The 55,688-nt window shown below is 59.4% G+C and carries 50 protein-coding genes, 1 tRNA gene and 2 pseudogenes (1 of these 53 running past the window's edge); 30 read left to right on the forward strand and 23 right to left on the reverse strand.

All coding sequences use genetic code 11. From position 1 onward, the window contains the following. Positions 1 to 694: the 3' portion of a tRNA guanosine(34) transglycosylase Tgt gene (gene tgt, locus GGQ85_RS00810; protein ID WP_309772788.1), read on the forward strand. 440 nt of this gene lie to the left of the window's left edge; the window shows 694 of its 1,134 coding nt (coding positions 441-1,134); its start codon lies off the left edge, out of view; the stop codon is at positions 692 to 694. Positions 695 to 721: 27 nt separating this feature from the next. On the opposite strand, the gene GGQ85_RS00815 is transcribed toward tgt, so the two are convergent. Continuing rightward, positions 722 to 937: a hypothetical protein gene (locus tag GGQ85_RS00815; protein WP_309772790.1), complete on the reverse strand. Its 216-nt coding sequence runs from the start codon at positions 935 to 937 to the stop codon at positions 722 to 724. Between the two features lie 207 nt (positions 938 to 1,144). Between GGQ85_RS00815 and cysK the strand changes: the two genes are divergently transcribed. Then, positions 1,145 to 2,122 carry a cysteine synthase A gene (gene cysK, locus GGQ85_RS00820; RefSeq protein WP_309772792.1) on the forward strand — a complete coding sequence of 326 codons (978 nt, stop codon included), beginning with the start codon at positions 1,145 to 1,147 and terminating at the stop codon, positions 2,120 to 2,122. 119 nt (positions 2,123 to 2,241) lie between these two features. On the opposite strand, the gene GGQ85_RS00825 is transcribed toward cysK, so the two are convergent. Beyond that, entirely contained in the window at positions 2,242 to 2,739 is a 498-nt protein-coding gene (locus tag GGQ85_RS00825) for a hypothetical protein (RefSeq protein ID WP_079447047.1), read from the reverse strand. A 16-nt stretch (positions 2,740 to 2,755) separates the two neighbouring features. Beyond that, positions 2,756 to 3,106 (reverse strand): hypothetical protein, encoded by a 351-nt coding sequence (locus GGQ85_RS00830; RefSeq protein WP_079446957.1) that lies wholly within the window; start codon positions 3,104 to 3,106, stop codon positions 2,756 to 2,758. A 533-nt stretch (positions 3,107 to 3,639) separates the two neighbouring features. On the opposite strand from GGQ85_RS00830, the gene GGQ85_RS00835 reads away from it, so the two are divergent. After that, positions 3,640 to 4,785 (forward strand): PcfJ domain-containing protein, encoded by a 1,146-nt coding sequence (locus tag GGQ85_RS00835; protein ID WP_309772798.1) that lies wholly within the window; start codon positions 3,640 to 3,642, stop codon positions 4,783 to 4,785. A gap of 174 nt (positions 4,786 to 4,959) precedes the next feature. Here the strand turns inward: GGQ85_RS00835 and GGQ85_RS00840 are convergent, their stop codons facing one another. Continuing rightward, positions 4,960 to 5,160 (reverse strand): twin transmembrane helix small protein, encoded by a 201-nt coding sequence (locus GGQ85_RS00840; RefSeq protein WP_079446955.1) that lies wholly within the window; start codon positions 5,158 to 5,160, stop codon positions 4,960 to 4,962. Between the two features lie 1,129 nt (positions 5,161 to 6,289). After that, positions 6,290 to 6,970 carry an outer membrane protein gene (locus GGQ85_RS00845; protein ID WP_079446953.1) on the reverse strand — a complete coding sequence of 227 codons (681 nt, stop codon included), beginning with the start codon at positions 6,968 to 6,970 and terminating at the stop codon, positions 6,290 to 6,292. A gap of 1,363 nt (positions 6,971 to 8,333) precedes the next feature. Here GGQ85_RS00845 and GGQ85_RS00850 point away from each other — a divergent pair. Genes GGQ85_RS00850 through GGQ85_RS00865 form a run of 4 tightly spaced genes read left to right on the forward strand, consistent with a single transcriptional unit; the run spans position 8,334 to position 20,073 of the window. Next, complete coding sequence (locus GGQ85_RS00850) at positions 8,334 to 9,563, forward strand: DNA cytosine methyltransferase (RefSeq protein ID WP_309772803.1); 1,230 nt, start codon at positions 8,334 to 8,336, stop codon at positions 9,561 to 9,563. A 1-nt stretch (position 9,564) separates the two neighbouring features. After that, positions 9,565 to 12,126 carry a hypothetical protein gene (locus GGQ85_RS00855; RefSeq protein WP_309772804.1) on the forward strand — a complete coding sequence of 854 codons (2,562 nt, stop codon included), beginning with the start codon at positions 9,565 to 9,567 and terminating at the stop codon, positions 12,124 to 12,126. Then, positions 12,123 to 14,219 carry a hypothetical protein gene (locus GGQ85_RS00860; RefSeq protein WP_309772805.1) on the forward strand — a complete coding sequence of 699 codons (2,097 nt, stop codon included), beginning with the start codon at positions 12,123 to 12,125 and terminating at the stop codon, positions 14,217 to 14,219. The genes GGQ85_RS00855 and GGQ85_RS00860 overlap by 4 nt, the downstream gene beginning before the upstream one ends. Then, positions 14,212 to 20,073 (forward strand): DEAD/DEAH box helicase, encoded by a 5,862-nt coding sequence (locus tag GGQ85_RS00865; protein WP_309772808.1) that lies wholly within the window; start codon positions 14,212 to 14,214, stop codon positions 20,071 to 20,073. Before GGQ85_RS00860 ends, GGQ85_RS00865 begins: the two co-directional genes overlap by 8 nt. Here GGQ85_RS00865 and GGQ85_RS00870 read toward each other — a convergent pair. Continuing rightward, positions 20,070 to 20,720: a very short patch repair endonuclease gene (locus GGQ85_RS00870; RefSeq protein WP_309772809.1), complete on the reverse strand. Its 651-nt coding sequence runs from the start codon at positions 20,718 to 20,720 to the stop codon at positions 20,070 to 20,072. The genes GGQ85_RS00865 and GGQ85_RS00870 overlap by 4 nt on opposite strands. 978 nt (positions 20,721 to 21,698) lie before the next feature. Between GGQ85_RS00870 and GGQ85_RS00875 the strand changes: the two genes are divergently transcribed. Beyond that, positions 21,699 to 22,151: a hypothetical protein gene (locus tag GGQ85_RS00875; protein ID WP_309772810.1), complete on the forward strand. Its 453-nt coding sequence runs from the start codon at positions 21,699 to 21,701 to the stop codon at positions 22,149 to 22,151. On the opposite strand, the gene GGQ85_RS00880 is transcribed toward GGQ85_RS00875, so the two are convergent. The 3 genes and pseudogenes from GGQ85_RS00880 to GGQ85_RS00890 form a co-directional block, all read right to left on the reverse strand. Then, positions 22,132 to 22,347, reverse strand: a complete 216-nt coding sequence (locus GGQ85_RS00880) for a hypothetical protein (protein WP_309772813.1) — start codon at positions 22,345 to 22,347, stop codon at positions 22,132 to 22,134. The two genes, GGQ85_RS00875 and GGQ85_RS00880, sit on opposite strands and share 20 nt — an antisense overlap. 179 nt (positions 22,348 to 22,526) lie before the next feature. Beyond that, on the reverse strand, positions 22,527 to 23,489 hold the full coding sequence (locus tag GGQ85_RS00885) for a hypothetical protein (protein WP_309772815.1): 963 nt from the start codon (positions 23,487 to 23,489) through the stop codon (positions 22,527 to 22,529). A gap of 73 nt (positions 23,490 to 23,562) precedes the next feature. Further along, a pseudogene (locus GGQ85_RS00890) lies at positions 23,563 to 23,823 on the reverse strand (transposase); the annotation flags it as partial. A 22-nt stretch (positions 23,824 to 23,845) separates the two neighbouring features. Here GGQ85_RS00890 and GGQ85_RS20780 point away from each other — a divergent pair. The 3 genes and pseudogenes from GGQ85_RS20780 (at position 23,846) to GGQ85_RS00900 (ending at position 24,829) form a co-directional block, all read left to right on the forward strand. Continuing rightward, on the forward strand, positions 23,846 to 24,193 hold the full coding sequence (locus tag GGQ85_RS20780) for a transposase (RefSeq protein ID WP_374708831.1): 348 nt from the start codon (positions 23,846 to 23,848) through the stop codon (positions 24,191 to 24,193). Continuing rightward, a pseudogene (locus tag GGQ85_RS00895) lies at positions 24,192 to 24,474 on the forward strand (transposase); the annotation flags it as partial. The gene GGQ85_RS20780 and the pseudogene GGQ85_RS00895, both read left to right, overlap by 2 nt. 25 nt (positions 24,475 to 24,499) lie before the next feature. After that, positions 24,500 to 24,829 (forward strand): hypothetical protein, encoded by a 330-nt coding sequence (locus GGQ85_RS00900; protein WP_309772818.1) that lies wholly within the window; start codon positions 24,500 to 24,502, stop codon positions 24,827 to 24,829. 1,315 nt (positions 24,830 to 26,144) lie between these two features. On the opposite strand, the gene GGQ85_RS00905 is transcribed toward GGQ85_RS00900, so the two are convergent. The 9 genes from GGQ85_RS00905 to GGQ85_RS00945 all read right to left on the reverse strand — a co-directional run bounded on the left by GGQ85_RS00905 (position 26,145) and on the right by GGQ85_RS00945 (position 37,225). After that, positions 26,145 to 27,119 carry a site-specific integrase gene (locus GGQ85_RS00905; RefSeq protein WP_309772819.1) on the reverse strand — a complete coding sequence of 325 codons (975 nt, stop codon included), beginning with the start codon at positions 27,117 to 27,119 and terminating at the stop codon, positions 26,145 to 26,147. A gap of 256 nt (positions 27,120 to 27,375) precedes the next feature. Beyond that, positions 27,376 to 27,711, reverse strand: a complete 336-nt coding sequence (locus tag GGQ85_RS00910; RefSeq protein WP_309772822.1) for a hypothetical protein — start codon at positions 27,709 to 27,711, stop codon at positions 27,376 to 27,378. A gap of 198 nt (positions 27,712 to 27,909) precedes the next feature. Further along, positions 27,910 to 30,147: an AAA family ATPase gene (locus GGQ85_RS00915; RefSeq protein ID WP_309772824.1), complete on the reverse strand. Its 2,238-nt coding sequence runs from the start codon at positions 30,145 to 30,147 to the stop codon at positions 27,910 to 27,912. After that, positions 30,144 to 30,449, reverse strand: coding sequence for a hypothetical protein (locus tag GGQ85_RS00920; RefSeq protein ID WP_309772826.1), 306 nt, complete (start codon positions 30,447 to 30,449; stop codon positions 30,144 to 30,146). The genes GGQ85_RS00915 and GGQ85_RS00920 overlap by 4 nt, the downstream gene beginning before the upstream one ends. A 307-nt stretch (positions 30,450 to 30,756) precedes the next feature. Further along, entirely contained in the window at positions 30,757 to 31,083 is a 327-nt protein-coding gene (locus GGQ85_RS00925; RefSeq protein ID WP_309772828.1) for a hypothetical protein, read from the reverse strand. A gap of 1,911 nt (positions 31,084 to 32,994) precedes the next feature. Further along, positions 32,995 to 33,402 carry a hypothetical protein gene (locus tag GGQ85_RS00930; protein ID WP_309772829.1) on the reverse strand — a complete coding sequence of 136 codons (408 nt, stop codon included), beginning with the start codon at positions 33,400 to 33,402 and terminating at the stop codon, positions 32,995 to 32,997. A gap of 180 nt (positions 33,403 to 33,582) precedes the next feature. Beyond that, positions 33,583 to 33,658: transfer RNA gene (locus tag GGQ85_RS00935), tRNA-Lys, on the reverse strand. Positions 33,659 to 33,806: 148 nt separating this feature from the next. Next, positions 33,807 to 36,473: a glycosyltransferase gene (locus tag GGQ85_RS00940; protein ID WP_309772831.1), complete on the reverse strand. Its 2,667-nt coding sequence runs from the start codon at positions 36,471 to 36,473 to the stop codon at positions 33,807 to 33,809. 185 nt (positions 36,474 to 36,658) lie between these two features. Beyond that, on the reverse strand, positions 36,659 to 37,225 hold the full coding sequence (locus GGQ85_RS00945; RefSeq protein WP_309772833.1) for a beta-1-3, beta-1-6-glucan biosynthesis protein: 567 nt from the start codon (positions 37,223 to 37,225) through the stop codon (positions 36,659 to 36,661). A gap of 236 nt (positions 37,226 to 37,461) precedes the next feature. Here GGQ85_RS00945 and GGQ85_RS00950 point away from each other — a divergent pair, with 236 nt between their 5' ends. Next, entirely contained in the window at positions 37,462 to 39,096 is a 1,635-nt protein-coding gene (locus tag GGQ85_RS00950; RefSeq protein ID WP_309772835.1) for a glycoside hydrolase family 17 protein, read from the forward strand. Here the strand turns inward: GGQ85_RS00950 and GGQ85_RS00955 are convergent. The 3 genes from GGQ85_RS00955 to GGQ85_RS00965 all read right to left on the reverse strand — a co-directional run bounded on the left by GGQ85_RS00955 (position 39,056) and on the right by GGQ85_RS00965 (position 40,846). Beyond that, positions 39,056 to 39,436 carry a hypothetical protein gene (locus GGQ85_RS00955; RefSeq protein WP_309772836.1) on the reverse strand — a complete coding sequence of 127 codons (381 nt, stop codon included), beginning with the start codon at positions 39,434 to 39,436 and terminating at the stop codon, positions 39,056 to 39,058. The two genes, GGQ85_RS00950 and GGQ85_RS00955, sit on opposite strands and share 41 nt — an antisense overlap. Before the next feature lie 62 nt (positions 39,437 to 39,498). After that, positions 39,499 to 39,978 carry an SPOR domain-containing protein gene (locus tag GGQ85_RS00960; RefSeq protein WP_309772837.1) on the reverse strand — a complete coding sequence of 160 codons (480 nt, stop codon included), beginning with the start codon at positions 39,976 to 39,978 and terminating at the stop codon, positions 39,499 to 39,501. Continuing rightward, on the reverse strand, positions 39,956 to 40,846 hold the full coding sequence (locus GGQ85_RS00965; RefSeq protein ID WP_309772838.1) for a hypothetical protein: 891 nt from the start codon (positions 40,844 to 40,846) through the stop codon (positions 39,956 to 39,958). The genes GGQ85_RS00960 and GGQ85_RS00965 overlap by 23 nt, the downstream gene beginning before the upstream one ends. A 489-nt stretch (positions 40,847 to 41,335) precedes the next feature. Between GGQ85_RS00965 and GGQ85_RS00970 the strand changes: the two genes are divergently transcribed. The 11 genes from GGQ85_RS00970 (at position 41,336) to GGQ85_RS01020 (ending at position 49,364) form a co-directional block, all read left to right on the forward strand. Then, on the forward strand, positions 41,336 to 41,506 hold the full coding sequence (locus GGQ85_RS00970) for a hypothetical protein (protein WP_309772841.1): 171 nt from the start codon (positions 41,336 to 41,338) through the stop codon (positions 41,504 to 41,506). 205 nt (positions 41,507 to 41,711) lie between these two features. Further along, entirely contained in the window at positions 41,712 to 41,909 is a 198-nt protein-coding gene (locus GGQ85_RS00975) for a helix-turn-helix domain-containing protein (RefSeq protein ID WP_309772842.1), read from the forward strand. 65 nt (positions 41,910 to 41,974) lie between these two features. Continuing rightward, positions 41,975 to 42,334 (forward strand): hypothetical protein, encoded by a 360-nt coding sequence (locus GGQ85_RS00980; protein WP_309772844.1) that lies wholly within the window; start codon positions 41,975 to 41,977, stop codon positions 42,332 to 42,334. Positions 42,335 to 42,425: 91 nt separating this feature from the next. Beyond that, positions 42,426 to 43,343 (forward strand): DUF7146 domain-containing protein, encoded by a 918-nt coding sequence (locus GGQ85_RS00985; RefSeq protein WP_309772845.1) that lies wholly within the window; start codon positions 42,426 to 42,428, stop codon positions 43,341 to 43,343. Continuing rightward, a complete protein-coding gene (locus tag GGQ85_RS00990; protein WP_309772848.1) occupies positions 43,340 to 44,851 on the forward strand; it encodes a YfjI family protein in 1,512 nt (503 codons plus the stop codon). Before GGQ85_RS00985 ends, GGQ85_RS00990 begins: the two co-directional genes overlap by 4 nt. A gap of 485 nt (positions 44,852 to 45,336) precedes the next feature. Further along, positions 45,337 to 45,855, forward strand: a complete 519-nt coding sequence (locus tag GGQ85_RS00995) for a P-loop nucleotide/nucleoside kinase family protein (RefSeq protein WP_309772850.1) — start codon at positions 45,337 to 45,339, stop codon at positions 45,853 to 45,855. Between the two features lie 291 nt (positions 45,856 to 46,146). Next, positions 46,147 to 46,575, forward strand: a complete 429-nt coding sequence (locus GGQ85_RS01000; RefSeq protein ID WP_309772855.1) for an anthrone oxygenase family protein — start codon at positions 46,147 to 46,149, stop codon at positions 46,573 to 46,575. An 809-nt stretch (positions 46,576 to 47,384) separates the two neighbouring features. Beyond that, positions 47,385 to 47,717, forward strand: coding sequence for a hypothetical protein (locus GGQ85_RS01005; RefSeq protein ID WP_309772857.1), 333 nt, complete (start codon positions 47,385 to 47,387; stop codon positions 47,715 to 47,717). Positions 47,718 to 47,868: 151 nt separating this feature from the next. Next, positions 47,869 to 48,054 (forward strand): helix-turn-helix transcriptional regulator, encoded by a 186-nt coding sequence (locus tag GGQ85_RS20785; RefSeq protein WP_374708830.1) that lies wholly within the window; start codon positions 47,869 to 47,871, stop codon positions 48,052 to 48,054. A gap of 495 nt (positions 48,055 to 48,549) precedes the next feature. Then, positions 48,550 to 48,723 carry a hypothetical protein gene (locus GGQ85_RS01015; RefSeq protein ID WP_309772859.1) on the forward strand — a complete coding sequence of 58 codons (174 nt, stop codon included), beginning with the start codon at positions 48,550 to 48,552 and terminating at the stop codon, positions 48,721 to 48,723. Positions 48,724 to 48,740: 17 nt separating this feature from the next. Next, positions 48,741 to 49,364, forward strand: a complete 624-nt coding sequence (locus GGQ85_RS01020) for a hypothetical protein (RefSeq protein ID WP_309772862.1) — start codon at positions 48,741 to 48,743, stop codon at positions 49,362 to 49,364. Positions 49,365 to 49,418: 54 nt separating this feature from the next. Here GGQ85_RS01020 and GGQ85_RS01025 read toward each other — a convergent pair whose 3' ends face one another. Together GGQ85_RS01025 and GGQ85_RS01030 are read right to left on the reverse strand one after the other, a co-directional pair. Next, positions 49,419 to 49,859, reverse strand: a complete 441-nt coding sequence (locus tag GGQ85_RS01025; protein WP_309772864.1) for a universal stress protein — start codon at positions 49,857 to 49,859, stop codon at positions 49,419 to 49,421. A 161-nt stretch (positions 49,860 to 50,020) separates the two neighbouring features. Next, on the reverse strand, positions 50,021 to 50,401 hold the full coding sequence (locus GGQ85_RS01030) for a hypothetical protein (RefSeq protein ID WP_309772867.1): 381 nt from the start codon (positions 50,399 to 50,401) through the stop codon (positions 50,021 to 50,023). A 1,033-nt stretch (positions 50,402 to 51,434) separates the two neighbouring features. Here GGQ85_RS01030 and GGQ85_RS01035 point away from each other — a divergent pair. The 7 genes from GGQ85_RS01035 to GGQ85_RS01065 all read left to right on the forward strand — a co-directional run bounded on the left by GGQ85_RS01035 (position 51,435) and on the right by GGQ85_RS01065 (position 55,182). Next, the gene (locus tag GGQ85_RS01035; RefSeq protein WP_309772869.1) at positions 51,435 to 51,629 is read left to right on the forward strand and encodes a hypothetical protein; all 195 of its coding nucleotides are present in this window, start codon (positions 51,435 to 51,437) and stop codon (positions 51,627 to 51,629) included. A gap of 198 nt (positions 51,630 to 51,827) precedes the next feature. Further along, complete coding sequence (locus GGQ85_RS01040) at positions 51,828 to 51,998, forward strand: hypothetical protein (protein ID WP_309772871.1); 171 nt, start codon at positions 51,828 to 51,830, stop codon at positions 51,996 to 51,998. Beyond that, complete coding sequence (locus tag GGQ85_RS01045; RefSeq protein WP_309772873.1) at positions 51,995 to 52,189, forward strand: hypothetical protein; 195 nt, start codon at positions 51,995 to 51,997, stop codon at positions 52,187 to 52,189. The genes GGQ85_RS01040 and GGQ85_RS01045 overlap by 4 nt, the downstream gene beginning before the upstream one ends. A 31-nt stretch (positions 52,190 to 52,220) precedes the next feature. After that, positions 52,221 to 52,382: a hypothetical protein gene (locus tag GGQ85_RS01050; RefSeq protein ID WP_309772875.1), complete on the forward strand. Its 162-nt coding sequence runs from the start codon at positions 52,221 to 52,223 to the stop codon at positions 52,380 to 52,382. After that, a complete protein-coding gene (locus GGQ85_RS01055) occupies positions 52,375 to 52,662 on the forward strand; it encodes a DUF2934 domain-containing protein (RefSeq protein ID WP_309772877.1) in 288 nt (95 codons plus the stop codon). Before GGQ85_RS01050 ends, GGQ85_RS01055 begins: the two co-directional genes overlap by 8 nt. 610 nt (positions 52,663 to 53,272) lie before the next feature. Further along, positions 53,273 to 54,349, forward strand: coding sequence for a flavodoxin family protein (locus tag GGQ85_RS01060; protein ID WP_309772878.1), 1,077 nt, complete (start codon positions 53,273 to 53,275; stop codon positions 54,347 to 54,349). 386 nt (positions 54,350 to 54,735) lie between these two features. Beyond that, positions 54,736 to 55,182, forward strand: coding sequence for a hypothetical protein (locus GGQ85_RS01065; protein ID WP_309772880.1), 447 nt, complete (start codon positions 54,736 to 54,738; stop codon positions 55,180 to 55,182). The last annotated feature ends 506 nt before the right edge of the window (positions 55,183 to 55,688 follow it).

Raw genomic sequence — 55,688 nt, forward strand, 5'->3', positions numbered from 1 at the left:
CGAATGCGTTCGGCTCCCCGCCGAGCGTACCGACATTGAGCGCGCTATGCAGCTCTCGCTGCGCTGGGCCGAGCGCAGCAGGCGCGCTTTCGAGGGCGCCCCCGCCGCCAACATGCTGTTCGGCATCGTTCAAGGTGGGGACAGCTCCGACCTGCGGCGCACGAGCGCGTGCAGGCTGACCGAGATCGGCTTCCACGGCTACGCAATCGGCGGTCTCGCGGTCGGTGAACCGCAGGCCATCATGCTCGCGATGATCGAGGAAACCATGCCGTGGCTGCCGGTGGAACGGCCGCGCTATCTGATGGGTGTGGGGACGCCGGACGATTTGCTGGAAGCAGTCGCGCGCGGCATCGATATGTTTGATTGCGTCATGCCGACGCGGAACGGACGCCACGGCATGGCCTTCACCCGCTTCGGCCAGATCAATCTTCGCAACGCCCGTCACGCCGACGACCCGCGTCCACTCGACGAAGAGAGTTCATGGCCGGCATCGCGAAATTATTCGCGCGCCTATCTGCATCATCTGGTGCGATCCGGCGAAACGCTCGGCGCGATGCTACTCTCCGGGATCAACATCGCATATTATCAGAGTTTGATGCAGGCCATGCGTACGGCGATTAAAGGAGGAACCTTTCAGCAGTTTCGCGAGCTGACACGCGAAGGCTGGGCGCGCGGCGATATCGCCATGCGCTGATGTCTGACTGCATCGGAAAAGATCGTATCAATTGCAGGCGATGCGTTGGACGACATGCTTGGTTACGAAGCCGTAACCGCATGTGTCGCAGCTCCACAAGTGGCCGATGACGTTGTCGGGCAAGTATGCGGATGCTTCCGCTGCAATCATCGAGTCGGCGCAAACCGGGCACGTCGGAAGATCGCTTCCGCGAGGCGCGGAGTGCGGCAGGGCGGTCGACCGGATTTCAGCAATCGCTGGCATTCGTGACCTCCTTTTGGAAATTAATCAGTCTGGACTTTCCGGCACCGTACACGCATCGTTTGACGATGTCGCAACACAAATGCGTTTCTTTTACGAATTCCAGTCCTGCAAGAATCGGGCTTGGCGCAACGTATTGCTGCCAGACTTTAGCCCCCGACACGCTGGCTGATCGTGATGAGCATTGTTCAACTACTCGAGGACGCTGACATGGATACAAAATCAAAGGTTGATGCACCGCACCATGCCGGCCGTGGCCGTGTGTTCGACAGCATTGTCGATACGGTTGGAGACACCCCGATCGTCCGGCTGCGCAGGCTGCCACAACAGCATGGTGTGAATGCAATTATTCTGGCCAAACTGGAATACTTCAACCCAGCCACGAGCGTGAAAGATCGTATCGGCGCGGCAATGATCGTGGCAATGGAGAAAGCTGGCAAGATCGATGCCGACACGGTTCTGATCGAACCGACCTCGGGAAACACTGGCATAGCGCTGGCGTTCGTTGCGGCCTCGCGTGGCTACCGCCTGAAGCTGGTGATGCCAGAGTCAGTCTCGACGGAGCGCTGCAAGATGCTGGCCTTTCTGGGAGCGGAAATCGTTCTGACGCCGGCGGCAGAGGGTATGAAAGGATCAATCGCCATGGCCGAGGAACTGGTGCGCACGACTCCGCACGCCGTCATGCCGCAACAGTTCAAGAACCTCGCCAATCCGGAGATTCACCGGCTCACCACGGCCGAAGAGATATGGAACGATACCGGCGGGAACATTGATTGGGTCGTGGCTGGGGTCGGGACTGGCGGGACCATAACGGGGATTGGTCAGGCCCTGAAGCCCCGCAAGCCGTCCTTGCGCATCGTTGCAGTCGAACCCGAGGAGAGCGCGGTACTGTCGGGCGGACGGCATTCGCCGCACAAGATCCAGGGGATCGGCGCGGGTTTTGTCCCCCAAATCCTGGATCGTTCCGTCGTTGATGAGGTCGTGAAAGTCGATAGCGCCACGGCATTGGAAACCGCCCGTGCCTTGGCGCGTAGCGAAGGCATTCCAGGGGGGATTTCGTCCGGTGCAGCTGTTGCAGCGGCGCTTGCCATCGGCCGGAGGCCCGGCAGCGAAGGCAAAACCATTCTTGCCGTCGTCCCCTCGTTCTCCGAGCGATATCTCTCGACGGCGTTGTTCGAGGGAATCTGACCAGAGTCTTTCACCGCTTCACGGAACGGTGAAAGACTCGATCTTTTTCTGACGTGCTTTTCTTCTCGCAACCGAATTGCACTTCGTTCGGAAGCGCTATACCGAAGACTGCGCTGAGATCAGGAACGGGACAGCGAGATATTGGCCCCCCTGAACTGACCGTCCGAACTGATGACCACGTCCTGCCGGTTGCCGTTCGTCTTCATCTTGAGCTTTGCCGTAAATGCGGGAGCGCTGACGTCGACGTTAAACTGGCCATTACCGGCCCGTCCTTCGAGGGTTCCGCTAACATTGCGGCTGGTCTCGCGCCACTCTCCCGACAGAACGCCGTTACGAGCGAGCACATTGCTTCTGAGTTCGAATTTGTAACTGTCGCTGGCACATAGCAGCGTCTGATTGAGGCCCTGGGCATCGCCACTCACGGCATAGGTGGCCTTGCAGCGGATCTTTTCGGTTGAGCCATCCTCGAGCTGGATACTGCCACGTCCGGTCCAGACACCCGCCAAGCCTTCAAACGGCCCCGCTCCAGCGGAACTAGCGGATATCGACAGCATCACCACAGCGCCTAGCGCGCACGCGGCGGATAATCCTCGTGACATGATCCCCCCAAATCCCATTTGCATCATCCCATTATTACTGACGCGAAGCTTCCCAGCGCCCGCTACAAGGAACTCCTCCGGACGCTCCATTCCACTTCCCCGATCCAACATTACCGTTGAGCTGTCCGTTGGCGTAAGCGCCGCGGATGGATACCTTCACGTAACCTTGGTTTCCGACACTGCCGGTGATGTCAGCGCCTGCCGCCGAAACCTTACCGTCGGTAACGGTCAGAGGATATTGCGCCACCGGGTCGCAGGTGCCCGTTTTGGTGACGATTTTGACGTTCCAAAGCCCGTCATAAGTTTTTCCGGCAAGCGCCGGGGAAGCCAAGCCCGCAATCAGGCCACATGAAAAAAGAACAGCATGAATGCGAACATGACGCATGAACTAATTCCTCGATTTTCGTGATCGCCGCGTTATTCCGGCAGATTGTGTCCAAAATAGCGGCAGGGCGGATCGCGGCCGATAGCTTGAGGCCAGCGTCAGGTTCGCGCGCACGAAATAGTGTCTCGGCCGATATTGGCCAATCACTAATCAATTCAATATATTACCTCCGCGCATCAGTCGCGCACTTAAAGAAAACTCATGACCCGCCACTGTTGCTGTCCAGCAAAACCGTAACGAATCGGGCAGTTTATTGACCTTGAAACGCTCATACTCAGTTTCGGTGAGGAAGAATAGAGATCTTCAAAAGACGCCGTATCGAGGCTGGATATGACGATATACGGCTGCCGGCAAGCCAGAATTTCAGATGTTGTTCGTTGAGGATAGCGACATGCGGGCCCTATGTCTTCGACGATTGGCAACTAGAGGTTACCCACCGTGTTGCTTCAAAGGAGTTCAAAGGAGAGAATATATTCAATCCGACCGAAGCCTAAAGTCAGGACGTTTCTAGTCGGGAATGCTCAAGGCCTCGCATGAAGGATGACGCACAGAAGAGCCTCCTGCAGTGGCTGGCTCCCGAATTCGCAGCGAACGGTCTGCTGCGGGACGAACCTTGGGTTCAGGCCTGTGCACATGAAGCTGAGAACATGTTCGCGGTCAGGCCATTGGCGATCGCGGCTGTGACCATGGTTGTGGCCGAACCTTTCGCGATCGATTATCTGCGGCAAGCTCCGGTCCTCGTCGTCGCGGCGGCGCAGGGCATGGAGTGTTTTCGCCCAAGCGAACGAGAATTTATCCAGCAGGACTGGCAAGCGATTGTTCATGATCGCCCAAAATTGCGCGATCTCTTGAGGTATTATGGACTTATCCGGCCCTTACGCGCGCTAAAAGGGCAAGCGTTTCGTGCTGGTCCCACCGAATATCAGACCATTCAGAATTTGTGCGATATCCCGCCCTCACCACTGGCGCAGGCAATTCCATCCGCGATCCGCAAGCAGCACAACTGGTTGCGCGCGCTCGGGGAATGGTCCGAGGCAATGTGTCGTCGTGAGCAGAGTGCGAAGGCCCTCTTTGACTGGGCAGTGTGCGCGATGGGTGATCATACGGCGAGCACGGCGGGTGGTTCCCTGGATCAGGCGTCCGCTGTTGCGGATTATGCGGCATTTCATATCGGCCGGTTCAATCGGCGCTGGAGTTATGAACGCGCTTACCGAGCGGCGCTCGAGTGGCACGATGAGCTCGCGCAAGCCAGCAGCGAGAAGGCGTACCTTCTGACCCACAAGATCGGGTGGAACGAGGTCATCGACTATGGAGACCTGCCGCGCAGGAGAATCATTGATGGGTACGAAATTGTAGCGCTTCAGTCAGGCGCGGCGCTTCACGCCGAGGGCGCGGAAATGCATCATTGCGTTGCGAGCTACGCAGGAAATGTCATACGCGGCTTCAGCCGAATTTTCTCGGTGCGCGGAGACGGCCAGCGGCTTGCGACGTTCGAGGTCAGTAAGTCAGGCTTCCTGCTTGCGTCGGGCGAATTTCTTCAACTGCCTGCAAGAAAACGCTCGCCTTACAAGCTTATTCAGATCAAGGGACCGTACAATTCCGAGGTCTCCCAAGACGTTGAGAAGGCGATTCAGGCGTTTATCTCCAGCCTGAACCAAGCCGCCCCAACGGTCGGTTGAGCAGTTTTGTCCCAGGTTCAATAATCCCAGGTCCAATAATGATGACAAAAGGCCCGCCATCCACGCGTGAGGGAGGCGGGCCAGGTCGAGTGAAGTCGGACGGTACCCGGCCAAGGGACCGCCCGGATCGGGCAATGCACTGAGAGGCAGATGGTTCCTGAGATCGTGTACGATCTACTGCTGTCCCATCATCGACCAGATCGTCAGCATGACTAAGACGATCGCGATGAATTGCAGTACAACCCGGGTTTGCATCAGGTATTGCGAGCGCCACGGATTGCCGCCGCGCATCATGTTTACGAGGCCTAGCACCAGTACGGCCGCGACGGAAGCCAGCGCGATCGGGATCATAATTTGACTTAGGAATTCTGTCATGCCGGTAAAGTCTCACGCTGTTTGATCGATTTAATAAACTGTAAGAGAGGGAAGGGGTTCCGCAACCGGAACCTTCTCGCCCCGTCAAACGAAGTTCGAGTTTGGCGACGATTTATACGACGCGGAGCCCTGAATTGCGACAAGGCTGGCGCGCATTATCGCCGTCGCTCTTGTCCTCCAATCGTAACGGCGGCGCTTGGCGCGTCGAACGTCTCGCCAAGGAGCGAAGCCTCGGAACTATCGCGCTCGCGCTCGGTTGATGCTTCAAACGGAGCGATCAAAGGGAGCGATTGATGGCGAATATTAGCGGCGACGCGGAAAATGAAGGCGCACTCCGAAATGCATCCGATCAGGTCAAGCGCGCCACGCGAGACTTGGCTGCTAACTTAACGAAATCCGGCTCAGCCGCTTACGATCACGGCTCCGATCTCGTCGCCAGAAGCCCGGGGAGTGCTCTCCTAACGGCAGGGATTATTGGTTTTGCGCTGGGCGTGATCTTGACCAAGGGCTCTCAGACGCCCCGGAACAGTCTTCAACGATATTACGATCGCTACACTCGTTAGCCGGTCTCGAGGCTCGCACCTCCAGTAGGGGCGATTACGCGACTTGGGCACGGGTCGGTATGCGAGTCCGCCCCAATGTCTATAGTGGTGCTAAACCGGCGAGAGACGCTGCAATCCCTCATCTGGACAAGTGCCGGGTGAATGCCGCTACGGCTCCAGTTACTGGTGATCAGGCGGTGTTGATAGCCGCGATGAGGCCCATGGCTACGCTCGAACCAATCCCAGGCGAAAGCGAGAACAAACATGATGGTGCAGCCCACGGCGCACGGAACAAGGAACGGGCCTAAGTCCCTAGACTCGAAAGGCTGGTCATGAAATGGCCCAGCCCGAAAACGAAGGCGGATAGGATGACGGAGCAGACGATAATTCGGCTCATTCTCGGATCGGATGCGAGGTGATTTACTAGTATAGTACCCGTTCGGCCTTGGGTTCTCATAGGGCTAAGATACGCGGCCTCAGACGCCATCCACGACAGCCTCAAACAATTTCCTCCGCGGACAAAGCAAAAAGGGCCGGCACCTGATGCCGGCCCTTTTTGCTTTCAGAACCGCGAGGTTCGAGAGTAATCAGTATCCCGGGGCAAGCGGAGCGCCCATCGGAGCACCCCAGTTGAAGCGGTAGTTCAGACCGATCTTGATGGTGTGCTGGTCGTTGTGGAGGTTGCCCCGAACAAAACGCGGGCCCGGGCCCACGAAGTTCACAGTGCCGAGATCGTAGTACTGGTACTCGACCTTGCCCGACCAGTTCTGGGTGAACAGGTATTCGAAGCCGCCACCAAGGGTGTAGCCGTCACGGCCGCCGTTGCCGCCGAAGCCGTTGCTAAAGCGAGAGTCAGCCCAGCCGTAGCCGCCCTTGAAGTACAGCAAATTCGGACCCCAAGTGTAGCCGATTCGGCCGGTGACCGATCCGAGGCCACGGTTGGCGAAGGTACTGCTGGTATCGAGGAAACTGTAATTGGCTTCGATACCGAAGACCCAGTTCGGCGAGAACTGCGTGTCATAGCCGATCTGGCCGCCGCCCATGAACACGCCGTCGTTGTTGTTGACAGCACCGGGTAAGAAGATGCTGTTCGAGGAGTTACCGAAGGCACCGCCGATGTGACCGCCGATATAGAAGCCGGTCCAATTATAGATCGGAGCGGGCGGTAAGGGCGGTGCTTTGGTGTAGGGATGAGCTGCTAAATCAGCGGCGGACGCAGCCGACGCGCTGATCAGCACGGCTGCGGTCGCTAGAAGAATCTTCTTCATGAGGTAGCCTCAAAGCTGTAATCGATCGATACCGCTCAATATAACGGTAGGAGCTCGGGTGCGGCTGTAGCGTGTCTGCCACACACGGTTGAATTGTTGACGACCCGCTGCTGCAAAAAAAGCCGCGCCATCGTGGGCGGGACTAAGGATTCGATCTTGGACCGGACAGTTGCCAGCCTAGACAAACTGGCACAGATCAAGTCGCGCCATCTTAGAATAGGCGCTTGGATCTTGTCGTTGGCAGCCTTGAGCGGAATTGTTTTCCTAGCTTTGCGGTGGTGGTTTAGAACGTTCCCGCTGCCGAAAATGAGCGGTGGAATCGCGGGCTTGGTTGGTGAGCGCGGAGGGACTCGAACCCTCGACCCCATGATTAAAAGAAAGGTTTTCAATCCGTTTCCTATTTAATTTCAACGGCAGCGGTTGGCAATCTTCTGAGCCTAACGTGATCGAACGTGCCGCAGGGACGGGGGGTTTGCCAACCACTTAGCCGGGCTTTTTCTTTTGTCCCAACAAGTGAATGCGCTGACCTCAGCACGTTTTGTCTTGATCTCGCTGGACGGGGATACATGTGGACCCCGCTGCACCACAGAGCTTCCAAGAGAGATGGGTCCATCATTCCGAAAGCAGGCCGCACAGTACCGCTCCTTTGCCATCGCGACCGGTGTCGGGGAGGCTCTGGATGGGCCGGGTGAACGGGCTTGTCGATGGTTTCGGTCTAATCGCCTACCTCGCCTCCCTCGATGGCCGGCTCGAGGCGTAGCGCGCGTTGACCGTAGCCAGGCGCGCCGCTGGATCCAGAAAGCAACAGCTCGCTCGCCCGAGATCGGCGGCAGTCTGCATAGGAGGTCCCCATACTCGGCCCCTTGCGCTAGATGTCTTTGCGGCTAGAGCGGCTCTTTTCTACGAATTGGTAATGCTAGACCGAATTTAATATGTTGATGCTGCCATTTGTTTTACCACTAGGTATTGATAACGCCCGACTCACGAGCACTCTCTGATTTCCACCTCCGGTAGGCCGTGCGCCATGCATCATTCATCGCATGAGAATACTACCATAAAGGCTCGTAAATACTTTGAGGTTTCCCATGGCCGATCAGGGTCGTTGCGATAAGCTCACTTATTCACCGGTTTGAACGCGACTAAAGGCTGGGGCGATTGCACTTGCTGAGCACTTCAACCCATGCGACGAATCTGCTGCTTTCGCGTGCACGACTCGGTTCCCCAAACCGGCCGTAAGGGCGAAGGCGTCGGAGGATCGGGGGCAGAGTTCGTGCATAGGTTTGTGATGGCGGCCGCCTCGACGGTCTGGCGACTCGCCGGGCGGACGGCCAAGATGGCCTCCTTTCTCCGGAGGTCCATCTAGGTGCCGAGCTATCTGGAATTTTTCGCCGGCGGTGGAATGGTGCGGGCCGGCCTCGGTGGCCGGTGGAAGTGCCAATTCGCCAACGACTTCGACCCGCTCAAGGTCCGAGTCTACGCGGACAACTGGGGCAAAAGGGAAATCCTCGAAGGCGACATTCATCGGCTCGAGGCGGAGGATCTCGGCCGCCGCGTTGATTTGGCATGGGCCTCGTTCCCCTGTCAGGACCTGTCCGCGGCCGGCAACGGTCTAGGTATCGGCCAGGCCGAAAGAGCCAATCGGACGCGCTCCGGAACATTCTGGGCGTTCGTTGACCTCATGAAGCTACTGAAGTCCAACGGCCGGCTGCCGAGGATCGTCGTGCTCGAGAACGTCGTGGGTCTGCTGACTATCAACGGCGGCGAGGAATTCAAGGCGGTCATCGCGGCCTTGGGCAGGTTGGGGATGCGCGCCGGCGCGCTCGTGGTCGACGCGCGGCATTTCGTTCCCCAGTCGCGGCAGAGGGTCTTCATCGTCGCCGTTTCGAAGTCGGCGAAGGTGGTGGACGAACTGGTCCGCGACGGGCCGCATCCGATCTGGCATCCGGATCCGCTGGTGAAGGCCGTGGAGAAACTGTCTACGCAATGCCGCGAGCAGTGGATGTGGCTCAATCTGGGCACCGCTCCCGAATTGAAGAAAACGCTGAACAAGGTCGTGACGGACCGGCCGGCCGGCGTCGATTGGCACGAGCCCACGGAGACCCGCCGGCTGATCGGGATGATGTCCGACGTGCACAAGCAGAAGCTGTCCCTGGCCAAGAAGTCAGGCAAGCGCATCGTAGGGACCCTCTCTCTGCGGATGCGGCCGTCGAACGGCAGGACCGTGCAGCGGGCCGAAATCTGCTTCCGCGGCCTGGCGGGATGTCTCCGGACCCCTAAGGGAGGGGGCTCCAGGCCGCGCGTCATCGTCGTGAAGGGGGGCGATGTGCGGACGCGCCTTCTCTCGCCGGCGGAAGCGGCGTCGCTAATGGGACTCAAGCCCAGTTACCAACTGCCCGAGGCGTACGATTACGCGTTCAGGGTGATCGGCGATGGCGTCGCTGTGCCCGTTGTGTCGTTCCTGCGCGCGAAGCTTTTGAATCCGCTTCTGCGCTCGATGAAGAAGCGCCGCGTCGCAAGCGGACGCAAGCCGAGGCGGGCCGCGCGCGCATCCCAACCGCGCAACCTCCGCGACGGACCGGAGCTTCGCGTCTGAGATGCCCATCGATCTGCCCACCAGCCTATCCGATTGGGAAGAGGCGCTGACCCGGCGCTTTCTGACGGCGGCGGGCGAGGGCGTCGGTCCGATCAGATCCTTCGACATCAGTCCCGAAACGTTGGCTCTCACGGCCGGAGCGGATCCTTCGGCAGGCTTCCAGGCGGTCGCCGCATTCAAGAAGGCCCTGCTTGCGAACAGATTCGCGCTATACGCCGCGCTGGAGGACGGCGTCTTTAACAGGAAGCTCGCCGCGGACTGCCCCGGCTGCTTTGCTTATCTCACGCTAACGATTTTCGTCGATAGTCAGATGGACGGGGACGATGCGGAAGGTTCCGAGCAGTTCAGACCGAAGCTCGCCGCGTTCCTCGGCGGGAGCCGCAGCTTCTCCAAGCTGTCCGGTGTGGCGTCCATGTGGAAGTCGCTGCGCGATTGGCTGGCGCGTCAGGCGAAGGCCGGGAAGCCGTTCCGAAGACTCGTCCTTCCGGACGACGGCCGGGTCCAGATCGGCTACACGCTGCGCTTGTCGTTTCCGTCCCGCCGAGACCACACGTTCCTCGGCGACTTCTTCGACCAGCATCCGGGAATCACTGCCGATGAGCGCGCGATGCTCGGCGCGCTGCGCAATCTGGTCGACCGATCGAGCGCGTCGCCGGGACTGCACGACGCCTTCGACGAATTCCATGCGGCTTATCTCGGCGGACAGCGCACGCTTGCCGACCACCGGTTCTGGAAATTCGTGCTGTCGGTGGCCGAGGCGCGAAATCTCGATTTGCCCGCCGACGTTTCGCTCGAGATCTACCCCGACGAGGACGGACTGCTTCAATTCAAGATAGAGGTTGCCGGCGAATCCGACAGCAGGAGCGTGCACTGGACGCTGCAGTCGGCGGTGGAGGCAGTCGGCAATCTTGGCGCGTCGAACCTGCGGACGGTCGTGGAGGCTGGGTACGTGGTCTTCAAGCGCGTTGGCACCGCGCGCTGGTCCGCGGTGCCTCGTTTTTCCGACTGCCGCGGAGAGGTCAGGGTCGGGCTCTGTCGCCGTCTGACCGCCGCCGTCGGTTCGAAGCTTGGCAAGCTATGGTCCAGCGGCGATTGGAGCCTGACGATCGATCCCGTGTCGATCGCCAAGGTCGAGGACGCGCTGCGACGGATGCTCGCGAAAAGCGAGATGCCGCCCACCATCTCGGGCGTGACCCTGATCGGGGGAGTGCGGACCGATCGTCATTGGCTCGGACGGCGCACAGTGCTGCCGAAGATCGAGACGGACCTGGGACTTCCGACGATCGGCACCGAACGCGAAGCGAACGCCCAAGCGCCGGTGTGTGAAGAAATCGGGCCCAATCTGTATGCGATCAGGGCCCCCCGCCCGCTGACGGGCCTCTTCGAGCTAAGAGGCTCAGCGACGGCTGCGACGCGGCTTCAGTTCGTCGCGGACGCGTTCGTTCATGAGGCGCGCCCGCTGGCGAACGTCGTCAACCTGCCGGAGTGGAACGATACGGCAGAGTTGCGGTCGCGTGTCGCCGAGCCGCCCCAGAATTGGGACGATGTTCCGGAGCCGTTGGACGATCTTCTCGAAGCGATCTACGCGGGCGGCCGCGATGGATGGAACGAGTCCGATCTGATCCCCCTACTGGAGAGGGTTGTACCCGAAGAGATCAACCGCTGGGACTTCCTTCGCAGCCTGCAAGACGCCACCACGCTGACGCCATTTCTGCGCGCGCGATTCCGCGGCCGATCGTGGGTCCTGGGTCCGGTCGCTCTGATACCGCTGCGGTCCCGATCCCAGGATTTCGTCCTGATCGACGGATGCGTGCCGGCGTTGCTGCAGCGCGACTTCAAGCAGGCCGTGAAGGCGCTTGGCGGACGCGCATTCAGGCGAATGACGTCGCCTTGGAGTGTTCCGCTGATCGGCGCCGTGGGCGCGCCTATCGAGAAACTGAAAGAACGGCTGGACTGGCCGACGAATCGCGCGACGATGCCAGGCCGCCGCCCGGCGTCGTTCGACGACGCGCCGATGCGTCCGCTCAACGCCTACCGGCAGGAATACGCATCGTCCTGGGGCGCGGGCCGCTTCACTTCCGACGGATCACCGTCGCCTGTGCGGCTCACGCGCTGGGTTCATCTGGGCGAGCGCGACCACGACGTCTACGTCGTGGTCGGCCCCGGGCAGGAGCGGAGGTTTCTTTCCCGCTGCAGCGCGATCGTTCACGCGCACATGTCGGCGGGCATAGCGATGTACCGATTCGACGCCGATCGCCTTGTCCGGACGGGTCGGGACGGGTTTCTGCCTGACCAAATCTCGCATTGGCTCCGGTACGAGAATTTGGCCAACGCGGGGCCATTGCCTTCCAGCGGATATGGTTACGCCGCCCGACAGGGCCAGGCGGCAAGAATCGCGGCGTTGCTGCCGGGCGCTATTGACGCCGGCCTAACGCTGCGCGCCCCTTGGGACGTCGTCGCATCCGCCAGACGCAGCGGCTTCACCGAGCGGTTGGTATTCACGGACGGGCGCTTCGTTTCGGGAAGAACGCCGTTCAACTCGACGCAATGGAGTAGGGTATGAGCGTCAGCAATACTTTTGTGGTCGGCCAGTGCACACGCGCGCGCGACTCCGTATTCCTGAAGGCGCGGGCGCAATCGGTCGACGGATCGATGCGGGATCTCACGCATACGTCCCAGAACGAGTTTCCGCCGGACGGTGAGATCGAACTGCGCGGCGCACGCGCGACCTTGACGCAGGATGACTGGGCGATCGCGAAACCCGTTCTCGACGGACCGCCGCGGCGCCGGCGCTGGGTGTCGCAGACCGCGAGAAAGCTTCTGCCGTTCGACGACCTCAGCTGCCTCTCCAATCCCGAAGCGGCGCGTAGGCTTCTCGTCGAGACCGGCCTGCAGGACGGCTTCACCGGGGAAAAGATCTTCCGTACCGGCCCGCAGGAGATGATCGTGGTCACGATGACCAAGTCGGAGGATGGCCGGAGCCGCGCGACGTCGCCCGACATGGCGCGGCTGCCCCTCTACCGCTTCGATCCGGCCAAGGTCCTCGCTATCCCAATGCCCGGCGGTTCGATTTCGCTAATGGAGAAGAACCATCAGTCCCCGGAAGCCGGGGTCTCCAACTGGATCAGCGACGCTCAGTACGTCGAGCAGATCGTGCGGGGCGAGCTTGCGGCGGAGGACGGGGAGCAGCGGGCTAGGGCGGCGATAGCTGCGACCCTACTCTCGCATGCCGACAAGCTCGCCAGCCTGGTTTCCGGCGCGGGTGAGCCCGATCCGAAGATTGCCCGCGAGATCTTGAGATCGCGCCGGCTCGGCGAACTTCTGGCGTCGAGGCCCGCGCTGATCGCGGAGTTCATGAGCGCGCTGCGGCGCGACCCCGATGTTTCGGCGCGCATCGAGCAGGAGATATCACGGTTGACGATGGAGACCATCGAAACGAAGCGGTCCGAGCTTACCGCGGATTTGGCTGCTTCCCTCGAGGCGGAGTTCGCGAGCGTGAGGCGGGAGCGGGCCAGCAAGCTCGAAGCGGAGTTGACCGATCTCGAAACGTCGAGCCTGCAGGAGTTGCAGGCGAAGATCGACAGCCAGACGAACGCGGCGCTCTCGGCGATCGAGGTGAGGAAGGCGGGCCTCGAGAGGGCCGTGGCCGAACTGGAGAAGACGCGCGACACGCTGCATTCAAACAATCGTCTGAAGACCGAAGAGATCGACGCGCTGAATGCGGACGTCGGCAAACTGACATCGGATGTCGCCGATCGCAAAGCGGACCTCGACCGCCTCCTTCGCATGGAGCAGGTCCTGCAAACCGCCGGCGATCGATCAACAAAGCCCAAAAGGGCGCCGTCGTTCCCGCTTTCCAACCCCTCGCCGACAGCGACTCCGCTCTCCATCGGCGAGATTCCGACTTGGCTGAAGGCTTCATCGCTGCTGACGGACGTCGGAAGGCTTGGTGTCGCAAAGCTCGCCGCGCTGATCCTGAGCGGCGGCGTCCCGATCGTCGCCGGTCCTGAGGCCGACGACGTTATCGACGTGCTCTCTTCGATGCTCGCCGGAGGCGCTCTGACGATCTTCGATTGCGATCCGACCGTCATCAGTTACGATGACCTTTGGTGCCGACCGGGCAGCCCAACGCTGACCACGCTCGGTCTAGCCTTGGCGGACGTGCAGAACACAAGGAGCGTTCGTCTCTGCGCTGTCCGGTGCGCTGAGCTGTCGCCGTCCCAATTCTGGATCGAGACGCTGCGGCGCGCGGCAAAGCAACGTACGCTTCCGAAGGAATTCCTGCTCTGCGTCTCGCGCGGCGGCGAAGCAGAGGGCGAGGACTCGAACGACAGGTCGTTGTTTTGCGCCGAGGGATGGATCGAAAAAAATGCAGGTGTTCAGGCGCTGGCCTTGGTCGACGACGACGACTTCTGGCGTATCGCGGATGTCGCTGCGCTTCCGCTCGATCGCCCCGCGGCGCTGAGCGCGATCGGGACATCGAAAGCGCGTCTCTCGATCGCCGACACCCGCTGGTTGGCGCAATTCGTTCCTGTAGCAAAAGCGGTTCTTGCGGTCGAGGCCGGACCCTTCGTGAAGGAAGTTTTAGAGTCAGTTGCGGCCGGCACGAAGCCGGACTTGAGGCTGGTCGACAACCGAGGACCTTCGCGTGCTTGATCCCATCGGTGGCTTCGAGCGCATCAAGGACTTCTTCATCTCCTACGTTGAGACCGCGTTCCGGATCTCCAGCGAGGAGACGGCCGGACGCCGCCGCGCGCTTCTGGAGTCCGACGGTGCACTGGCGACGGTGCCGTTCCTCGAACCCGTTCTGCGGTACGAGCAGTACGAGGATCCGCTTGAGAAGCTGATCTCCGACGAACGGCTAAGCCACCTCTCGGAGGCCGGCCGTAAGGCATTCGTCGAACTGGCTTTGTCGGGCCTGTTTGACGGCGAATCGGCCGCCGGTTCGATCAAGCGAAAATCGATGTACAATCCGTACATCCACCAGGTCGAGATGCTATTCCGCGGGGCGAAGCGGGGGAAGCCGGGAATCGTCACTTCAGGAACGGGCTCGGGTAAGACTGAGAGCTTCATGCTTCCTGTCCTGGCGACGCTCGCGAACGAGGCGGTGAAGTGGCCTGCGCCTCAACCGGGTTTCCTTCAGGAGAGGTGGTGGGCAGGAGGCGACCCGTTCGTCCACATGCGCCGCAACGAGAGCCCGAAACGCCCCAAGGCGCTCCGCGCGATCATCCTCTATCCGATGAACGCCCTGGTCGACGACCAAATGGTCCGTCTGCGGCGGACGCTTAACTCGCACGAGGCGCGCGCCGTGATGGATGAGCACTTCTCGGGAAACCGCATCTTCTTCGGACAGTACACCAGTTCGACTCCCGTCACGGGCTACGAAATCCACCCGCGGCGATCCAAGGACAGGGGCGAAAAATCGCGCAGAGCGCGCAGAGGAGCTCTTCTTCGGGAGGAGATGCGCCGCTTCGAGAGCGACCAGGCCGCGGCGCGCCAGCACGACGCCGATGCGCGCCAGGCTGCTGCGGCGGCCGGCAAGAACGCGCCCGACCCGACCAGGTTCATCTTCCCGTCGGTGGACGGCGGCGAAATGGTGAGCCGGTGGGATATGCATCGGGCGCCGCCGGACGTCCTAGTCACCAACGCGTCGATGCTGGGAACGATGCTGTCGCGCGAGGTCGAAGACCGGATCTTCGAATCCACGCGCGAGTGGCTGGCGGGCGATCCCGACTCCTATCTCTTCCTGATCATCGACGAATTGCATCTCGTGCGCGGTTCGGCCGGCACTGAAGTGTCGTTCCTCATCAAGTCGCTGCTGCAGCGTCTGGGTCTCGACAAGCCCGAATTAATCCACAAGGTCAGGATACTTGCGTCGAGCGCATCGCTCCCGCTCGATCCGGAGAACGAAGCGCAAAGCCTGCGATATCTGCGCGACCTCTTCGCGCCCTATGGCACCAGCCAGAGCCCCGGCGATCCCGGCACCCTGGAGACGGCGTTCTGGCGCGACTGTGTCGTTCCGGGAAAGCCGCATCTCGACCGGATCGCGCTCGCCCAGCTGCCGATAGGACCGTTCGCGGACCTCGTCGCCGCCTCGGATCCGAAGAACGAAGGGCTTGTCAGGGACGTGCCGCGATCCAGACCCGTCGAGGCGGCGCTTGAGAAGATCGGCGCGGCGCTTGGCTTGAATCCGAAGGATTCCGAGTTTGTTCAGACGCTCTCGCGCCGCGCCGCCGAGATACTGACGAGCGCCTGCATCGATGGCGACAACGTGAGGGCGACCTCGATCGACCGGCTCGCGGCCGCCATTTTCGGAGACGCTGGCGCCACGCACGCGTTGAAAGGCCTGATGTTGGCTCGCGCGCTTCCGGAGAGCGAAGGCCACAAGGGGGCGACTCCGCAGGGCCTTCCGTCGTTCCGCTTTCACGGATTCATTCGCAACGTCGAAGGGCTGTTTGGCTCGGTCGATGTCGGGAACACCGAAATCAGGATCGGCGACCTTACGATCGAACGCGGCGTGTCCCACGGCAGGCCCATAGGCGACTCTGCCCGCGGCCGGCGCCTTTTCGAACTCCTGTATTGCGAGGCCTGCGGTGAGCTTCTTCTCGGCGGACAACGCGGATCGAGCGCCGGCAACACAAATGTGGTCGAGCTTCTTCCCTCGGCGGCGGACCTCGAGGCGATTCCTGAGAAGGCGAGCTCGGAATACTACGACAAGATGACCTGGGCGCAGTTCGCCGTCTTCTGGCCGAAGTCCGCCACCCCCCGGACATCCGAACGCGGCTACGATGTTTGGACGAAGGCGGCATTGGACCCGAGCACCGGAGCGGTCACCGAGCGCGACGACGTCCCGTCGGGCCACATCGGCGGCCACATTTATTTCCAGACCGACGCGGCGATAACCAACTCGCGCGGAAAGACCGACCGGTTAAGGATGGCACAACCCTTTTGCTGCCCGAAGTGCGGGACGGATTACTCGTTCCGGCCCAGAACCGGCCGAGCGAGCTCGCCGATCCGCGCGTTCCGGACCGGCGTCGGCAAGGCCTCGCAGATGGTCGCCACCGAGCTCTTCGAGCTTCTCCACGCGATCCGCGCCGAGCCGAAGAGCATCGTGTTCTCCGACAGCCGGCAGGACGCGGCCAACCAATCGCTGGAGATCGAGCGGCTACATCTGCGGGACCTGCGCCGTGAGATCTTGGTAACAGCAGCGCGCGAATGCCTCGCGGAAGCCCAGGCGAAGTACGTCAGCCAGGAGGAGAGGGAGCGGATACTCCGAGGGCTGAAGGACGACATGAAGGCTATGATGGCCCGCATGACGCAGTGGACGAAGATAGACGACGAGTTGAAGGGCATAGACCTCGGCTCGAAGAAAATCCGTCTCGACTATCTACTGCAGTACGGTAGCAGGGACCGCGCGCTGTCGCGGATCACCGCCGAATTCGTCGGTCTCGGCATCCATCCGTTCGACGAGGTCGGCAGGGCGAAATTCGACGACAAGCCGTGGTGGGACGCGTTCGGCCGATTGGCGGGAGTGGCCCAATTCTCTCCTCAGCTGCCGGCAGACCGGCAGCTGGACCTGGAGAGGAGGATTATGACCAACCAGTACGAACTGGTCGAAGACGTGATCTTCGCCAACACGTTCTTCGCGCTGGAGGAGACCGGTCTGGCTTATCCGTCGCTGTTCCAAAAGGCGAGCGACGAGACACGCAAACTAGACGCGTGGCTGCGTGTCTTCGCGAGCGCGTCCAGGGTGCGAGAAGGAAAATATTTCGACCGCAACAATTACATGACCTGGGACAGGCCGCAGGCCGTGCCGAAGAACAACCGGGTTCGCCGGTTTGGCGACAAGGTGTTCGGCTCGGGTCTAGACGACGGCCTGCAGCGGGTTCTCGACACTTTTGACGCGCAAGGCCATTCCGGCGGCGTCGTCGAGGTCGGCAAGCTGCATTTGCGCGTTACCGAGGCGGGCGACTCGTTCTGGAGATGCGAGTCCTGCGAGCGTGTCCATCTCCATCGCGGAGAGCAGATCTGCACCCGTTGCTATATGCCGCTGCCGGACAATCCGACTGGCGCGGTTGACGCCCTGTGGAGCGCGAACTTCCTCGGACGGCGCATCGTCCGGGGACACGACCAGGGCATCAAGCGCTTTCGCCTGAAGTGCGAGGAACTGAGCGGACAGACAGAGAATTTTTCTGACCGCCTTCGACGGTTCAAGGACATCTTCGTCGGCCAGTCCAACGAAGTCGGCCGCCTCGCGGAAGAGATCGATATGCTTTCGGTAACGACGACCATGGAGGTCGGCATCGACATCGGCTCGCTGCAGACGGTCTACCAGGCCAACATGCCGCCGCAGCGATTCAACTATCAGCAGCGCGTCGGCCGGGCGGGGCGCCGCGGCCGGGCGTTTTCGTTCGTGACGACCTTCTGCCGTGGCCGCAGCCACGACGCCTTCTATTTCCGCCACCCCCAGTCGATTACCGGCGACGCGCCGCCGCCGCCGTTCCTCGCCGTGGACCATGATCCGATACCTCTTAGGCTCCTCAGGAAGGTATGGCTGCGCGCCGCCTTCTCCATGGTGCGCGACGAATGCATCGAACGCGGCGACATCTATCCCGGTGACGACCTCGTGCCTCCGGACGTCCACGGCGAGTATGTGCCGACGGGCGAATTCTACGCCGCCGGGTCGCTTTGGCCCGATCGATTATTGGCGGCCCTGCAGCAGAGGCAGTACGTCCGCGACCGCTTCGTGCACTCCGCCATCCTGGATCCGGCGCAGCGCGCGCGTCTGCTGGCGGCGTCCGCGCCCAAGACGCTGCTCGACGAGATCATGGGCCGGAAGGATGCGGCGCCTCGCGACAACGCCGGCCTCGCGCAATTCCTGGCCGAGCAGGGTCTGCTGCCGATGTACGGAATGCCCACCCGCGTGCGCAACATGTACCTGGGAATGGTCAGGGAGGGCCGCGGCTCGGATGAGGAGTTGTCGTGGCTCTCCATGGACCGCGACCTCGAGATGGCCATTTTCGAATTCGCGCCGGGCAGCGTGCTCGTAAAGGACAAAGAGAAGCATAAGGCGGTCGGTTTCACGGGCAGCATGCTGGAACCGGAGCGGCGAGGCAAAAACATCATGGCGCACCCGCCGGTGACCAATTGGATCAGCGAGTATGGCTTCGTCGGCTGGTGCGCTGCCTGCGGCGCGGCCAAACACGAACGCGAACGGTCGGTCGGCACCGTGCAGTGCGACGATTGCCGGGCCGACATACTCCCCGAGCAATTCCGGCATTACATTTCACCCTCGGCTTTTCGGACCGACTTCCGTCCGGAAGACGGGGATCTCGAGGAGGTCGGCGTGATGTCGACCCGCACGGTGGCGACCGTCGCGCGCGAGGGCAAACCGCAGGACGTCGGAAGCATCCGGATCCACGCCGGTGCCGGCACGACGATCATGCAGTTGAACGACGGCCGCCCTGACGATCTCGGGGAGCAGCAGCTCTTCGAAGTTGACATCATGACTGATCAGGACGTCGCCGCTTTTCCGCGCGGCGTGCAGCTCGAGCAGCAGGCGATCGACACCAAGGTCTCGATCAAGGAGAGAAACAAGCGCCTTCAGAAGACCGCCGACGGGATCGGCCAGTTCGGCTTATTCGCGCGGAAGGCGACCGAAGCCGTGTTCGTGGAGGCCATCCGGTTCAACGATCGGCTGAACATCGATCTCGTCACCAAAAGCGGCGACCGCAGGCACATCGCGGCCCGTGCCGCGGCCATCAGCGCCACACATCTGCTGGTGCAGAAGGCCGCGCTCGAGCTGGACGTGGCGCCCGACGAGTTCGAGGCGCTCGAGCCGCGCCTGCGGCAGGGGCGGCCGATGCTGCAGATCGCCGACACGCTGATCAACGGCTCGGGGCTTTGCCGTCGGCTTTGCCAGCCTGGTGCCGACGGGCGTCCCGACATCGCCCGTCTCATGGACGAAGTTCTGACGGCGCGCGACGAATGGCCTCTCGTGGACTTCATGGACGCCGAGCACGAAGCGCAGTGCTCGACCTCATGCTACATGTGCATCCAGCAGTATCAGAACAGGCGTTATCATCCGCTTCTAGATTGGCGGCTCGGCCTCGCGTACCTGCGATCGATGACGAACCCCGCATTCCAGTGCGGCCTCGACGGCGACTTCGATTCCTATCCGGAGCTGAAGGGATGGCTCGAAAAGGCGCAGGCCCAGGCTGAAGCAGTTGCTTCGATGCGCCCGAAGTTCTGGCGGGCCGAACGGGTCGGGACCATGCGTTTGCCCTGTTTGGTCGAGACCGACGGAAAGCAGCGTGTCGTCCGGAGGCTGGTGGTGGTCCATCCGCTGTGGCGCGCCGACCACGCGCTTCTGAGCCGCCTGGGCGTCGAGGCTCTTGGAGTTCGCACGCTTCCGATCGACACCTTCGATCTCGAGCGGCGGCCTCTCCGCGCGTTGGAGATGGTCGAGGAGAGGAGGCCGGCACCTGCCTTCCAGGCCAACGGCGATTAGCGAAGGGGCATCGAAGCAAACAGGCGGCGAAGGATTCTGTCCAATTTGGCGGTATCCTTCGCCTGGCACTCCCAGATGACCGCGCATCGCCATCCGGACTTTTTCAGGAGCTTGACGGATTCCTGGTCCCGACGCATGTTTCGACGAAGTTTCTTCGTCCAATAATCGACATTGGTTCGGGGTATTCTCGCCCTTTCGCAGTTCCGGTGCGAATGCCAGAAGCAACCGTTCACGAACACCGCCGTTCGCCACCGGGGGAAAACGAGATCAGGTTTTCCGGGCAGATCGGCACAATGAAGTCGAAAACGGAGACCAAACGCATGCGCCGCTTTCCTCACGACCATTTCGAGGGTCGTGTTCTTCGATTTGACTTGAGCCATCGTCCAAGAGCGATGGCAAGCGTAGCTTTCTTTGGACTTGGGCTGCTTGCCGGTCCCTCTGTCAGCCCGTTTTGCACGGGCCCGGCCTGCGGCTCTGCGATGAACTGCCATTGGTCGTCCGTATGGCGCGCGGCGAGGGCGTTTTCGAGGCCGTCGAATATGGCTCGCCTTATCCGGCACGCTCCGCGGCAATGATAGCAGTCTGGATAATACGGGCGGGACGAACTGAATGCCGCAACTGCAAAACAGCGAACTAAAGACATTCATCGAAGACCATGAACTCGAACGTCTTGCCCTTGATGAGTGTTCACGCCGTATCCGCGCAAGTCCACGATCAGATCCCCGACCCCTGCTTCGTTACAAAGCAACAGTCGGCGCCTATCTGAGCCTTATACCGCGGCGAACCCCGGTGAAACTGACACCGATGGCAAGATATCTCCGATCTAACCTGTTCGAGGCCCGACCGGTCTTCTCTCAAGGCCTGGGGCATGAAGCTCGCAAAGCGCGCTTGGGTCGATCTCGACGACGTTAAGGCGGGCCAGCTCGTCCTGATATTCGGCACGCCGGCTCACGGCTGAGCAAGCCGGGCAGCGGACGAGATCGAGGCGCGCCATGGCGCTGCCCACATATAATTGGTAATTGGCTCAATCTGGCGTCGCTGGCGCGCTCTCGAGTTCCTGTTGACCAACCACGTTTCCGATCCATGGAAAAATATAAGCAGCTCCTTAAGCACGACGAGGCCACCGAAAGCCCATTTGCGCATCATGGCCGCCGGCATCGCGATCAGTCCGCGGCTGCTCGAGCTAACGATCATCGAGCACGAGAGCAACCGCAGCGGCATCCGGCACCGAACGTACCACCGAGCTCGTATGCTTGGGGTGGAACGATGTGGATGCGGAGGTCGCCGGATGTGGTTACGCCGGCGGCGGTGGTTACGCTAGCGGTGGCGTTTGACTGCAGCGACCCATTCGACAGACTTCGCACACTTCGGATGATTTTCAGCTGTCCCGCTGTTCGGGTTGCTTTCGCGAGAGCAGAGCGGCACCCGTCCATGCGAAAATTTATGACCGCGGCTCTCTCGGGCGTCAGAAACGGTGGTGTCGGTAACGGCAACCGCGTGAGCAACCGTGTCCATGGCGCTCCCGAGATGGGGCTGTACCCCTCGCGCAGAATTGCGGTATTATGGCGCAAACGCCAAAAGACATTTGAACGGCTCGGCCTAAGTCTCCGGCAAAGGAGACGACGATGCCAAGAGCCGAGATACTATCCAAGCAAGCCCTTCTGACCCTGACCCAACTTCACGCCGAGTTGGGCGGTAAGATCGAATCCAACCGCCAATCGGGCAATAAGCTCCGCGCTCAGATGGTTCAAGTCGAAGCCGTCATGAAGATGCTTGACCCAGACTTCAACGCGCGGGCGATCTCCGCCAAGCGCCGGAACACCGGCAATCCTTGGTTCAGGCGCGGCACTCTATATAGGAGCGCCATAGCCGTACTGCGACGGGCTGCGGAGCCTATGACGGCGCGGGAAATATCGGACGCGATGCTAGACGGAAAGTCGCCTGCGCCGACGCGTAAGCAGGAGGAAGCCGTACAGGCGGCTATTTTGTCGTCGCTGCGAAATCACGCGGGGAAAGGCGTCCAGCAGGTCAATGAAGGAGCGCCTGCAAAATGGCAGATTAGGCAAACGCCCGGATGACGTCATCCGCGTGGGACGCGCCTTTTTCATTCAGCGCCAGAATTTTGGGGCGCATAAGGTTAACTCGCACCTTTTGAAGGTCTTGCAAAAGTTGCATATCGCGCGGCGTTGCCTGGTCCGTCGCCAACTTTCGAATTAAAATCTCGATTTGGCGGACAATCTCCGCCTCTGGCGAGGTAGCCGGTTTCTCTGTCATGTCGTCGTCCTCGCGGTTAATCTTGATACACCCACAAAAATGTATGAGCGATTAACACGCTATTTGAGAGACAGTTCCTTGATTCAATTGGTTTTTTTGCCTGTTGACAATACTCTAGTGGTATTGGGGAGCTTAGTCGAATCATCTTTTGGTCAACCAGACTACCCATTGGTTCATCGTTACCGGCGCGCTGGCCCCGCCGCAGCTCGAACAGCCAAGGCTGCCATAGCGGCGATCGCTCTCACAGGTTCTGATGTAGATACGCCGTCCGCCGGTTCAATTGTGAAATGCCCTGGTAGGTCTGTAGTCACCACAACAACTCCCCAAGGAGTTTTACTTGAGCCTATACAAATCGGGATTGACGCCATTGAGCGGTATCGTTCGATGTCATATGGGCGGTTATTCGCAGCTAGATGGAAAACAGTACCTAACTCTGGCGCCGCCATATCGGGGATGATGATTTCGTTCCCCATGGAATAACAAACGCCAGCAACGCCGACGCCCTCCTGCCATAACCGCGCTTCTTCTATTTCGCACTCGATTTTGCGAGCGTGCGCAATGCAACGCAAATTGATCTTATCTGATTCTCCGCTTGCCTCCGCCATATAGACGCAAATTGTCCAAGTCTCTTCGATGCTAAAATCAAGCGCGACCAAGAGGGAATTACGGGCGGCGGCTAAACACGTTTGAATTATCTTAGCAGCGGCGACATCCGGAATATCCAGCGACTGCTCAATGCTCCCGCGCATTACATCCATTGAATTGTATAGCTCTAAACCTCTGTCGAGCTCCTTGCGAAGCACAGCTCTGTCGGCATTGAACCGTTCCATGCGACGTTCGCGCAACCGAGCTTCATCAATGGCCCTCCTTGCTACATCGAGCGTTGTGGCAATATCGGTTTCAGTCATTGCTACGAATACGCCGCCAATTGCAACCAAAACAGCTCCGGCAAATCCAGCGATGCTCCATGATGAAAATTCATGGTTCGCGTGGGCTAATTCTACTCCCTGACAAACTGCAGCTATGGTGGCTCCCCCCAAAACCAATCCAAGCTTTACAAACATTGAGGCGTTGAAATGCTTTTTTGCGAAACTCAGAAATTTGGCAGATAGTTCATTTGCAAGGTTCGATAAAACATCCACCTAAGGTGCCTCCAAAATCCTTTTTGTCTGATCTTGTGCAATATACAACGCCAGCAAATATTGAAACAGACAGTTACTGAGCGCGCCGCTGCCAGTACCCACTGAAATCCACCGACTTTCCACGGTTCATTGCCAGCGCGGCCAGTCGGCTCACCTGTTCGCCGTTTGACGTGCGCCGGTTATCTTCCCGCCATGAGCTTTCCTGGGCATAGCGGAGCAAATACGCGCCAGCGATATGGTGATGAATGCCGACCTCGGCGCGGCGCAGGCGAGAGAAGTATTCCTCAGCTTGGTTCGTGCAGGCGCCGTCAAGGCTATTCGCTTCTTGATGAGATGCTGAGAAGACTTTCCGCGATATTCGATGGCACGAAACCAACGGTGAGCCGGTCTGCCCGAATTGTGGCAGCCTCGACGCCTACGACTGCCGCCGCTTGAAGGGCGCACCCCGTTTCCGCTGCAAAGGCTGCGGAAAGGATTTCAGGATTACCAGCGGGACGCTGTTCGCCAGCCATAAGCTCCCGCTGCGCTGCTACCTCGCTGCCATCGCCATCTTCTGCAACGAGGTTAAGGGCAAGTCCGCGCTGGCCCTGAGCCGCGACCTCTGCATTTCACAAGTGCGCGTTCGTCCTGTTGCACAAGCTGCGCGAAGCGATGGCAGAGGAAATGAAGGGCCGTATTGTTGGCGGGGAAGGCAAAACTGCTGAGGTTGATGGCGGCTATTTCGGCGGCTACGTAAAGCCCGCCAATATGAAGGCCGATCGGCATGACCGTCGTTACACCCGCAACCAGAGCGGCAAGCGCAAGGTGGTCGTAATCGTCCGCGAGCGCGGCGGAAATTCGGTACCGGCTGTGTTCGGCAGCGAGAGCCGCGCCGCCTCGTTCATTAAAGCTCGCATCGCCAAGGGCACCGTCGTTCATGCCGACGAGGCCAGGTTCATGGGACGGCCTGCATGAACGCTTCGAAATGAAGCGTATCAACCAGGCTGTCCCCAGAACAACGAACAGCAATTTTGGATCGTTTGAATCCTCTCCAAGACAAGGGAAAAGTTCTCATCAACGCCCTAATGGGCGATGCCGAGGCCTTCCAATTCAGTGACCAAATTCTTTCAGTCCTAAGGGATGCTGGATATGCTGCGGAAGAGGTGCCCCAAGGCGATCGGTTACTATCACTGAATCGTACCGGCCTCTTTCTTTGGATGAAGGACGCCAAAAACCCACCTGAGCGAGCCAAGAATATCGCTACCGCTTTCAGACTTGTGGGAATTGAAATGTTGGGGGATTCGGTCGCCGACATAAACGACGCAGACACGGTGGTTCTGGTGGTTAGCTCGCACCCGTAATTCATAGCGCCGCACCATCTAGGTTCGGCGCGTCCCCCTCGCTTGTGGCGTTTGCGCCATAATACCGCAGAATTGCGATGATCTCTTCACAATGTTCTGTAGCTTGACGGGTGGCCCCGCGTCCTCAAGGACTTACCAGTCTCCGGTGGCGTGGAGGTCGGTCGTCACAATTGATGCCGCCTGACTCTTCTTGATTGGCAAGGTCGAAACGCACCGCAAGGGAATGGGAAGGCCCCTGCACAAGCTCAATGCACGCGCTGTCGCCCCTGGTCCGCGGTTAAGATCAAGAACGGTCGTTTGATATGCGTGTTTCATCGACCCATTCGAGAAGCGGGACGCACCATAGACGCCAACGCGCGGTGGCTCGTCTTATGGCGACGTTCGATATGGCGCTCACGCGGGCCCATCCTAAGCTTCCTGGTCACGATTATACCCGCCGTGTCTTGTTCGATAGCATCGCCCGAATTCATCACAAACTAGCCCTGCCAGTCTCGCTTATGCTGCGTCGCGTTCCCCCGAGGCCAGTCAAGTTGGGAGGCTTGGCAGACCATCGCATACAATGGGCACTGTTTCCGCACCATGACTACCTGGTGACCTGCCCAGAAATCCCTTAAAGGGACTCGAAAATTAGTGCGCCAAAGTCAAAAATATATGTTTAATATCAATGTTTTATTCGTCGCGTGCCCGTGTATTTTTCGGACTAAGCCTATAATTCAAATCCAGCGGCGAGTTGGCACTGAGAAAAGATCGCGCTGCTGTCGATCTCGGCAGCGACCGCGGGCGGGATAAGCCGGAACTCCAGCCTACTCTGTTTGGAAACTTCGCGAACAATCGCGTTGAATCGGCTAGCACACACCACCTGAGCGGTCGGCAGGGCCGTCGCACCAATTTCCTCTGCCGGCGGCCCGACCTCCTGACGACCATGGGATCTCGCCGAATCGCGAGCGCCGGCCTTTGCTGGCACCGTCGATCCCCCTCCGTCGGGACGGCCTGACGGCCGGTCACCTGGGCGATCGCAGTCGCGTGCTTCGTGCTGCTCCTGAAAACCAAAATCGGCGCCGCCTTGGTATCGCTAACTGTCTTCTCAATCGAGCCTCGCGATGTAACTGTAGGGAGCGCGCGAGTCCTTTTAGACTTCGAGGATAGGCCAAGCTCAGGAGGCGAACTTTCGCACGGGTTCGCCGCAGTTCGCGAGGATCAGCAAGGTTGCTCGGCGTTCGTTTATCGCTGCAAGGCCAGCTATGCATCGGCAGATAATGGAATCGTTTCAACGCGATAGAAGCGCAGTCCGGCTCCAGCCCGGATTGCCAACCATTTAGCCGGGCTTTCTCTTGCTCCCCAGCACGTGAATGCGCTGCGACTCCCAGCCGCTTTCGAGCAGCTTCATGGCGCTGCGCGCGAGCCGAAATTTACTAACTTCCTTTGAGTATCGATGCACCATCGCCGCAGACATCCCGACGATTGCAGAAACATGCTCTTCGGAACATCCGACCTCTAGGAGCATGTTCACCGCGTTTTTCCTGAGGCCGTGGAACACCCATCGGCGCTGGCGGAACAATGCCATTTCCGGCTTGTCGAGTTCGCGACCCCACGCGGTCTTGAATCCTTCGTACGACCAGGCGACGCCGTCGGCCCGCAGATGCAAGGCGATACTCGGACTGTCGCTATCCACCGGCGCCGCGTCGATTAGCGAGCGGTATTCAGAGTGGATTTGCACTGGCACGCGGTCGCTCGTCTTTTGGGCCACCAAGGGCATCTCGGTGGCGGCGGCGAGGGGGCGCCGCATTTTCAGGACATCGACCTTGCGCTGACCTGTGAACAATCCCGAATACACCGCGAGATGCAGATCGACCCGGGCGTGTTCAAAAAACAGTTCGAAGGCTTCTGGCGGCCAGGGCGAATATGTGCCGGCACTGTCCGGCGTCTCGGTGTGATCGACGGGATTGTCCGAGCGGTAACCACGTGGGATGCCCCAAGAAATCAGGCGCGACAATGTTGACCGGAAGACCCGGCCGGCGGCCGGCGTCTCGCGAAACGCCTTATCCAGCACTTTCTGAATTTCGAAGGCCTCAAGACTGGCCACAGGGTCATCGCCCCAAGCCTCTTCGATGGTATCTAGGTTGCGAGCGTATTGCTCCTGAGTGCTCTCAGCGATGCCTTGCCGCTCGTTACCTTCCGCGTCGAATTTTACTTGATAGGCGGCGCTTTCCCTGAACTCCAGGATCAGGGCGGAGAACGTTCGACGGATCCCCGCGGCGAGAGCGCGGCCCATGCCGTCGGCCTTGTCCACAGCCTTCCAGAAATCCTCAACGTTTTTCGGATCCGGCAAGGTGTGCCGACGGCCGGTGGCGTCGAGGAATGACCATTCCCACGTCGAGGCCAGCAGCGTGGCTTCGAGCTGAGATAGCTGCGCAAGGCGAGTCGTGAACTCCACGGACAATGGCGTGCCAAGCAACCGGACCCGCGGCCACTGTTTCGCGGTGCGGCGGAATTTCTCGAAATAATAGAAGGTTCGCCCGTTCGCCTTATGAACCGGACGAACATACTTAGGCAGGTCCACGGTGCCGCCTCCGCTCCTTGGCCTCAATGAACCGGTCCCCCATGCTGGCGGTAGCGCCTTGCGCTGATTCAGCCTGCGCGACGCGAGTGCCGTCGGTCAATCCGAACAATTGAGGCGTGCGTAATTTTCGCCACTGGTCGATGGCCTCCAGGCAGAAACAACCCGTGTCCGGATCGGCTTCTGGAAATCCTCTTGCCAAAAGCCGCGGCAAGAGCTGGTTGAATCGCTCGACTGTCAAATGGAGCCGACGTGCGGCTTTCTCGGGTGGCACATCGCCGGGATCCACCCTGAAGCGAACATCTGAGGGGGTTGGCGCAATCATGCCGCGCCCCCGCCAGTCCTAAAGCCGGACTGAAATGGCAGGCTGGGGTCCGGATTTTGAAACCGATCCCCACCTGTTTTCGGCAGCTCTTTGCCACCACACCACACCCCCCCACCCCATAAGGATGTGGGGTGGGGGTGTTCTTTGTGAGCCGGTTTCCTCACCGACCTCACCTCACCTGTGGGGGTGGTGGGGAAATCAAGCATTTGCCCACTCCCCAACGATGATAAAGGGACGGTCGTTGCCCCTGTCGTCTTTATCGACCTGCTTCTTGAGCGCCCCGGAAGCCAGCCAGACCTTTAGTAGGTGGCTTGCCTTGCGCTTATCCTTCGGCTTTTTCAAATCCAGCCGTAGCACCTCGGCAAGGGCATGACCTGCCCAATCCCGGGCTTGGGGGTGGGCCCTGTAGCAGCCCTTGGAGACGGCGGCTTGCACCGCCCGCAGGTCGCTGACGGTCACGTCCGCCATGAGGTCCGGCCACTGCCAAGGAACGACCACGCCGACGCTGTCCCCATATCCATCCTTCTGGTTGCCGATGTCGATACTTTTAAGGTGGTACCAGTCCGAAGTTTCAGCGGGCGGCGCGAGGTTGCCTTTGTCAACGAAGACCCTGAAGTAACTGCGGGGGACGTCTACGCCCGCAGTCTCGCCTTCCGCCTTCGACATGCGATTGAGGACCCTGACGCTTCGGCAGCCATCGGTTAGAGCTTTGCCCCCGCGCGCCGATTCCGCGGTCGTTTCGGCTTCACCCGCGGAGGATTTCCGGCTGTGGTGAACAAGTTCGATACTGCAATTCGCACTCTGCGCGACCCGTCCCCAAGCCTTGACGATACGGTCCATGGCACCGTTATCGTTTTCCGGGGCGTCGTGAGAGGAGACAAATGGATCGACGACGATATGATCGATGCCACGCGCCACGAGTTCGGCAACCAGGGCGTCAACAATGGGCTCCAAGATTGTGGTCCCAGATCGGTCGGTGAGCGTGATGACTAGCCGCTGATCCCGGCCGCTATCGACAAACAGGTAGCCCTCAATGTCACGAGGGCACAACGCAAAGTGCTGCGCAGTGGCTTGGACGTGCCGGACGATTTCTTCGTGCGGATCCTCCAAATTCCATAGCCAGACCCGAAGACGGCAGGCCGGCTGCACACCCAAAAGAGGCTTGCCCGAAACCATCGCCAGCGACTCGGTGACGATCAGGCTCGACTTTCCGACGCCACCCGGCGCGATAGTTGCGCTGACGAATTTCCGGATTAGGTGCCGGCCATAGATGAAATCGCGGCGCGGAATTGTTGCCGGATCTGTCCAGGCGTACGGAGTGGCCTTGATCGAGTTCCTGGCCACATTTGCCATTATGGCAGGGGTGTACACTGGAGTTTCAGCGACAATTTTTTCGAGAGCGCCAAGCGTGCCGTCGCGCTGTATCCAGTCCGTCACATCGCCTTTCGGCGGCAATTCCGGGAAGTGGATTACGCGGACACTTTTGGCAACCAGGACCGCCAGCGCAGCCTTCTTCTCGGCGTGGTCACATCCAGGCTGATCGTTGTCAGCGACAACGATCACATCGCGACCGCGGACATATTCTTCGCAACCGGAGGGAAGGCCGTCGCCAACCCCGCCAAAAGTGAAGGCGAGGGCGCCCCGCGAGCGAAGGGTGTCAGCGTCCTTTTCGCCTTCTGTCCAATAAAGGGCATTGTCTGATTGCGACGGATCGAACGGGTTACGATCGAACCCGTCCGACACGCCGACGAACGGCGCCTCCCTGTAGCCACTTGGTTTTCGAAGTTGCCAGCCCGTCACACCATCAGCGCACGTCACACGGTACCAATTGAGCGCGCCAGCATGGTTGCGGCGGATTATTTTAATGCGAACGCCGGTCGTACCCACTGTGTACACATGCCGGCGGGCCTCATCGTTGTGATGCGGCGGACCTTCCTCACCGGCCTTCTCGAAGCGTGGCTTTCCTTCATGGTCCGGCAACGTGCGAGCCGGAAAGCCGGCAGGATCCCGGAGAGTGTCCAGCGGGCTCATGACAGCAGAGATCGGCTTGGCCAGGGGCAGCGCATGGATTTTTGCCGTCCGCGGTGTGCGGCTGACGCCAAGAATATTGTCAACCGCCTTCGCGGCTTCCAGTAGAGTTACCCCATTGAGGTAACTGTAGAGATCGATCATGTCGCCACCGGACTCGCCGGTCGCAAAATCGCTCCAAACACCGCTGCGCAAGCTGATGCTAAAACTGCCGGCTTTCTTGTCGCCACGCGTGGGATTGACGGCAACCCACTCATCGCCTCGGCGATAGCCAGCTGGGAGCCAGCGGCGAATGAGGCTTTCGATTGAGCCCACTGATGCAGCTTTGATGGCGGCGAAGTCCAGACGCTGCCCTGCGCCATGGTTGCAGCCGTCGCGCTGGCTTTTTACTTCGAAGATGGGGGTCATGACGCCTCCGCTTCGTTGAGGGTGTCCACAACCCTCTGAACCTCGGCTAACAGCCCCGCAATGGCCGCGATCCGGTGCGCGCCAAACTCAAACGTTTGGCCAGTCCGGCGGGCTCCTGCTGCGGTGATTTTCCATCGGCTAAGCGCAACGGTTGGTTTTCCATTGCGCATCACGATTTCGGCGCGAAATCGCTGGTAAGCATTGAGGGGAAATTCGGACACCACAATATTGGCGTCCGTCGTTCGAGACGGCGGCTGTGAGTATGCCCGCGCGCTCGCATTGGCGTGCTGCTGCGTAGTCATAGGACCTCGACCGCGCTCAATGGCGCGTGAACGGTTCAGTTTCGGGTGAACAGCGATTGCTCGCCGCGCAGCGTCTCGTCGCTACGACACGAAACAGTCCGGTATCGTCGGTCTGACCACGAAGTCGCCCGGTTACGCCCGGCGGCAGCGGAACGCCCATCAAACGTGGCTGGCGGCAACCACAAGGCCACTATCGCGGGCCCTCACGTAACGCTCTTTTGGGTAGGCGGCACCCTGGACCAATTTCGCCGGCCCTGCGTGTCGCCCGAAGTCAGCCGGCGGCGCTGTGGACCCGTGCCGTTGGTCCCTACGGAAGTTTTCGATTCACCAACCTGTCGTAATCAGCCAGGGATGCCATGGGGCGCAACCCGAGGCGTGGCGGCAGCTGGGTTTCAAGTTCTTGGACGCGGGCTTCCAGGGACAGGATCGTGCCGTTAAGTTCTTCGATCTGCGTTTGCTGTGATTTGATGCGGTCACTTTGCTTGCGCGTCGTTTCCATCGCGCGATCACGCTCTTCCTCGGCGGCCTGCTTCGCCTTGCGTTCATTGAGCATCACCGAAACGGGAACCGATTTCGCTTCCGCTTTGTCCGCTGCTGCTGGCGCGGGGGCCGAATCTGGCAAATCACCTATCATAGATGGGATTATGCCGTACCTGTTATGTGCGCACAATAGCAGCCAGCAGCGTTCCCCGGTATTACACAGCTGCTTCAGGGATTGGCTGGTAAAGGCCGTCAAGCCATGAATACTTGCTCATTGGTAAGGAAGTCCTCCGCGCAGCTGCTTTTCTTGCCTCTAATTAAAAAAATTCACGCTATGTCGGTAAGGCCGCATCCGTGGCGATGTTGCTGATGCGAGCATCCTTGGCACCTGGGACACGCAGCTTTGCAGAGAGCGGGGGCGTTCCAAACCCGCGGCTCGTGCCAGAAGAACCCTCAGGATCCGCGCCCTTTTCGTAGCGGCATGGAGATCGCCACCGATCGCAGGAGGCGTCCGGACTACCGGGCCGGTCGACGAGGCGGCAGCGGAGGCCAATGCGGCCGCGCTGCCCGCGCCGGAGGCGAAGGGAGAAACACTCCGGCCTCGTCGTCCCGGAGCCTCGCCAATAAGCTGGTGACGGCCGGACGCACCGTCTCGGGGCTGTCTACCCCGGCCACGTCCAGCCGGAATACTCCAAGATGTCGCCCGCCAGGACGCCGCGTACCGGGAGCTGACGGAACTCCAGGAAGCAGGCTACGACCTACAGGGAGCGTGGGAAACCGTGCGGGAGCGGCATCTATTCCCGCTGGAAGCCGGCAGCCTGACAGAAATGATCCAGCGCGAAGCCCACGAGTGGCGCCCGAGCCCGCCGGCGACGGCAACAGAGACCCTGCACGCGGCGACGCGGAGCGGGCGAGGGAAATCGAAATCCCGCACCCGAGCGGATCGAAAACCAAGTAAAGAACGAGGAGCCGTCACACTCGGCGGCCACTCCTGCAACGCAGATCGCCGACAATTTTGTCATCGGCCACAAGGACGAGATCGGCGAGGGCGGCAAGCAGCAGAAGGTTTGCCAAAACCTCGCGGCCATCCGCCTGATCAAACAGCTTGCAGAGGAATACCCGTACAAGCGAGAAGCCGCAGTCCTGGTGGCAGCGGATCGCGGGCTAGGGCGGTCCTACCACTCTGACATTATTTTTTGGAACGGAGATTGCGTCGATCGGGGTGTAGCCAGTTACAAAACTCCCGCGAACGTCGCCGGATCAATTCCGTCAGCCTTAAGCCGATCGATGACGCTGCGCCGAACATACTCGGAAACGGTCATGAGATTTTTTGCGGCCGCGCGATTGATCGCGGGTGGCAATGAGGCAGGGCAACGAAAAAGCACGCGATCTGTGAAGCGCGCAGAATCGTCACTGGAGGATTTTTCGATGGCGAGGCCCATGGTGATCTCCGGACGCTAGGTCGAATCGTGCGGACCCTGGACCGCGGAGGGGCAAGACTTGCTGCTAGGGAATGGCCAGTGGCGCGCCAGTCAGCCAGTACCGACAATGTAAGATCATCGCCGAAGGATTTCAATTGCATTCATGGTCCACCCAAGTGGCCTCGCCTGGCTAGGCGAAGGTGACACGTAACCATCGTGGCAAGAAAGCGCGCCAGCCGGAACACGCCAACAATCGAGACCAAGCGCATCGCCGTTCATCCATCGTATCGGGGTAATGGGCCCTGTCGTCCAGGAGACGCGCATAGAGGGGTCGGACCCCATAGCCTTGATTGTAAAAGCACGGGCGGCGGCGGCGGTGCGCGATGGATCCAAACCCAGCATCAACATTCCGGCTGTCTTCAGAAATTTCACCATTTCCCGGAAGATCTCGGCACCCGCGATAGGATCTCCTCGCTTCCTCGTAAAACAAGGTGGGGACCTTGCCCCACGGTCGCTTCCCGAGGGTGCAACGCCATTTCGCCGGTCTTGCAGTGCTCGATCCGGATCTGGGTAGGACCGCTCTTGCCGCGGTAGCCATTCCAGCTGACATAGCCCCGCCAGCACTTTCTCCGGGTTGCAGCCATTCAAAGCAGATCACCGCGGCCGCTTGCGGCATCGAAATGCCCGACGTTCACCGCGCCCGACGAGGGTAGACATAATCGCGTGTCGCGGCCGGTTTTGTGGCCAAGCGCCGGCGTCTCATCGCCACGCCTTCCCCAGGGACAGACCTCCTTGTTGAACGGGCCGGGAGGCAACCGCCGTATCACTTCCCAGCATCGGCTGACCGCAGCCACCATCTCGGCGGTGCGCGGCCGCTCGTTCTTGCCTTTGCGGACCGACGTCGATCGCACCAGCTCGTAAAGCGCATCCGCCACCTCCGGCACGATCGCCATGATCGGCCGCGCGCCGATCTGGATCCCGAATTTACCTTTGAGGTCGCGGATCAGCGCGATGGTGTTTTCGTGGTCTGGCGCGGGGAGATAACCCCTCAAGCTGGAGCGCGTTACCACCCGTCCGCAAGCCGCTAGAATTGATGCGTCTCGACCGCTGGTCAACGAGAGTAGAACGGCGCGAGAACAGAAGTTTGCCAACCAACCACCTAATGTTGCCAACCACCTGCAGTCGCGCAGCGGGGCTGCGGTTGAAGAAGTGAGCGTTTGGTAGAGTTTACATGGTGAGCGCGGAGGGACTCGAACCCTCGACCCCATGATTAAAAGTCACGTGCTCTACCACCTGAGCTACGCGCTCACATGTCGCGCTGTGTAGGGGGCCAGTCCGCGCTGGTCAATAGCGCCCGTGCCTGCGCGGGATAATGCACAACACAATTAACCCATCCAAATCCGGGTCTTAGAGACAAAACTTTTCAGCAGCCTACAAACGGTGGATGCCGGCCGGATCAGGTTGTTTCGCGCTGAATCTCTGAGCCGACGGGCGACGACCCGCCTGTCGGCATTGGAGCCGGCCGCAGTCCGATCAATTCGGCGCTGCGGATACGGGCATTGCGCCAGAATGAAAACTGGTTGATGCGTGATGTCTCAAGGATGGCAATGGCGACCGCTGACAGGAACGGTAGGCTCTGGAGCATCAGCACGCCTGCAAAGATGTAGATTTCGGTGACTTCCTTGTGCTGGTTGGATGCGATCAGCACCGCGGCCCCGACCAACAAGAGAACGCCGATCACCGCCTCCCAGAATGCTTGAAACTCAATCGACATCCGCGACAGCCCGCCCTTCGAGGTCCGGGCGAAGGCAAGGTGCTCCGTGATAAGTCCCTGTGCGACCGCTCGCGATACGGTCCACTGCACTGACATGGCCGCTACCATCGCTCCCAACATCTGCGCAGTTTTTATCGGCACACGAAGGCGATACAGCGCCAGAAAATGGAGCAGAGACACAACGAACGCAGCAATGATTGGCAATGTCAGGATCTTGTCGGGGATGGCGATGTCGGCGAAGGCGACGATCGGCACCCAGATCAGGTTCAGGATCGCAACCACGACGCCGAGGCTTTCAGCGCCCAGCCAGTTGAGCCAGCCCAGGGTAAATTCGCGTTTCTGTTCTTGCGACAGGCGGCTCGCGCCCGGCAGAAAGCGACGCCAGTGCTTCTTGACGATCTGGAAGCCGCCATACGCCCAGCGATGCCGCTGCTTCTTGAAGGCTTCGTAGGTGTCCGGGAGCAGGCCGTAGCCGTAACGGGTGTTGGTGTAGTGCGTGACCCAGCCATGCTGGGCAATCGCGAGCCCGAGGTCAGTATCCTCGCAAATCGTGTCTCCGGCCCAGCCGCCGGCCATGTCCATCGCGGCACGGCGGATCAGACACATCGTGCCATGAACGATGATCGCGTTGGCTTCGTTGCGCTGGACCATGCCGATGTCGAAGAAGCCGGCATATTCTCCGTTCATGACGTAGTGCATCAACGAGCGGTCACCGTCGCGGTGATCCTGCGGCGCCTGAACGAGACCGACGCTGGAATCGTTGAAGGCCGGCACCAGATCCTTCAACCAGTCGGACTGCACCACATAGTCGGCATCGATGACGCCGATGATCTCGGCGTCAGCGGCGGTGCGCTCCATGGCGATGCGCAGCGCTCCCGCCTTGAAGCCCTCAACCTTTTCGGCGTTGATGAACTTGAATCGTTCACCAAGCGCGCGGCAGTGATCCTGGATGGGTTGCCAGAAGGCTGGGTCGGGTGTGTTGTTGATGATGACGACGCATTCGAAATTCGGATAGTCGAGGCGCGAGACTGCGTCGAGCGTCTGCTTAAGCATCTCGGGCGGCTCGAAATATGCGGGCACGTGAATCGAGACTTTGGGCAGCGGTGCGTCGGTGGCCGCCTGGACGGCCACCGCCTCCTTGGTAATCAACCGCCGCGGGCGCTCACCGAATGCCACTGTCGCGATCTCCTCGATGCGGGCCATCGCGATCAGGATCAGCGGTACAAGCAAAATCAACCCGAGCATTAGTGCGAAAGCCGAGCCCAAAACGAAGTAATGGCCGGTCCAGTAGGCGAAAACCGTCGCAACCCAGGCGCCGACTCCGTTGGCGGCTGCCGACAGCAGCACAGCCTGCATCACGGTGGGACGGACGAGTCGCAGAATGGGCAAGGACAGCAGGACGCCGATCAAAAGTGCGATGCCGGCAAGTTTCCAGTAGGCTTCATTGACGACAGGGCCGCTCCAGGAAAATTTCGGTTCGCGATCCGCGTTGAGGATGCCCCAGTACGGGCCGACGCCACCTTCGAAAAACTTCCAGGGCTGGTCGATGGCTTCGACAATGTTGTACTCCATGCCGATCGACTGGGCCTTGGCCACAAAATTGCGAAGCGTGGCCGCTTGCTGGAACGGCCCAGGATCGGCGTTCCTGAGATTGTATCCGGCGCTCGGCCAGCCGAACTCGGCGATTACGATCCGTTTGCCGGGAAAGGCGTCGCGCAGCTTTTGATAGATGATGAGAGCCTGATCAACGGCCTGCTTGCTCGAAAAGCCTTCCCAATAGGGCAGGATGTGTGCGGCGATGAAGTCGACCGACGATGCAAGTTCAGGATGCTCGAGCCAGATGTTCCAGATTTCACCTGTCGTAACCGGTATATTTACGGAACCTTTTACGTGCTGAATGAGCTTGATGAGATCTGAAACCTTTTGGTCACCTCGATAGATCGTTTCGTTGCCGACGACGATGCCATTGACGTTACCGTTGTGTTTGGCGAGATCGATGGCGGCGAGCATCTCGCGCTCGTTACGCTCGACAAACTTATCGATCCACGCGCCGACCATGACCTTGAGGCCGAATTCATTGGCAATGGGGGGCACAAGCTCCACGCCGCCGGTTGACGAATACAGGCGGATCGCGCGGGTCAGGGGCGCCAGCGCCTTCATGTCGGACCGGATTTTCTCGCCGGTAGGGATATTATCGACGTCCGGATGAGCGGTGCCTTCGAAGGGCGCGTAGGAGACGCTGCTCAGAACACCCTTGAAGTCGGGAGCCGGCTGCCTGTCCTGAAGAACTCCCCAGAGTGCAGCATGTGCAGCGGTCACAAGTACTAGAACGGCGACGACGGCGCGCATCGCGACTAAACCATGAGGGGCGTGCCTGCCAGAAACGCGGACCTGCCCCTAGGTCCGACCGACACATCAGCAGACATAATTCTGCGACATAATTTTACAACTGGTATGACGCCATGGCGTTTTGAGGGCGGTTCCGCGCTTTAGCCTCGAAAATCCAGTATCGTTCTTGGCGGTCGCAGCGGCAATTATTTCTTCGGCGCGGCGGGAGCTGGAGCCGGCTTCGGTGGAGGGGGAGTCGCGGGCGCGGGATTAGTTGCCGGGGAAGAAGCCTCAGCGCCAGGCTCGGACGGTTGTGCATCCGGATTGATCCAGCAGGTATGAACGCGGCCGCTCAGCGCATCGGGCGCCTTGGGGTCAATAGGTCCGAACCGGACCAGACAACGGAATGCCGCCTGGACGTGACCACCCGGGCATCCGAAGCGATCGTAGAGATCGAGATGACGGAAGGCCGTATCCAGGTCATCGCGCCACATCAGAAGAACTACGCGTCGGCCGAGCCAGACGCATTCCGGATTTCCTGCCGGACCATCAATGACGCGCGCGGCTTCGACGAATTCGTCGGTTTTGCGCTGACTGTCTTTGGCGCCGTCGGCTCCATTTGTCGCGCTCCCCGCGGCTGGCTTGTTTTGATCCTGAGCTCGAAGATCGCCGCTTTGCGCGATCGCTCCGCCGATGCTGAACAGCAAGGCGAAGCCGGAAACGGCAAGACCACGCAACAACGCTTTCTCAAACCCAAACAGCATTCGACGCATGAAAGTCCCCCGACTCTTGCCCGCCGCAACCGCGCAATCAGATGACGGGCAAATTGGTCCCCAATGCGGCGAGGCGCCCCGGTCGCTCCATCAGGATTCCCAAATGACGGAGATTTTGGATTTTGTCCAGCAGACGAGCGGCTTGACTGCATCGGGGTAACACGTGGCCTGAATGATTGTGGTCGGAAGGCGGCTGCTCTTGGCAGAAAGGCCCCGACAAGCTAATCGGACGACTCTTGCGGAGGATAGGGCCGATTTCATTTCGTACGCCACTGGCGCTTCTCATCATTTCGCTAGGTTTGATCGCGGCAGTGTGGTGGTGGCTCGCCGCGCCGATCCAGCTTGCGCGGGCTCCGATCGACCCGGCAGCGAAACTGGAATGCGTATCCTATGCACCGTTCCGGGGTCAGCAGACCCCACTGGTCGCCACAACCGAGATTGCGCCTGAGCAGATTGCTGAAGATCTTGCCCAATTGGCCAAGATCTCGAAGTGCGTCAGGACCTACTCGATCGAAAACGGCCTCGACCGGCTGCCCGCTCTTGCCAAGAAGGTTGACCTCAAGGTCATCCAGGGCATCTGGCTCGGCAATAACCGGCTGAAGAATCTCGCCCAAATCAACATCGCGATCCGTCTTGCGAAGGAGTATCCCGACGTCATCACCGCGATCGTGGTCGGCAACGAGGTTCTGCTGCGCGGGGAAATGACGGCCTCCGATCTGACAGCGAACATCCGGCTGGTGAAGTCACAGGTGACGGTGCCGGTGACCTATGCGGATGTCTGGGAATACTGGTTGCGCAACCGCGAGGTCTATGACGCTGTCGATTTCGTTACCATCCACATCCTGCCCTACTGGGAGGATTTTCCGATTCGCGCGCGTAACGCAGCCGCGCATATCGGCGCCATTCGAAAGCAAGTCGCCGCGGCCTTTCCCGCCAAGGAAATCCTGATCGGCGAAACCGGATGGCCGAGCGCCGGCCGGATGCGGGAGGGCGCGCTGCCCTCTCGGGCCAATCAAGCGCGTGTGGTGTCCGAAATTCTCGACATGGCGCAGCGCGAAAAATTTCGCGTCAACCTGATCGAGGCCTACGACCAGCCATGGAAACGCCAGCTTGAGGGCACGGTCGGCGGCAACTGGGGCTTGATCGAGGCCACCCGGCGTATGCTGAAATATCCAGCCGGCGAACCCGTCCGCAATTTCCCACTCTGGAAAATCCAGATGGCCACGGGAATGGGATTGTGTGTCCTTGTTTTCGCGGTCGCCATGTTGACGTTGCGGCGGAAGCCTTGGAAACCGCGGTGGATGTCCTGGATCGCGGTCGCGGTCTCGGCGACCTCGGCGGGAATCCTGCTCGGAGTTGCCGCAGACAAGCTGTGTCAAGAGAGTTACGGACTAGGCAACTCGCTGCGCTGGGGTCTGCTGCTGGCGGCGGGAGTCGTCTCTCCGTTACTGGGTGCGAACGCCCTGATGTCGGGACGCGCGCTGCCGACGTTCGTCGAATTGATCGGTCCCCGCCCGGGCCGCACCGGCTCGGTGCTGACGGTGATGCTGGGAATTACGCTGCTCGTAACCACCTTGATCGCGGCGGAGACGGCGCTTGGCTTCGTCTTCGATCCACGGTACCGGGATTTTCCCTTCGCTGCGCTGGCAATGGCCGTGGTGCCGTTCTGGGCGTTGGCATGGCTCAATCGTCCGCTCGTCGGCGTTCGACCCGTCGCGGAATCGGTTTTTGCCGGTCTACTGATGATTGCTGCGGTTTATGTCGGATTTAACGAAGGTCCGAAGAACTGGCAGTCGCTTTGGACCTGTCTGATGTACGCCGTGCTTGGGATTACGCTGTGGCGGGCGCGGGCCGCGCAAACCCCAGAATAAGCAGGCCGATTGCAAGACCCGAAAGGCCGACATTATAGAGTACGATTCCGACGCCGGCGGCGACGAGCCCCGCGGTCAACAGCACGATCGACGGCCGGATCACATGCAGCACTGCGACGACCAGCGCCGTAATGCCGAAGACATGGTTGCGAAACAGATACGTTGCGACGCTTCGGCCCCTGCACAGCATGGTTTGCAGGCCGGCGTCGCAAGCCAGTGATACCGTAGACAGCTCGATCGCAAGATAACGAAGATAGAGCGCGTAACCGACGCTCAAGAAGCCCACGATCAGCAGCCATTGCACCTGATAAGCCGTCAGTCGGAACGGATCTTTTTTCATCGCGTGAATATGATCCGGATCTGTGGACCCCACAACCCGAAATCCGGCCCTTTCCGGATGCATCAGTGTGAAACGGAAGCACCGAATGTCGACGGCTTTGGCGGCAGGGGCAAGGGCGGGGGTGGAGCCGGTGCTTCGACGCTTGTCGACTTCCGGCTATACCGATGTCGCGACGCGTGCGCTGCGTTCGGCCTTTTTGTTGCGAGGGCAATATCGTTGTCTTTGCTGTCTTCGAGAAGGCGCTGGCCGTCGAAAACGGCGGTATCGCAGGTTCTGCCGTTCTCGGATAGCACAGCGCAAATCCTCGCCGCGGCTGCCGCGTCGGCCAGCGGCCCGGCGACCAGGCGCATCTGCGTGCCGCTCCCGTTGTTGGTTTCCTTCAGCACGATGATCGGATGCAGCGGAGTCAGTTCTTTTGCCTCTAATTTCAGAAGGCCTTGCCAAAGCGCTCGCAAACCTTTGATCGAACTCGCGCTTCCGAGATTGACGCCGAAATCGGTGCGCGGCGCCGGAACGGGGCTAGGGTATGAATGTGGCTGCACGGCATGCGATCGTAGGAATGGAGGCAGCTACGATTTGCGCTTCCTTATGATCAAGGTTTCGCTCGGGTTCGGTTTCGGTCCCTCGGGTTGCCGTTTGATCTTGTCCGCGAGGCAGTGTTGCGGGCGGATCATGTGCGGCCGGCGCGGGCTGTGCTGCGGCTTCAGGCGCGATGGGTGTCGCAACCGCCGCGGATGACTCCTTTCCATGCGTGGTCGGCGTGAACGACGAACCTGCGGTGGGAGAGGGTGTTGGCTGAATGTTTGCGGACCTCGATGAAGCATCCGCGGGGGAGGGGGTGGCGACCAGGGGCTTCACCGCCGCCGCGGTGGTGGAAGCAACCGGTGCAGAGAGAGGCGCATCCGTAGAAGCATTTCTGGTTGTCGATGCGTCTAAACCCGATGAGTCCGGTTGTCTGGCTGGATCGGGCTCAATAGCCGGCGGCATGGAGGCCGTAATCGTTACGGCGTCGGTTCCTCGCGCCGCGTTCCGGCTAATGGAGCCGGTGACGGATTCGAATCCCTGTTCGAGCGCGGCGATACGGGCAAACAGCCGGTCGCGATCACCGTTCAATGTGTCGATAGCGGACGAAAGTCGTCTTATTTCCTTCTTGGCCGCTTCCGCAATCTCCAAATGTGACGATTGCTTTGCGAGATCGGTGGCGACGACTTGGTGGGGCCGGATACCCGCACCGGAATTGTAAGCCAGGAGAGCGACGATTACGGCCCCGACTGACCCGACGCCCCAGAATCCGAGCCGCAATAAAGCGCGGCGGTCGAATCCTTCCTCTTCGGCAAGAAAGCCGCCCGGCCAGCCACCGCTTTCGGTGGCCTGCACGCCTTCGGCTAAACCATTCTGATTCTTCGCCATAACGATGACGCCGGGCCCCCGCTCCGAATCATGTCCGGATGTTAACAGGAAACCTGCTCGATCTCAGGGAGGTTGGCGGTTTTCACTTTCGACAAAAAAAGCTTAATGACGGCGACGTTTGATGCGCTAACCACGAGAACGAACACTCAAAGCCTTCTGCAACAGCTTAGGCTGGCTCACCCACCTAAAAACGTCTGTTGTTTGGAAACGGTATTTTCCAGCGGTGGCTCACCGCGCCGGGAGTGTCCTTCCCTTGTTAGGACCGCCGAGCAGCGGGCAGGGCGTCGTTGCTCCAAAATCGAAGCACCACCGCAACGCGCGTCAGGCCGCCCCCTGCGCGTTAGGCGCGCGCTCAGGACGATGGCAGAGGCCATCGAACGGATTCCCGTTCCTATAACCAAAAGGAGGCAAGACGACTGACGGCCGGCACGCGCCGCCCGGCAAGCTCGCGGCGTTAATTTTACATCATCGAATCGCAAAGGATTGAAAATGACCGACCTCGACCTCGACATCGTCAAAGACCTTGACCCGAAAATAGTACTCGCAAATTACGCCGAATCACTCGCGACCAGTTTGGAAGGGACCGAGGGAGTCATTCTCGGGCCGACCGACACAGAGGTCATTGTTATGGCGCTTCGCCATACCGCAGCAAGCATCTGATGTTTGGCTCAGGAGGCTTGATCAACCCCCCAAACCCCGCCACTCGGCGGGGTTTTTTGTAACATCTCTGTAGCAAATGCGAGAAACCGCTGCGGTGCAGGCATTTCTTGCGTGTCGATTTGGGGATACCAAAACAGACTCTTAAGCCCCATCGCAACCCGTCATAGTAGGTCGCATCAGGTCATTCTGAGTCGGAGCTACACTAATGAACGACATTCTTCTCACCGAAGCCGAGACGGCGAATTTTCTGGGCAAGTCTATTGTCACGCTGGGTCGCTGGCGTCGCCAGGGTTATGGACCGAAGGCTGTCCGTGTGGGGCGCTCGCCGCGTTACACGCGCCAGAGCCTGGCGGAATTTATGAACGCCAGCGCCATCCAACCCGGCGGCAGGTCCGCTGCATAATGCAAAAACCCGCACGCTGGCGGCGGCGGGCTCTTTGCATCAACGAGTAGATAGGAACACGCAACATGTATATCGAAAATAAGAAAACTGCAACGCAATCCGACAGCCCGTTTCCCGCGCATCTTCCGTTCCGTCTGACTCTGGAACGATCGCCGGAGTTTCGCCCTGACTATTTCACGTTCACTATCGCCACCGACGACCCGGAAATTTCCGCGACCGGAGACAAGTGGGACGCGTTCTCCGATCTGCGTTTTGAACCCGGCACGTGTCTGCTGATGCTCACCGATCCAAACCGCCTTAGCGGAAAGGGAAACCTTCGGCTGACGGCAAATCCGGATTGGTGGGGACGGCATAAGATGTCGGACGCCGAACTTTGGCGGCTGGCGATGAGGGTGATTGAGCCGGAAGTGAGTGCCTGTCAATGAATGCCACCGAATTTGAAGAGTGCGCGCGCGCATTGATTGAGCGTGGATTTAGTCCACTGCCTCTCAGGCCGGCGATTCAGGCCGAAGCGTGATGACAACCGACCTCGCCCCCATCAGAGCCGCGCTGTCGACCAGCATGAGCGATCTTGCGCACGTCCTTTTTGGTGAGCCGAACCGGCGTATGTCAAACCGCCGCGAATTGCGGTTCGGCAGGAAAGGAAGTCTCGCCGTCGTGATTGCCGGACCGAAAGCCGGCTCATGGTGTGACCACGAAACCAACAAAGGCGGCGGGCCGCTTGACCTGATCATGGTTGCGCGCGAATGCAGCTTCCGTGACGCGTTGGACACGGCGCGTGACTTCCTGGGCGGCTCGATGCCGGAAGCGTCTCCAGCGCCAGAGATCGTTCTGCGAGCCACCGATGACGACGACGAAGAGATTCGCATCGCGCGTGCAATGTCGTACTGGAATCGATCGCACGACCCGCGCGGAACGGTCGTCGAGACATATCTCGCATCGCGCTGCATCGTGCTGCCGGAAGGCGTCGCCGGTGAGGTTATCCGCTTTTGCCCAGGCCCGCGCTCAATGGTGGCGCTGCTGCGCGACATTCACACTAGCGAGCCCTGCGGTATTCATCGGACGTTTCTGAACGCTAACGGCACGAAGATCGAAAAAAAGATGCTCGGGCGCGCGAAGGGTGCCGCGATCAAGCTGAGCCCGGACGAGGATGTGACCCACGGCCTGCACATCGGTGAAGGCATCGAGTCCACCCTATCATTCATGATGGCTGGTTACGCGCCAGCCTGGGCGCTCGGAAGCGCCGGCTCCATCGAAGCGTTCCCGGTTCTGCCGGGAATCGAAACACTGACAATCTTCACTGAGAACGACCGGGCGAGTGAGCGCGCCGCGAACGTGTGCGCCGACCGCTGGCTCGAAGCTGACCGCGAGATGACATTCGCTACGCCGCAGCACGGCGACGGCAACGATATTCTGAAGGAAGTAGCGGCATGAACCCCGACAATCTGAAACAGGCCTTCGACTCGAAGGTCAGGCTCAAGACGATTTCTCGCAAGCCCAAGGTGGACGAGCGCACGAAGGTCAGCCCGGCCGAACCGGTGCTGGCCGAAGGCGCTGTTCACTGGCACGAGACGAAGGTGATGTATATCGACGACGTCATTGGTCGGGGGCTCGTTGCGCATCTTAACAAGGGCGCAGGCGTGACGTGGTCGAATTTCGTTGACGCACCCGATCTGTCCGACCTGACGAGCCCTCCCGGCCTGGTCGGCGAGATCATGGATTGGATCGTTGACTCGTCGTCGTATCCGTCGCGAGCGCTTGCGCTTGGGCCTGCGCTATGCGCGGTCGCCACCCTCGCCGGAAGGGCCTTCGAGACGCCGAGTTACGCGCGCACCAACCTTTACATCGTCGGGCTGGCGCAGTCTGGATTCGGCAAGGATTACGCGCGAAAGTGCGTCAAGCGCCTGATGAGTGAGGCTGGACTAGGCCGCCTCAACGGCCCGTCGCGGTTTGCTTCGGCGTCCGGGCTTAGGCAGTCTCTAGCAGCGTCCCCGTCGTTCATGAGTATCCAGGACGAGTTCGGCGGATTCCTCGCAAAGCTACAGGACCAGCGATTCGGCAGCGATTTCGCGACGATCCGGCACCTCCTAATGGAGTTCTTTTCGTGTGCAAGCAGCACGTATGACGGCGACGCCTACCGCGATGGCGTCACGGACAAGATTCACAACCCGAACCTGTCGATCTACGGTACATCAACCCCGGAGGATTTCTGGTCGTCGCTAACGTCATCGCGAACGTCCGACGGTTTCCTTCCGCGCTTCCTGCTGCTCAACGTGTCCGGCGAAAAGCCGGAGTTCGTCGAGGAGCCGGTTCAGCGGCTGGACGAGCCTCCACAACACCTGATCGATGGCGTGCGCAAAATTGCAGAGGCCGCCGCAGCCATCTGTGGAGACCTCAGAGTTTCGGACTCCGGCTACGCGGTGCCCGCGAAGCGCGTCGAACTTGATGCCGACGCCAAGGCGTTTGACAGGCGGTTGCGAAAGCAGATTGATTGCGCGCTTTTTATTGCCGACTCGAAGCTCTATCCGTTCCTGAACAGGACCCGCGAGCACGCGCTGAAGCTCGCCCTTACGGTTGCGGTCGGAGTCGACCCCAGCGAGCCAGTAATCACCGGAGAGATTTTGCGATGGGCCGCCGGGCTTGCCGCGTATTCAACGCAAGCGTTCATCGCCGAGGCGGACAAGAGGCTTGCGGACAGCGACCGCGAGCGCAACTTCAACCGCGTGCTGGAGATCATCCGCGATGCCGGCATCGAGGGGATCACTGAAGGCAAGGTCGGCGACAAGATTCGTTCGCTCAAGGGCCACGATCTGAATGACATCATCCGTGCCGCAGATGCGGCGGGGCATATCGTCCTGCGCGAGCGCAGGCCGGACGGTGGAGGACGACCTAGCAGGCGCTACTTCGCCAATGAGCACGCCCCGCCCGACGACAAGGCCTAACTGAGTCAAAGGCGGGGCCTGACCTACCTGAAGCCCTCGCCAGCGCGGCGGGGGCTTTGCTTTTGAGGCGGGCGCAGCGGCGAGTTTCGTCGGGTTTAGTTTTGTCGGAAGGTCGGCCTACGACAAAACTAATTGGAGTAAACCGCGTATTATCAGTGGCTTAGGTTTGCTTTGCGGTGTTTTGTCTTTTGTCGGAGGGGTCTTCTCTCTGTGTCTATATCTAGCTGTGCACATGGAGAAGAGAGGGGTACTCAGACAATACGATAAAATATATATGTATATATATAATATATTGATTCTAAAGGTTTTTCCGGCCTGAGTTTCGTCGGAATGCTCCCCGACAAAACTCAGATGAAACTCCGACGAAAGCCGCCGCCTGGCTGGATGAAAGACTGGACTCGCCAGTGAGCCCTGAGATCGAGCGCCGGAGCCGATGATGGATAGCTTTATCGCCTCGTCATTCCGGGACGGGAAATGGTGGTTGCATGTCGGTCTTGATCTCATTCTCCGGCCTGCCGGGCGTCGGCAAAACGACCGTGGCGCGCGCCTTGGCTGGTGAAGTCAGCGCCGTTTACGTGCGCGTTGACTCGATCGAGGCGGCTCTGAAGAATAGTCGCTTGCAAATTCATCCAGCCGAAGATGCGGGATATCTCGCGGCGGTGGCGGTCGCGAAAGATAATCTGGCCATTGGGCTCGACGTCGTTGCGGACACGGTCAACCCGATTGGCGTGACGAGAAATTGGTGGGCACAAGCCGCCTTAGCCAGCAATGCGCGGTTGCTGAACGTTGAGATCATTTGCTCCGATCATGCCGAACATACGCGCCGGATAGAACAACGTCGTAGCGATATCGCTGGGCTTGATCTGCCGGATTGGAACAGCGTTCAACGTCGCGGGTACGAAGTATGGTCAGAGGCTCGTGTGCTCTTGGATTCGAGCAAGATGTCTGTAAACGGCTGTGTTAAACGGATCGTTGAAGCAATAGCTACACTGGAATGCGACTGATGATGGCAATAGGGCCATGCAGGAGAAAAGATGAAATTTGGTATATCGTTGATCGTGCTCTTCGCATTCTGTGGACCGGTCGTCGCGCAGGAGAGCGCTTGCCAGTCAATACAAAAAGCAAAAGAGCGCCTGGCTTGCTATGACAAGGCTTCGCCGCCGTTGAGTCGGAGTAAGTCGTCCACTAAGCACAAGACCGATACACAACAGGATGGGCAAGACGATCTTCTTGGGGTTGAAAATGCACGGGTCGGCAAAAAGATAGGTAGTATCTGTAGAGGATGCTGAGGCTCCATGCTTGCCGGTCAGATGGCTCTCATTCTTGCCGCCGCATTTTCGGGGGCAGCCTTCTACATCAATTTCGCTGAGCATCCCGCGCGCCTGGCGCTGGACGACGACAATCTGCTTAAGCAATGGAAGCCGAGCTATGACGCCGGCTACACCATGCAGGCAAGCTTGGCTGCCATCTCAGCAGCGCTCGGTTTGCTTACGGCGTGGATCACGTGGGATTGGCGATGGATCGTTGGCGCGGTGCTCATATTCGCCAACTGGCCCTATACCCTCCTTGGCATCATGCCGACAAATAACAGGCTGAAGGCTATCGCCGAGATCGACGCGGGTCCGACATCGCGGGCCATGCTCGTATCGTGGGGACGACTGCATGCCGTCAGAACCGCGCTCGGCCTTGCTTCGACTCTCGCATATCTATGGGCTCTTAATTGAAGGCGTCTCAGCGAGCTTTTAAAACGATCTGAGACGCATCTGATCGAGGCCTGTGGCAAGGGCGAAGTGAAGGCGGTATCAATTGTTGCAAGCATGAATTGCGCAGCAAAAGAACGTTCGAACGACGATGCTCATTGAACCGTTCAAGACCAAGAGCAGCGCGGATCGAAAGCGATCGAAAGCGAACTCGATCGAAGGGCGAACGAAATTGATCGAAGATCGCAGCGAAGATCAAAGACCGGCCACCTAAACATCATATAAATCAATAAGTTAGATCGAAAACACCGCGATCTCCGGCCACCCCTTGAAGATTGATCGAAGAATATTCTTTCCAGCGTGCGATTGAGAGCATTTTATTCCAATTTTGCGATGCACAAAGGTAAAAAGGTACTTCCAGACGGGGGCGGGGGTGCGGGTGACGCACAACCGTCAGATAGCGGCAGGTGCAAAGTTTTTGAGGTTGGTTGTTGTTCTCGATTTGAGAATAAGGGGTGTGCGGTCGGTGCGCTCACAGGCGATTCCTTTGGACTGTAGGGCAATAGCCTTTCAAGCGATCCTGCGCGCAGATTCACCAACGCAGGTTTTTAAAAATGCGCCGTCGCTACCGCCCCTATGATCCTCGCGAAGACGGGCCGCTGTACCGTTACACGAACCGTCGGCCCGGCTACCGACGCACGGTAACCATGCCGGAGCGTGGCGTTGGCGCGCACGTTCGCTTGGTTTTCGGAGAGCTATCGCGGCAGAGGCGGACTTATGACGAACTCGAAGCCGCCAGTGGGGTGCGCAGGCCCACCGTAAAACAATGGAGAATGAAGAATAGACCTAGCTTGGAAAGCCTTGAAGCGGTCCTGAACGCCCTCGGCTGGCACTTCATCGCTGTGCCCGCTCATGTGGAAATGCTCCCGCCGAGCGTCGCAGCTAAAGCCGCAGAACTCGCAGCTCTCGCGAAGGTGGAATTGGGCGAAGTTTGGTCCGCCGCCGTACAGATCGCCGCGCTTCAACTTGCGTCAACCGCAGAAGGCGAGCGCATCCTTGCCACGCTTGATGCCGAGCGTGAAGCAGCGAACGACAACAGTCCCCGCCGTCGTCGCAAGTCCAAGCCCGCGAACGACAACGCCAAGCACGCCGAGAGCGCCGCTTAAGGGTATCTCGAATGGGCTGTTGGATATGGGCGGATCGTTCATTGTGGTGAGCGTCCCGTTGCTCTGACAAAGCAAAAATAAAAAGCCCCCGGTGGGTTTTTCCTTGTTCTTCGCCCACCGGCGGTTTTCTCTCCCAAGGATCGAACTTCCTATGTCGAAAAACTCATTGAGCCAGCGAAAAGCCGCTGCTTACCTTGGCATCTCCCCAAGTACGTTGCGCGCGTATGTCCGCGCGGGTGTTTCTCCGCCATACATCGAACTTCCAGGCGTGCGCCGGTTTGCCCTGTCGGATCTCCAAATTTGGCTCGCTTCACGAACGGTAGAGGGCGCACAATGACCCTCACCGTAGCCGATCACATGCGACGCGTAGCGGAAGCTGAACGCCGCGCAGCCGAAGCTAACCGCCGTGCAGCCAACTGTCGTGCCGCCGAACGTCGAGCCGAGGAAGTAGCCAATGCTGAACGACGCGCGGTCGAAGCTGAGCAGCGTGCTGCCGAAGCGGAGCGACATGCAAACGCATCTGTCGTCGCGCGGCCGATCATCGCGCGACCGTCTCTGCCAAAACCCATCACCGCGCCAGCACCTACGCCGGCCCAGCGGCATACTCCAAAGGAAATCCCGGTCATGTCTACCCGGAAGCAAGCTCTCCTCCGCAACCTAGAAAGCGCCTCATCACGCCTTGCGACAGCGAAGCAATCTCTTGAAGACGCGAAGTATCTGGCAAGAGCCGGAATGGCCAGGGACACCGCTTTCGTAACGTACATTGTGACCGGAGCCGAAAGCGAGTGGGACCGAGCGTGCGCGGCGTACACGAACTTCAAGGACTAAAGGCATGGCCCGGGGAAACGCGATCCGCGAAGCAATGCTGGCATCGCAAGCTTATGCCCGCGCGAGAAAGCAGCTCATTGAGGCAACAGCGCTCCAAAGCGACACGGTAGCCGCTGCCGCGAACGAGTATTCCGCAAATCAACTTTGGCGCCGCGCCCTCGCTGCGCTCAACACCTGACAGAAAGAAGACAAACTATGGGAATTATCGACAAGCTGCTGGGCAGCAAGACCGCAATCACGTCAGCAACCATCCGAGACGAGATCAGCAAGGCCGAAAGCTCGCTCGCGACGTACCGCGCAAAGATTGAAGCTGCAAACGTCAGTGTGGCGCTGCTCTCGGATGAAGCTCACGTCAAGATCGAGAATGAAATCGCCGTAGACCGTCGCGCCATTACGCGCCTTGAGGCACGTGTATCGCTTTTGAAAAATGACCTTCCTCAGGTGGAGGCGGCCGAAGAAGCGGCTCAGGCGGCAGCCAAGGACGAAGCTCTGCGTAAGCATGCCGAAGCGTGCCGGAAGGCGAACGAGAAGGAAGCCAAGGTATTGCTTGAATCCTACACGGAGCACGCCAATGCCATCGCCGAGACCATCGCAAGGCTGAGGGAAATCAGCGACGAAGTCATCGCCGTTAACGTCGCTTTGAGTCGTAATCCGGTCGCCGAGAGTATCGTCGGCTATGATACTCTCTACAGGAAGCATCCGGACCGGGAAGAAACTGGGAGCGTTTCCTTTCGCCCCGGTCGCTATGAGGACTCGCTTGAAATGGCGGTCCGTTTGCCGCCGGCATTCGTCGGGACGTACATCTGGCCCCGTTCGTAGCTAACCCTGCGCACCCCGTCGAAATCGGCGGGGTGGTGCATCGTCGGCCGCTGGTCAGTGGACCACAAGAACCGGAATATGCGCAGTAGCAATAACCTCGGTAGTCTGGCTGCCCAAAAGGACCCTCTTGATCCCACGGTAACCATGGGAGGCCATGACGATCAGGTCACACCCCTGCGTTTTCGCCGCATCAACGATAGCTGCGGCCGGTGAGGTATTCGAGATATGAAGTGTCTCGACCGTCAGTCCCATTTCTTCTGCCGCCGCTTGCGCTGCGGAAAGGATAGCTTGTGCATGCCGTGTGTTGGTATCTTTAAGCCGATCCGGCTCCATACCCTCCATACCCCATGCGCTGATAGAAGGAACTGGAAATGGCTCCGTCACAGTGATGATTGTAACCTTGCTGGCGTTTTCGTCGGCCAGCGACAAGCCATGGTCGACACCTTTCTGCGCCAGTTCGGAGCCGTCAGTGGAAATGAGAATGTGAGCGTACATGGGTAGGACCCCTCTCACTCAAAAATTCTGCGACAATCATAGCAATCACATCTGAACTCAACAAGAAGCCGCAGTTAACCGCTCCCTGCATTGAATTGCGCAAAGTGGTGGTCTCTCGGCAGGTGCCGATGCTAAGAGCCGGAGCAGCCACATCGCACCACTCAGTTGATAAAACGTACCGCAAGCATGAGACGATCACCGTGGGTTGGCGGAGTCGCACGGTGATAACATGATGTATCCTGAACGAAACCCGTGCCCGCAGGGCCCTCGATGGTGATTTCGTTCTCAATTCCAAATTGCTTACGCACACAGGCTTCGCTAGCGGACGCCGAGCCAAGAAGCATACGAAGCGGCTTTCGATTGTGTGAGCGCTTCATCATGACATGGGCTCCGGAGTAGCGGTCCGTATCGGTGATGTAGAAGCTGGCATAAACAAAATTGTATCCGCCAACGTCATAATGATAATCGATAGTGTGTTGCCTTAGTCGGCGCCGCTCCTCGTCCGAAAAGTCAGACGCAAAGCTCCAATTAATAATCGTCATCACGTCACGCGGTTCGTGCCCAAGGTAATTTCAGACGATCGATCGCAGGACGGGATCATTTACGACGGCCTGCACAGCGGGGCATCGGGTCAGCTCGCGAATGCCACCTATCGGAACCGATCTTCCGTCCGGGGTCTTGCCTCGGCGGACGTCTGCATACTGAAAAGTGGGGCCATGCGGGTCGTAATTAGCGTGAAGCGGTTCAGAGCGCGCAAAGGCGTCAATCTCGGCGACTATATTTGTGGGAAGGTTTCAAGCCAAGGAACACTGCATCCTTCGAGATGGCTTTAACAATCCCCACGATGTTGGCATCTGGAAACAGAGTTGAGGCCCTGTTACGTTGCACCGAGACTCGATCATCCGTCAGTCCTGATTCCACCATAGGCTAAACGTACAGTCAGAAACGGCCCAACGCATAACGAAGGTCACCTTTAGAAACTTTCGCTACTACTCCTTGGAAATTCATTGGCGAAACTCCTTGATGAAAGCTTCGGCAGAGATTTTTGCAGCACAAAAAAATACTCGGTCCGTCCCGATCAAAGCGGATACGTAGATTAAAAAGAAAAGACTAGCCTAAAACCAGCGTTAAACAAGCCATCGGCTAGCATCGGGAAGCCTAACTAAGTCCTGCCGAGACCGCATCCGCGACGTTAGCAACCGATCGTCGCCTGCCGGCGGCTTCCCGGCGAGGAGAAGTGCATCGGCCAAAGCTTCCATACGCTCAGGAAATTCTGCGACGAGCGCGGCCTGTCGCTCTCCCGGCACGGGCACTCCGTCGTGCGCGAAAGCGCGTTCTACCAGGTCTTCATGTTCGCCGAAGAGGAGCACGCGGAAATATTCCGCACAGGTTCGGCGGCGACCGGATGCATCCCTCTGAGAGTGGCAAGGGCGCGCTGGGCGCATTGGAGCAAATCCGAAATCTAAAAAAGCTCGCCTGACTTCCCATGATCGCCTTGCGGGCCAGGGGATTTCTCTTAGCTAAGTGGCATCACCTGAAGGCCAGCGGCAACCATCGGTGATAATGAGAACGCCGGTGTTTGCGCTCCCGCCTCAGACCGATTCCTTCGCAAACCGTCTCAGGGTGTTCGCCCAGCTCATGCGGGAGCGGGCCGAATTGATGCCCCCTGGCCCCGAAAAAGCAGACAAGCTAGCGAAAGCCGACCAGGCCGATGCCAGGGCGAAACTGGATGGCTGGCTCAGCGCGCCCGAATTGAAGCCGCCGACGTGACGGGAACGAAGCTTGGCTCCCGTACCCTCCGGTGCGCGTTCTGTCTTTCGGCGTCCCAGCCGAAAAAATGATCACCCGTGCCTAAAAAATTGATTCGCGCTTTGTCAATTTTGGGAGCAGATTACAACCAACAATTTTTAAAGCGCCAAAAGACCTGAATTTGCGCTCAGCCTTCCCTCCATGGAAAGGAACAGCGTTATGAAGTCGCGTATCCGCGTCAAGCGCGATAAGACGCTCCACGAGCGCCTCGGCGAACAAGCCTGCCGCCTCAAAGAGAAAGCCGCGAACGCCTCCGGAGCGCACCGAGACGAAGAGGCTCCGCGCGTGGAGAGATGGCTCGCGTCAGCCGAACTGCGGCGGCCGACATGACCGACAACCCCAAATCCCCGATCATATTGCATGCGGCCGACGCGCTCCGGCGTGCCCGCAAGCTCCCCGCCGGCCCGGCGAGGAACGACCTTCGCCAGCTAGCCAGAGGATTGCGGGAGCTTCACCGAAGCGGCGCCTATGCCAATCTGCAAAACGTCGAAGGCCCTCCGACGGCCTTCGAAATGCAGTGACACAATGCGCGGCGCGGACAGTCCCAGATGGATGTCCGAGCAGAGCGTTGAGAGATACCGCGCGACAGCAAACGAGTGCCAGACTCACGCCCGCCAGGCGAGGCTCGCGATCGACAAGGAAGCATGGCTGAAGCTCGCCGCCGACTGGACCGCGCTCGCCGAGCACGCGCTGCAGAGGTCTCCCGATGGGTAAGTCTCTGCCAGTATCCGTATTCAAGAAACTGGCCCGCCTCATCGCTGACCATGCCCAAGGGCCGTCGCTGTCCTCGGCCCTGCACGGTCCCGCACTCTCTGCCCCCAGAGCCCCAGCGGGACCGTGCGCCCTCAGTGGTAGCACAAGCGAGCCAACGCAAGAGCAGATCGAGCGTCGGTCGTATGAGCTATGGCAGCAAGCGGGCTTTCCCTCAGGAAGGGACGAGGAATTTCGCCGACAGGCCGAGCGGGAATTGCGCGGCGCTTCCGTACAAGTTTAAAGAGTCAACTAGCCTGATTTTTAAAACAGTTCAACGGCATTAATCTACGCTCCTTGTGCCTCGAAGGGTTTAGATCAAGTTTTGAAAGATGTTCCAATGATTGAACGTCGAGCCCTTGACCGTATTGAAATTAATCAGCTCGCGATGTTTCACCTTGACGGTGTTTGCGGCGTACACCCCTGCATGGTGGTGGATATCCACAATAGGGGAGCCAGGCTTTATTCAGTCACGTTTCACATTGCCGCTTTCCAATTTGATCTATCATTGGATGGCTTCAGAACGACAAAGCATTGCCACGTGGTGTGGAGGGACAGAAATACGTGCGGCGTCGAATTTGTCGCACGCAATTAGGCGGGCGGACTGCAGCCGATGTTCATTCCATCGCCCCATATCGCCCGGGAATCACTTCCGTCCTCTTCCGATAGAACAAGTCATCCGACAGCGTTGACGAGAAGCATCGCCTTCCGACCGCCAACATGCTGATAACTCTCGCTTGGTCACGGCGCGCTGGAATCCAATATGACAAATGTCCTCGGGAAATTCGCAGGGGAACCTTCGCCAAGGGTCGGAATTAATTTTGCATATTTGCGGATGTCAAAAGAAGATATTCATGGCGGAGCCGCTAGTCCGAAAAGGAATGCCTCCAGTCAGACTTGGTCGTGACGAATTTGAACGGCGTTATCGCGATCGCTTCAGAGACCCCGCGTTTTCGTCTCTCGGCCGTGAGCTTGACGCGATCTTAGCAGCGGCATGGGACGCTTACAACCATTCGCGCAAGGCACCAGTGACCCGCAAGGCTGGCTCCGGCTTTGCCGATCCGGATTATGACATCGCCGTAGACTGGTTTAATGCGCGCGGCGCGATTCAGCAGGCGCAGCAACGTCATGACGATGCAGGTCTGAATTTGCGCATTCTTCTGATTAACGGATCGTCGCGCAGCGAACATACCTGCCCTAGAGAAATATCCAAGAGCTGGCGCATTCTGAAGATCGCAGAATCCTGTTTCAGAGAAATGGGATTTGACGTTGATTTGCTTGATCTGTCTCGACTGACGTCGGAGTTTGGAAAGCAGATTCATCCGTGCAAGTCCTGCGTATCGACCTCGATGGCGCTCTGCCACTGGCCGTGCAGTTGTTATCCCAACTATTCGCTGGGCCAGACCGACGACTGGATGAACGAGATTTATCCGCTCTGGGTTGCCGCCCACGGCATCCTGATCGTCACGCCGGTCAACTGGTTTCAGGCACCGACAGTATTGAAGGCGATGATCGACCGGGTAGTCTGCGCCGACGGAGGCAATCCCGATCCATCCTCAACCCACGGGAAGACGATCAGCGAAGCAAAAGAGCTCGAACTGCAAGGCTGGCCCTATCCGCGTCATCTTGCCGGACGGCATTTTGGTTTGATCGTGCATGGCGACAGTGCTGGCGCGGAAACGCTTCGTCGCTCGCTCTCGGACTGGTTACTGGATATGAGGCTGATATCCGCCGGCAGCATAGCCGAGTGCGATGGTTATGTCGGCTACATGAAACCCTACGCGACTTCTCATGAAGACTTGGACAGCGACACAGCCTTTCAAGAACGTGTGCGCAATGCGGCTCGCGCGTTGGGCGCCGCCGTCAGACTCGCACGCGCCGGCCGCCTCGATAATCCTGCAGAGGGGCTGAGCGACCCCGCTCCCAAATAAAGTAGCGTCGCTCTCTACGATCATTACAAGCGGACCGTTACGCAGCCCATTGCGCGCCCAGCGACAACGTTGATCGAGCTCAGGCGGATCGTCGCATGGTTTCCGTGAGAGCAATAACACTCCGCGCAGGGTGAACCACTGACGGCACGCGGCGATGGCCGGCAGGCATGTACACGCTTTGACGATCAACATCGGGCATAGGCAATGCTACAAAGGCCGCGCGGCGCGTTCTCATTGCAGATTTCACGTATTTTTAGATTATCTTGTTGGGTTAAGCATACCGCAACTTGCTCGGGGACTAACCGAAAATTTTGATGTCGCTGGCGTAGCCTATCGCCCAATCTTCTTCGTCAAGATTACGAATGCAAGCGCGCGTGGTATCAACCATGGATATCGTTCTTATTTTATTGTCTATCAGCGCACTGATAGGCACAATCGCAGGCTTGTGCTTTAAAGTCTTTGTCCTTGTGCCCATCGCATTGCTGATTGTCCTCGTCGCGGCCGCTGTCCTCCGCAAGCATGGTTTCGGGCCCGGGAGTGGGATTGCCATCATAGTCGCGGGTCTGGTTGTGAACCAGGTTGCCTACGCCCTTATTCAGATCGGCCTGGGGGCCAACGCTTCTGCCCCATCATTTGATGACGTAACCGACGGCGAACCACCCCCCGACCGCAAGTGGCTGTCAATGATGATCACGGCGATCAGAAGTCGCTCCCATTCCGACCTTTTCTTTCGCAAAAAAATAGCGCTTGGCGTATTCTTCGATGGCTACTGTACCATTTTCTCTTGGAAAATGAACGTGCTGCGTCTTGGTGGGACAATGCCTGGATCATAACAAAACACTTTGCGTTGTGATTTCACTGGACGTTCCGTTCAGAGCAAAGCGAGTGCCATTTCGCTCGTGACGGAAGCACCGGGAGAAGACGGTGATGCCTCTCGTCTATGAAGGGGATGAGGGCGGGACGACCCTTCGCCGCCAAAAACGAGGCATGGAGGGGCAAAGGCTGGCTCCGAATAACAACCATCCATCGAGGAAATCAGACAACGGCACGACCGGCGGGGATATCGCGGGCGCGGTAGTCCTTCTGATGGTTGGTCTCCTGTTCTTCTCAAATGGACGCAGCATTCATGCGAAATCCGGCGAGAGCACACCGATACCGCAACGCGTTATTACCTCCAGAGATGAGCTAAGCGAGTTACGCTGTGCATAACAAAAGCGGCTAGCTGATCGGGGCGCTGATGGTTATGAACCGCCCCGGGTTTGCCGGAGGCTATTTCGTTTGAGTCACGCCGCCAGTTTCTGCTCATTGAGCATAGCGTAGTAACGTTCCTCAGCTTCGG

This window comes from Nitrobacter vulgaris, from assembly GCF_031453995.1.
GTDB classification, from domain to species: Bacteria; Pseudomonadota; Alphaproteobacteria; order Rhizobiales; family Xanthobacteraceae; genus Nitrobacter; species Nitrobacter vulgaris.

Bases quoted from the DNA above. Each gene is read 5' to 3' on its own strand.
- GGQ85_RS00815 (WP_309772790.1), bottom strand. From the start codon at position 937: ATGCCAGCGATTGCTGAAATCCGGTCGACCGCCCTGCCGCACTCCGCG.
- cysK (WP_309772792.1), top strand. From the start codon at position 1,145: ATGGATACAAAATCAAAGGTTGATGCACCGCACCATGCCGGCCGTGGC.
- GGQ85_RS00825 (WP_079447047.1), bottom strand. From the start codon at position 2,739: ATGGGATTTGGGGGGATCATGTCACGAGGATTATCCGCCGCGTGCGCG.
- GGQ85_RS00830 (WP_079446957.1), bottom strand. From the start codon at position 3,106: ATGCGTCATGTTCGCATTCATGCTGTTCTTTTTTCATGTGGCCTGATT.
- GGQ85_RS00835 (WP_309772798.1), top strand. From the start codon at position 3,640: ATGAAGGATGACGCACAGAAGAGCCTCCTGCAGTGGCTGGCTCCCGAA.
- GGQ85_RS00840 (WP_079446955.1), bottom strand. From the start codon at position 5,160: ATGACAGAATTCCTAAGTCAAATTATGATCCCGATCGCGCTGGCTTCC.
- GGQ85_RS00845 (WP_079446953.1), bottom strand. From the start codon at position 6,970: ATGAAGAAGATTCTTCTAGCGACCGCAGCCGTGCTGATCAGCGCGTCG.
- GGQ85_RS00855 (WP_309772804.1), top strand. From the start codon at position 9,565: ATGCCCATCGATCTGCCCACCAGCCTATCCGATTGGGAAGAGGCGCTG.
- GGQ85_RS00860 (WP_309772805.1), top strand. From the start codon at position 12,123: ATGAGCGTCAGCAATACTTTTGTGGTCGGCCAGTGCACACGCGCGCGC.
- GGQ85_RS00870 (WP_309772809.1), bottom strand. From the start codon at position 20,720: ATGAATGTCTTTAGTTCGCTGTTTTGCAGTTGCGGCATTCAGTTCGTC.
- GGQ85_RS00875 (WP_309772810.1), top strand. From the start codon at position 21,699: ATGCCAAGAGCCGAGATACTATCCAAGCAAGCCCTTCTGACCCTGACC.
- GGQ85_RS00880 (WP_309772813.1), bottom strand. From the start codon at position 22,347: ATGACAGAGAAACCGGCTACCTCGCCAGAGGCGGAGATTGTCCGCCAA.
- GGQ85_RS00910 (WP_309772822.1), bottom strand. From the start codon at position 27,711: ATGATTGCGCCAACCCCCTCAGATGTTCGCTTCAGGGTGGATCCCGGC.
- GGQ85_RS00915 (WP_309772824.1), bottom strand. From the start codon at position 30,147: ATGACCCCCATCTTCGAAGTAAAAAGCCAGCGCGACGGCTGCAACCAT.
- GGQ85_RS00920 (WP_309772826.1), bottom strand. From the start codon at position 30,449: ATGACTACGCAGCAGCACGCCAATGCGAGCGCGCGGGCATACTCACAG.
- GGQ85_RS00925 (WP_309772828.1), bottom strand. From the start codon at position 31,083: ATGATAGGTGATTTGCCAGATTCGGCCCCCGCGCCAGCAGCAGCGGAC.
- GGQ85_RS00940 (WP_309772831.1), bottom strand. From the start codon at position 36,473: ATGCGCGCCGTCGTCGCCGTTCTAGTACTTGTGACCGCTGCACATGCT.
- GGQ85_RS00945 (WP_309772833.1), bottom strand. From the start codon at position 37,225: ATGCGTCGAATGCTGTTTGGGTTTGAGAAAGCGTTGTTGCGTGGTCTT.
- GGQ85_RS00955 (WP_309772836.1), bottom strand. From the start codon at position 39,436: ATGAAAAAAGATCCGTTCCGACTGACGGCTTATCAGGTGCAATGGCTG.
- GGQ85_RS00965 (WP_309772838.1), bottom strand. From the start codon at position 40,846: ATGGCGAAGAATCAGAATGGTTTAGCCGAAGGCGTGCAGGCCACCGAA.
- GGQ85_RS00970 (WP_309772841.1), top strand. From the start codon at position 41,336: ATGACCGACCTCGACCTCGACATCGTCAAAGACCTTGACCCGAAAATA.
- GGQ85_RS00975 (WP_309772842.1), top strand. From the start codon at position 41,712: ATGAACGACATTCTTCTCACCGAAGCCGAGACGGCGAATTTTCTGGGC.
- GGQ85_RS00980 (WP_309772844.1), top strand. From the start codon at position 41,975: ATGTATATCGAAAATAAGAAAACTGCAACGCAATCCGACAGCCCGTTT.
- GGQ85_RS00985 (WP_309772845.1), top strand. From the start codon at position 42,426: ATGACAACCGACCTCGCCCCCATCAGAGCCGCGCTGTCGACCAGCATG.
- GGQ85_RS00990 (WP_309772848.1), top strand. From the start codon at position 43,340: ATGAACCCCGACAATCTGAAACAGGCCTTCGACTCGAAGGTCAGGCTC.
- GGQ85_RS00995 (WP_309772850.1), top strand. From the start codon at position 45,337: ATGTCGGTCTTGATCTCATTCTCCGGCCTGCCGGGCGTCGGCAAAACG.
- GGQ85_RS01000 (WP_309772855.1), top strand. From the start codon at position 46,147: ATGCTTGCCGGTCAGATGGCTCTCATTCTTGCCGCCGCATTTTCGGGG.
- GGQ85_RS01005 (WP_309772857.1), top strand. From the start codon at position 47,385: ATGAAGAATAGACCTAGCTTGGAAAGCCTTGAAGCGGTCCTGAACGCC.
- GGQ85_RS20785 (WP_374708830.1), top strand. From the start codon at position 47,869: ATGTCGAAAAACTCATTGAGCCAGCGAAAAGCCGCTGCTTACCTTGGC.
- GGQ85_RS01015 (WP_309772859.1), top strand. From the start codon at position 48,550: ATGGCCCGGGGAAACGCGATCCGCGAAGCAATGCTGGCATCGCAAGCT.
- GGQ85_RS01020 (WP_309772862.1), top strand. From the start codon at position 48,741: ATGGGAATTATCGACAAGCTGCTGGGCAGCAAGACCGCAATCACGTCA.
- GGQ85_RS01025 (WP_309772864.1), bottom strand. From the start codon at position 49,859: ATGTACGCTCACATTCTCATTTCCACTGACGGCTCCGAACTGGCGCAG.
- GGQ85_RS01030 (WP_309772867.1), bottom strand. From the start codon at position 50,401: ATGACGATTATTAATTGGAGCTTTGCGTCTGACTTTTCGGACGAGGAG.
- GGQ85_RS01040 (WP_309772871.1), top strand. From the start codon at position 51,828: ATGAAGTCGCGTATCCGCGTCAAGCGCGATAAGACGCTCCACGAGCGC.
- GGQ85_RS01045 (WP_309772873.1), top strand. From the start codon at position 51,995: ATGACCGACAACCCCAAATCCCCGATCATATTGCATGCGGCCGACGCG.
- GGQ85_RS01050 (WP_309772875.1), top strand. From the start codon at position 52,221: ATGTCCGAGCAGAGCGTTGAGAGATACCGCGCGACAGCAAACGAGTGC.
- GGQ85_RS01055 (WP_309772877.1), top strand. From the start codon at position 52,375: ATGGGTAAGTCTCTGCCAGTATCCGTATTCAAGAAACTGGCCCGCCTC.
- GGQ85_RS01060 (WP_309772878.1), top strand. From the start codon at position 53,273: ATGGCGGAGCCGCTAGTCCGAAAAGGAATGCCTCCAGTCAGACTTGGT.
- GGQ85_RS01065 (WP_309772880.1), top strand. From the start codon at position 54,736: ATGGATATCGTTCTTATTTTATTGTCTATCAGCGCACTGATAGGCACA.